The sequence below is a fragment of the Gordonia sp. DT218 genome (assembly GCF_049847105.1).
Classification (GTDB): domain Bacteria; phylum Actinomycetota; class Actinomycetes; order Mycobacteriales; family Mycobacteriaceae; genus Gordonia.
Genome location: NZ_JBNCNS010000001.1, coordinates 1,460,253 through 1,517,923, shown reverse-complemented (window position 1 = coordinate 1,517,923; position 57,671 = coordinate 1,460,253). Strand labels below are relative to the sequence as shown.

Annotated in this window: 43 protein-coding genes and 1 pseudogene (1 of these 44 only partly in view); 28 read left to right on the top strand and 16 right to left on the bottom strand. The window is 67.5% G+C overall.

From position 1 onward, the window contains the following. A protein-coding gene (locus tag ACPXCG_RS06995; RefSeq protein WP_425790381.1) for an NTF2-like N-terminal transpeptidase domain-containing protein crosses the window boundary here: on the top strand, positions 1-1,312 show its 3' portion. 350 nt of this gene lie to the left of the window's left edge; 1,312 of the gene's 1,662 nt are visible here — the last part of the coding sequence; its start codon lies off the left edge, out of view; the stop codon is at positions 1,310-1,312. On the opposite strand, the gene ACPXCG_RS06990 is transcribed toward ACPXCG_RS06995, so the two are convergent. Both ACPXCG_RS06990 and ACPXCG_RS06985 read right to left on the bottom strand, forming a co-directional pair. Continuing rightward, positions 1,305-1,754 (bottom strand): DUF3054 domain-containing protein, encoded by a 450-nt coding sequence (locus tag ACPXCG_RS06990; RefSeq protein ID WP_425790379.1) that lies wholly within the window; start codon positions 1,752-1,754, stop codon positions 1,305-1,307. The two genes, ACPXCG_RS06995 and ACPXCG_RS06990, sit on opposite strands and share 8 nt — an antisense overlap. A gap of 5 nt (positions 1,755-1,759) precedes the next feature. Next, positions 1,760-2,902, bottom strand: coding sequence for a lysylphosphatidylglycerol synthase transmembrane domain-containing protein (locus ACPXCG_RS06985; protein WP_425790377.1), 1,143 nt, complete (start codon positions 2,900-2,902; stop codon positions 1,760-1,762). 139 nt (positions 2,903-3,041) lie between these two features. Here ACPXCG_RS06985 and ACPXCG_RS06980 point away from each other — a divergent pair, with 139 nt between their 5' ends. The 3 genes from ACPXCG_RS06980 (at position 3,042) to ACPXCG_RS06970 (ending at position 6,218) form a co-directional block, all read left to right on the top strand. Next, positions 3,042-4,292 (top strand): AI-2E family transporter, encoded by a 1,251-nt coding sequence (locus ACPXCG_RS06980; protein ID WP_425790521.1) that lies wholly within the window; start codon positions 3,042-3,044, stop codon positions 4,290-4,292. A 64-nt stretch (positions 4,293-4,356) separates the two neighbouring features. Beyond that, positions 4,357-5,511 (top strand): MacS family sensor histidine kinase, encoded by a 1,155-nt coding sequence (gene macS, locus ACPXCG_RS06975; RefSeq protein WP_425790519.1) that lies wholly within the window; start codon positions 4,357-4,359, stop codon positions 5,509-5,511. Positions 5,512-5,588: 77 nt separating this feature from the next. After that, positions 5,589-6,218 carry a response regulator gene (locus ACPXCG_RS06970; protein ID WP_425790517.1) on the top strand — a complete coding sequence of 210 codons (630 nt, stop codon included), beginning with the start codon at positions 5,589-5,591 and terminating at the stop codon, positions 6,216-6,218. 182 nt (positions 6,219-6,400) lie between these two features. On the opposite strand, the gene ACPXCG_RS06965 is transcribed toward ACPXCG_RS06970, so the two are convergent. The 3 genes from ACPXCG_RS06965 to trmB form a co-directional block, all read right to left on the bottom strand. After that, positions 6,401-9,622 carry an MMPL family transporter gene (locus ACPXCG_RS06965; protein WP_425790375.1) on the bottom strand — a complete coding sequence of 1,074 codons (3,222 nt, stop codon included), beginning with the start codon at positions 9,620-9,622 and terminating at the stop codon, positions 6,401-6,403. Between the two features lie 151 nt (positions 9,623-9,773). Continuing rightward, complete coding sequence (locus ACPXCG_RS06960) at positions 9,774-10,550, bottom strand: NYN domain-containing protein (RefSeq protein ID WP_425790374.1); 777 nt, start codon at positions 10,548-10,550, stop codon at positions 9,774-9,776. After that, positions 10,547-11,326 (bottom strand): tRNA (guanosine(46)-N7)-methyltransferase TrmB, encoded by a 780-nt coding sequence (gene trmB / locus ACPXCG_RS06955; RefSeq protein ID WP_425790373.1) that lies wholly within the window; start codon positions 11,324-11,326, stop codon positions 10,547-10,549. The genes ACPXCG_RS06960 and trmB overlap by 4 nt, the downstream gene beginning before the upstream one ends. Positions 11,327-11,408: 82 nt before the next feature. On the opposite strand from trmB, the gene ACPXCG_RS06950 reads away from it, so the two are divergent. From ACPXCG_RS06950 to ACPXCG_RS06920, 7 genes are all read left to right on the top strand, one after another. Further along, the gene (locus tag ACPXCG_RS06950) at positions 11,409-12,311 is read left to right on the top strand and encodes a hypothetical protein (RefSeq protein WP_425790371.1); all 903 of its coding nucleotides are present in this window, start codon (positions 11,409-11,411) and stop codon (positions 12,309-12,311) included. Then, positions 12,311-13,846 (top strand): hypothetical protein, encoded by a 1,536-nt coding sequence (locus tag ACPXCG_RS06945; RefSeq protein WP_425790369.1) that lies wholly within the window; start codon positions 12,311-12,313, stop codon positions 13,844-13,846. Before ACPXCG_RS06950 ends, ACPXCG_RS06945 begins: the two co-directional genes overlap by 1 nt. A 96-nt stretch (positions 13,847-13,942) precedes the next feature. After that, positions 13,943-14,362, top strand: a complete 420-nt coding sequence (locus ACPXCG_RS06940) for a DUF6802 family protein (protein ID WP_425790367.1) — start codon at positions 13,943-13,945, stop codon at positions 14,360-14,362. Positions 14,363-14,538: 176 nt separating this feature from the next. Continuing rightward, positions 14,539-16,368 carry a phosphoenolpyruvate carboxykinase (GTP) gene (locus ACPXCG_RS06935; protein WP_425790365.1) on the top strand — a complete coding sequence of 610 codons (1,830 nt, stop codon included), beginning with the start codon at positions 14,539-14,541 and terminating at the stop codon, positions 16,366-16,368. 182 nt (positions 16,369-16,550) lie between these two features. Next, entirely contained in the window at positions 16,551-17,579 is a 1,029-nt protein-coding gene (locus ACPXCG_RS06930; RefSeq protein WP_425790363.1) for an esterase-like activity of phytase family protein, read from the top strand. Between the two features lie 95 nt (positions 17,580-17,674). Beyond that, complete coding sequence (locus tag ACPXCG_RS06925; protein WP_425790361.1) at positions 17,675-18,514, top strand: ABC transporter ATP-binding protein; 840 nt, start codon at positions 17,675-17,677, stop codon at positions 18,512-18,514. 4 nt (positions 18,515-18,518) lie between these two features. After that, the gene (locus tag ACPXCG_RS06920; protein WP_425790359.1) at positions 18,519-21,077 is read left to right on the top strand and encodes an ABC transporter permease; all 2,559 of its coding nucleotides are present in this window, start codon (positions 18,519-18,521) and stop codon (positions 21,075-21,077) included. A gap of 18 nt (positions 21,078-21,095) precedes the next feature. Here ACPXCG_RS06920 and ACPXCG_RS06915 read toward each other — a convergent pair whose 3' ends face one another. After that, positions 21,096-22,724 carry an MFS transporter gene (locus tag ACPXCG_RS06915; RefSeq protein ID WP_425790357.1) on the bottom strand — a complete coding sequence of 543 codons (1,629 nt, stop codon included), beginning with the start codon at positions 22,722-22,724 and terminating at the stop codon, positions 21,096-21,098. A gap of 60 nt (positions 22,725-22,784) precedes the next feature. Here ACPXCG_RS06915 and ACPXCG_RS06910 point away from each other — a divergent pair, with 60 nt between their 5' ends. Together ACPXCG_RS06910 and ACPXCG_RS06905 are read left to right on the top strand one after the other, a co-directional pair. After that, positions 22,785-23,450 carry a TetR family transcriptional regulator gene (locus ACPXCG_RS06910; protein WP_425790355.1) on the top strand — a complete coding sequence of 222 codons (666 nt, stop codon included), beginning with the start codon at positions 22,785-22,787 and terminating at the stop codon, positions 23,448-23,450. Beyond that, the gene (locus ACPXCG_RS06905) at positions 23,447-24,172 is read left to right on the top strand and encodes a hypothetical protein (RefSeq protein ID WP_425790353.1); all 726 of its coding nucleotides are present in this window, start codon (positions 23,447-23,449) and stop codon (positions 24,170-24,172) included. The genes ACPXCG_RS06910 and ACPXCG_RS06905 overlap by 4 nt, the downstream gene beginning before the upstream one ends. 21 nt (positions 24,173-24,193) lie before the next feature. On the opposite strand, the gene ACPXCG_RS06900 is transcribed toward ACPXCG_RS06905, so the two are convergent. The 3 genes from ACPXCG_RS06900 to ACPXCG_RS06890 form a co-directional block, all read right to left on the bottom strand. Further along, a complete protein-coding gene (locus ACPXCG_RS06900) occupies positions 24,194-25,867 on the bottom strand; it encodes an AMP-binding protein (protein ID WP_425790351.1) in 1,674 nt (557 codons plus the stop codon). Positions 25,868-25,956: 89 nt separating this feature from the next. Continuing rightward, positions 25,957-26,712: a class I SAM-dependent methyltransferase gene (locus tag ACPXCG_RS06895; protein ID WP_425790349.1), complete on the bottom strand. Its 756-nt coding sequence runs from the start codon at positions 26,710-26,712 to the stop codon at positions 25,957-25,959. 7 nt (positions 26,713-26,719) lie between these two features. Beyond that, complete coding sequence (locus tag ACPXCG_RS06890) at positions 26,720-27,478, bottom strand: TetR/AcrR family transcriptional regulator (RefSeq protein WP_425790347.1); 759 nt, start codon at positions 27,476-27,478, stop codon at positions 26,720-26,722. 241 nt (positions 27,479-27,719) lie between these two features. On the opposite strand from ACPXCG_RS06890, the gene ACPXCG_RS06885 reads away from it, so the two are divergent. Continuing rightward, positions 27,720-28,910: a glycosyltransferase family 4 protein gene (locus tag ACPXCG_RS06885; protein WP_425790345.1), complete on the top strand. Its 1,191-nt coding sequence runs from the start codon at positions 27,720-27,722 to the stop codon at positions 28,908-28,910. Here the strand turns inward: ACPXCG_RS06885 and ACPXCG_RS06880 are convergent. Next, positions 28,825-30,528 (bottom strand): hypothetical protein, encoded by a 1,704-nt coding sequence (locus ACPXCG_RS06880; RefSeq protein ID WP_425790343.1) that lies wholly within the window; start codon positions 30,526-30,528, stop codon positions 28,825-28,827. The two genes, ACPXCG_RS06885 and ACPXCG_RS06880, sit on opposite strands and share 86 nt — an antisense overlap. Before the next feature lie 43 nt (positions 30,529-30,571). After that, entirely contained in the window at positions 30,572-31,492 is a 921-nt protein-coding gene (locus tag ACPXCG_RS06875) for an HpcH/HpaI aldolase/citrate lyase family protein (RefSeq protein WP_425790341.1), read from the bottom strand. A gap of 118 nt (positions 31,493-31,610) precedes the next feature. Here ACPXCG_RS06875 and ACPXCG_RS06870 point away from each other — a divergent pair, with 118 nt between their 5' ends. Then, the gene (locus ACPXCG_RS06870; protein WP_425790340.1) at positions 31,611-32,846 is read left to right on the top strand and encodes a polysaccharide biosynthesis protein; all 1,236 of its coding nucleotides are present in this window, start codon (positions 31,611-31,613) and stop codon (positions 32,844-32,846) included. On the opposite strand, the gene ACPXCG_RS06865 is transcribed toward ACPXCG_RS06870, so the two are convergent. Beyond that, a complete protein-coding gene (locus tag ACPXCG_RS06865; protein WP_425790338.1) occupies positions 32,773-34,038 on the bottom strand; it encodes a DUF3068 domain-containing protein in 1,266 nt (421 codons plus the stop codon). The two genes, ACPXCG_RS06870 and ACPXCG_RS06865, sit on opposite strands and share 74 nt — an antisense overlap. Positions 34,039-34,200: 162 nt before the next feature. On the opposite strand from ACPXCG_RS06865, the gene ACPXCG_RS06860 reads away from it, so the two are divergent. Beyond that, positions 34,201-35,466, top strand: a complete 1,266-nt coding sequence (locus ACPXCG_RS06860) for an acyltransferase family protein (protein ID WP_425790336.1) — start codon at positions 34,201-34,203, stop codon at positions 35,464-35,466. A gap of 839 nt (positions 35,467-36,305) precedes the next feature. On the opposite strand, the pseudogene ACPXCG_RS06855 reads toward ACPXCG_RS06860, so the two are convergent. From ACPXCG_RS06855 to ACPXCG_RS06840, 4 genes and pseudogenes are all read right to left on the bottom strand, one after another. Beyond that, a pseudogene (locus tag ACPXCG_RS06855) lies at positions 36,306-39,605 on the bottom strand (DUF3367 domain-containing protein); the annotation flags it as partial. 78 nt (positions 39,606-39,683) lie between these two features. After that, entirely contained in the window at positions 39,684-39,884 is a 201-nt protein-coding gene (locus ACPXCG_RS06850) for a DUF2613 domain-containing protein (RefSeq protein ID WP_425790334.1), read from the bottom strand. A gap of 55 nt (positions 39,885-39,939) precedes the next feature. Continuing rightward, positions 39,940-40,446, bottom strand: coding sequence for a universal stress protein (locus ACPXCG_RS06845; protein WP_425790332.1), 507 nt, complete (start codon positions 40,444-40,446; stop codon positions 39,940-39,942). Positions 40,447-40,486: 40 nt separating this feature from the next. Continuing rightward, positions 40,487-40,678 (bottom strand): hypothetical protein, encoded by a 192-nt coding sequence (locus tag ACPXCG_RS06840; protein ID WP_425790331.1) that lies wholly within the window; start codon positions 40,676-40,678, stop codon positions 40,487-40,489. 16 nt (positions 40,679-40,694) lie between these two features. On the opposite strand from ACPXCG_RS06840, the gene ACPXCG_RS06835 reads away from it, so the two are divergent. From ACPXCG_RS06835 to ACPXCG_RS06780, 12 genes are all read left to right on the top strand, one after another. Further along, a complete protein-coding gene (locus tag ACPXCG_RS06835) occupies positions 40,695-41,681 on the top strand; it encodes a glycoside hydrolase family 3 N-terminal domain-containing protein (protein WP_425790330.1) in 987 nt (328 codons plus the stop codon). Positions 41,682-41,755: 74 nt separating this feature from the next. Continuing rightward, the gene (locus ACPXCG_RS06830; protein WP_425790328.1) at positions 41,756-42,370 is read left to right on the top strand and encodes a TetR/AcrR family transcriptional regulator; all 615 of its coding nucleotides are present in this window, start codon (positions 41,756-41,758) and stop codon (positions 42,368-42,370) included. Between the two features lie 270 nt (positions 42,371-42,640). After that, positions 42,641-44,242: a type I restriction-modification system subunit M gene (locus tag ACPXCG_RS06825; RefSeq protein WP_425790326.1), complete on the top strand. Its 1,602-nt coding sequence runs from the start codon at positions 42,641-42,643 to the stop codon at positions 44,240-44,242. Beyond that, a complete protein-coding gene (locus tag ACPXCG_RS06820) occupies positions 44,239-45,402 on the top strand; it encodes a restriction endonuclease subunit S (protein WP_425790324.1) in 1,164 nt (387 codons plus the stop codon). Before ACPXCG_RS06825 ends, ACPXCG_RS06820 begins: the two co-directional genes overlap by 4 nt. Then, a complete protein-coding gene (locus ACPXCG_RS06815) occupies positions 45,399-47,204 on the top strand; it encodes an AAA family ATPase (RefSeq protein WP_425790322.1) in 1,806 nt (601 codons plus the stop codon). The genes ACPXCG_RS06820 and ACPXCG_RS06815 overlap by 4 nt, the downstream gene beginning before the upstream one ends. Further along, complete coding sequence (mcrC, locus tag ACPXCG_RS06810) at positions 47,201-48,310, top strand: 5-methylcytosine-specific restriction endonuclease system specificity protein McrC (protein ID WP_425790320.1); 1,110 nt, start codon at positions 47,201-47,203, stop codon at positions 48,308-48,310. Before ACPXCG_RS06815 ends, mcrC begins: the two co-directional genes overlap by 4 nt. A gap of 43 nt (positions 48,311-48,353) precedes the next feature. Continuing rightward, complete coding sequence (locus tag ACPXCG_RS06805) at positions 48,354-49,730, top strand: DUF222 domain-containing protein (RefSeq protein WP_425790319.1); 1,377 nt, start codon at positions 48,354-48,356, stop codon at positions 49,728-49,730. An 83-nt stretch (positions 49,731-49,813) separates the two neighbouring features. Then, positions 49,814-51,037, top strand: coding sequence for an ATP-binding protein (locus ACPXCG_RS06800; protein WP_425790317.1), 1,224 nt, complete (start codon positions 49,814-49,816; stop codon positions 51,035-51,037). A gap of 106 nt (positions 51,038-51,143) precedes the next feature. Next, on the top strand, positions 51,144-54,587 hold the full coding sequence (locus ACPXCG_RS06795) for a DEAD/DEAH box helicase family protein (protein WP_425790315.1): 3,444 nt from the start codon (positions 51,144-51,146) through the stop codon (positions 54,585-54,587). Positions 54,588-54,756: 169 nt separating this feature from the next. After that, positions 54,757-55,077, top strand: a complete 321-nt coding sequence (locus ACPXCG_RS06790; protein WP_425790314.1) for a hypothetical protein — start codon at positions 54,757-54,759, stop codon at positions 55,075-55,077. Positions 55,078-55,080: 3 nt separating this feature from the next. Then, positions 55,081-56,253, top strand: coding sequence for a hypothetical protein (locus tag ACPXCG_RS06785; protein ID WP_425790312.1), 1,173 nt, complete (start codon positions 55,081-55,083; stop codon positions 56,251-56,253). A gap of 204 nt (positions 56,254-56,457) precedes the next feature. Beyond that, positions 56,458-56,988 (top strand): acetyltransferase, encoded by a 531-nt coding sequence (locus tag ACPXCG_RS06780; protein WP_425790310.1) that lies wholly within the window; start codon positions 56,458-56,460, stop codon positions 56,986-56,988. Positions 56,989-57,671: the final 683 nt, after the last annotated feature.

Sequence of the window (57,671 nt, the reverse complement as noted above, 5' to 3'; positions counted from 1 at the left end):
CACCTTCCAGACGACCAGCACGGGCACCGCGCGGCACCTGTCCACCGGGTGGAAGCTGACCTGGGAACCGTCGATCATCTATCCCGGGCTGCCCTATGGCGGCCAACTGCGCGAGATCCGCACCGACGCCACGCCGGCCCCGACGGTTCGCAGCGGGTCGGGCAAGACCTTCATGTACCTGCAGCCGGTCAACCAGATCATCCTCGACCCCACTCGGACCAAGGACGTCGACCAGTCCGCACGGGCGCTGGCCCGGACCCTCGCGCCCATCGCGCCGCTGGTGACGACACAGGTGATCTCGGAGAAGCTCGCCCAATCCCAGGGCAAACCGATCACCGCGGTGACCCTGCGCGATCCCGACATGCAGGTCATGACCTCCGACCCCGACACCGTTCCGGGCGTGACCGTCCGCAAGGCCGGCAAGCTGGTGATGGCCGATCGTCGGCTGTCGTCGCCGCTGGAGCCCGGACTCACCAACTACTGGCAGGCGATCCGCGACGCCACCGCCGGGTGGCAGGTCCAGATGACCGGCCCGGGTATCAAGCCCCACAAGCTGGCAGGCGAACAGGGCCCGGCCGGACCGAGCGTGGACACCACCATCGACCAGAACCTGCAGCTCACCCTGGGTGATTCGGCCGTCGAGGTCGGGCAGCCCGCCACCATCATGGCCCTCGACGCCGGCAGCGGGGCGATCCTCGGCATGGCCCAGAACAGCTACGCCGTCGAACGCGGCACCAGCGTCGGCGGCGTGCATCCGGTCGGGCGCACCCTGGATCCCGTTTTTGCCGTCGTCGACCGGTCCGCCACCGCGAACCAGGAGCCGACCGACGCGATCATGGATCGGCTGGGTCTCGGTGTGCAGTTCACCGTTCCCGGTGCCAGCGCACCGACGGCCGATCAGCCGGGGGTGGCGACCGTGGACTTCCGGCCGGGCGACCTGAACGCCTCGATGATGAACATGGGCGCACTGGGCGTCGCGCTGGCGCGCAGTTCGTCCGGGCAGATGAGCTCGGTCGCTCCCTATGTCATCAGGGGTGCACAGACTGATGTGGTCGGCGGGCAGCTCGGCGAACTCGACGCGGCGACGACGGCGCCGATCCTGCAGGCGATGGCGGTTACCGCCAAGACCGGCGACGCCAGCGACCTGACCGGGGCGCCCGGTCTGCGGGCATTGGTGGGCACCAACGGTCCCCAGGGCCCGGGCTGGTTCGTCGGACTGCAGGGCGGCAAGGTCATCGTGATCTACTGCGAGGGCGACAAGTCGGGTACGGCAGCACTGCAGGTCGCGCAGAAGTACTTCCGGATCAAGTAGTCCGGCGCCGGGCGACGAACCCGGCGACCGCGCGCCACCCGATGAGGAAGACGCCGAGCGAGATGGTGGCGACGATGATGAAGCTGACCGCGACTCCCTGGTGGAGCAGGTAGCGCAGGATCATGCCGACCACGACGGTGCAGAACCAGATGACCACGCCCGCGGGCACGATCTGCTCGGGCCGGAAGTCGTGGCCGAACCAGTCGCTCGACCGGACGTGGGAGAACACGTAGGCGATCGACCAGCCGGCGGCCGCGCCGACCGCGAACGGCCACAGGGTCTGGAGAACCCCGACGACCGCGAGGCCCTCCTCGTGGCTGGAGCGCCCGATCAGGACAAACACGGTCACCGCGACGAGGTCGATCACTGCGGTCGCCGGCATGGGCAGTGACCGCTTCGACGTCGGGGCGGCGTCCGCGGCGACAGGCGTGGACCTCGACATGGTTGTCACGGTAGCGGGTCGTCGGGTCTGCGGGAACTCTCCCCGCCCGCGTCGGGCTCAGTCGTCTGATCCGGCATGCCGTCGTCGACGTCGTGTGCCAACTCTTCCTCGAGCGTCTCGCCCTTGCGGAAGCTGTTGCGGAACATCACCAGCACCACGATCCAGCCGATCGCCGCGACCAGCACGTAGCTGATCAGCCGGTAGACCAGGACCGCGGTGATGGCGTCGGCGGCCGGCATCCCCGCGCTGGTCAGGGCGGGGACCAGGACGGCGTCGACCACGCCGATCCCGCCGGGCAGAAGCGGTATGGCGGTACCGACCGCCTTACCGGCCGCGTAGGCGACCATCAGGCCTGCGATGCCCGGATGGGCGCCGACGGCCCAGCATGCGAAGGCCAGGCAGGCGACGTCGGCGACCCAGTTGAACATGCTCCAGGCGAACGAGATCGTCAGGTCGCGGCGGGACAGCTGGACGGCGCGCAGCTGCTCGAGGACCTCGATGACCCGGTCATGCCCGTGATGCTTCGGCTTGTTGCGGATCTGGTTCAGCCAGTCGAGGATGCGCAGGAGCGTGCTCTGCAGCGACTCGGGGTGGCTGGCCAGGTATTGGAACACCACGACCACCGCGATGAATCCGACCACGGAGAAGAACACGGAGAACGGACTGGTCTTGGCGCCGGCCAGGAGTGCGCCGCCGAATCCGAGTACGGCGAGCCCAACGCCGGCCAGCAGGCCCGACATCACGACCTGCCAGGACGCGACGACGGGGGTGGCGCCCCATTTGCGGGTCTCCCGGTACACGAACGCCGGGGAGAGCACCGGGCCGCCCGGCATGGTCTGACTCACCGAGTTGGAGGCCAGCACCACCGACAGCGACTGCCACTGGGTCACCCGGACACCGGCGGACCGCAGCAGCGCGCGCTGCACCTGGGCGAAGCTGTCCATCGACAGGAGCGCGGCGAAGATGCTCGCGACGATCCACACCCAGTCGAGGTCGCCGATCCGGTGCCAGGCCTCCTCCAGACTCGGCGAGATCAGCACCACCTCGACGGCCAGGACCGCCAGCACGACGGCCAGCAACACCCACCGCAGCCACCAGAAACGCCGACGCGCCGCGACGCGCCCCGTGCCTGGTCTGTCGGTCGACATAGCCCACACCATATCCACAGCTAGGCTGGCAGCTGTGAGCGATGCCGACACCACCGGCCGCGCGCGGGACGACGATGCCCGCGACCGAGGCGCCAAGGTCTGTGACGACGATGATCGTGAGGGCCGTGTCGGGAGTCCGCTGAACCCGGTCGTCGTCGATCGCGAGAAGGTCCATCCGCTGGTTCGGGCCGGCGCCGAGTGGGGCTGGCGACTGCTGGTGATCGCGGCCGTCGTCTACGTGCTCCTGATGGCCTTCCAGGAGTTCGAGGAAGTGCTGGTGCCCGTGGCCCTGGCGATTCTCGGTGCGGCCATGCTGGTGCCGGTGGTGGACTGGCTGGATCGTCATCGGGTGCCCCGCTCGCTCGCGGTCCTGATCACGATCGTCGTGGCGCTGGGCCTGCTCAGTCTGGTGATGACATTCGTGGTGCAGGAGTTCATCCGTGGCTTCCCCGAACTGACCAAGCAGATCACCGTCACCATCGACCGGTCGCGCGACTGGCTGGTCGACGGCCCGCTGAAAGTCGACGACGACCAGGTCAGCAACATCGGCAACGACATCACCGATTTCCTCCAGCACAATCAGGACAAGGTCACCAGCGGTGCCCTGGCGACCGCCACCACGGCAACCGAGATCGTCACCGGCGCGTTGCTCACGGTGTTTCTGCTGATCTTTTTCCTCTACGGCGGCGGTCAGATCTGGACGTTCGTCACCAAGCTCGTGCCGCACGGGACCCGTGGCCGGGTGCGCGCCGCGGGCACCGCCGGATTCGGCACGCTCGTCGGCTATGTGCGCGCGACGGTGGCGGTGGCGTTCGTCGACGCCCTGGGCATCGGCGTCGGCCTGGCGATCCTCGGTGTCCCGCTGGCACTTCCGCTGGCATCGCTGGTGTTCCTCGGGGCCTTCATCCCGATCGTCGGCGCGCTGGTGACCGGCACGCTGGCAGTGGTGGTCGCCCTGGTCACCCAGGGCTGGATCGCGGCGGTCATCTCCCTGGCCATCGTGGTCGGGGTGATGCAGGTGGAGAGTCATGTCCTGCAGCCGTTCCTGCTCGGCCGGTCGGTGCGACTGCATCCGGTCGCCGTGGTGCTCGCCATTGCCGCCGGGATCGTCTCCGCGGGCATCGTGGGAGGTCTGCTCGCGGTGCCGCTGATCGCGTTCGGCAACACCGCGGTCCGGCATCTGGCCGGCAGCGCGGCGCGGGCACGCAAGCACGACGATGCCACCACCGGCAGGCTGTACACCGCCGAGCCCGACGCGCCGAAGTGGGATCGCCGCGACGCCGTCGACGAGGCGGAAGCCGGCGACGATGACCGGCCCGCCCCGGCCGGACGGTCGGAGGCGACCGGCGAGGTGACGTCCACGGAGCAGACGCCCCGCGACGACGAGTGACACACAGGTGATGTCCCGTCGCGTGACCGAACCGCATGACCCCGGACGGGCCCGCCGGCTCGCCATGGAAGTCGACACCGACCCGGTCGGCCCGCTGTGGCGCGCCGCGCAGCTGTTCCGGTTCCTCTCGTATCTCTACGCCCTCGGCTTCCAGATCGCCGTCAACGACGACCTTCTCCACGACGATCTGGCGTGGGTGTTGTTCGGAGTGCTCTCGGCCTGGACCCTCGTCGCCGGCGTCGCGTACTACACGGGCTTCGGACGCAATCCGTACTGGGTGGCGGCCGACGTAGCCATCGCCTGCGGCCTGATGCTCACCACGTCGTACGTGGCCGAGACGTCGTGGGCGCTGAACAATCAGACCTGGCCGACCACGCTGTGGGCGGTCAATGCGGTCATCTCGGTGGCGCTGCTCGCCGGACCGGTCTGGGGCATGTTGTCGGGGCTGCTGGTCGGCGGTACCAGTGCGTTCGTGAAGGGTGCTTTCGACCTGAACCTCGGTCGCAACGCGACGATCATCATCATCGTGGCGACCGGCATGGCGGTCGGCCTGGCGGCCGTGATCGCGCGGCGCGCCCACGCCGTGCTGGTCCGGGCGGCCGGGATCGCCGCGGCCACCGAAGAGCGGGACCGACTGTCGCGCGAAGTGCACGATGGGGTGCTGCAGGTACTCGCGCTGATCGCCAAGCGCGGTAGGGAGATCGGCGGTCCCACCACCGAACTCGCCGAGCTGGCGGGTGAGCAGGAGCGGGCATTGCGGCAATTGGTCTCCGACGCCGGTCGGCTCGGCATCTCACACACCGGCACCGGCACCGACGGGGCCGCGGCCGAGCTCGGCGCGATCCTGCGTGGGTTCGCCGCCGAGCGGGTGTCGGTCAGCGCGCCCGCGACCCTGGTGGCCGTCGATGCCGTTGTCGCCGAGGAGATCCGGGCGGCGGTACAGAACATGCTCGACAACGTCAGCCATCATGCGGGTGCGGCCGCGCAGGCCTATGTGCTGCTCGAGGATCTCGGTGATCGCGTGGTGGTGAGTGTGCGCGACGACGGGGTCGGGATCCCGGCCGGTCGACTCGAGGAGGCGAAGCGCCAGGGTCGCATGGGGATCTCGACATCGATCGTCGGACGCGTGGAAGCCCTCGGCGGCACGGCGCTGCTCGATTCCGGACCCGGTGCGGGGACAGAATGGGAACTGACGATTCCGGTCGAGCGGGAGGCCTGATGGCGAGCACGGACAGCACGGCCGACGATGCGCACACCGGTGCCCCGGACGCAGGGGCGGCCCGCGCGATACGGGTGATGGTGGTCGACGATCACCCGATCTGGCGCGACGGGGTGGCCCGGGACCTCACCGACGAAGGCTTCGAGGTGGTCGCGACCGCAGACGGGGTCGGCAGCGCGGGACGGCGGGCCGGCGCGGTCACGCCCGACGTCGTACTGATGGACATGCAGCTGCCGGACGGGACCGGCGCGGATGCGACGACGGCCGTGCTCGAGGTGTCGCCGTCGACGCGGGTGCTGGTGCTGTCGGCCTCCGACGAGCGCGACGACGTCCTCGAGGCCGTCAAGGCCGGAGCCAGTGGATATCTCGTGAAGTCGTCGTCGAAGGCGGAGCTGGTCGACGCGGTGCGCGCGACCGCCGACGGCAAGGCCGTGTTCACGCCGGGGCTCGCCGGCCTGATCCTGGGTGAGTACCGGAGGATGTCTGCCGAACCGGATCCCGGTCATCTCCGGCCGTCGCTCACCGACCGGGAGACCGAGGTGTTGCGTCATGTCGCAAAAGGGTTGAGCGCCAAGCAGATCGCCACGAGGCTCGCGCTGAGTCATCGCACCGTCGAGAACCACGTGCAGGCCACGCTGCGCAAGCTGCAACTCGGCAACCGGGTGGAGCTCACGAGGTATGCGATCGAGCACGGGCTGGACGAGTGAGTGGTCGGCGGGTGGGGTCTCGATACGACTCCTCGCTGCGCTCGTCGTCTACTCGACCGGCAGAGGGTGACGTCTACTCGACCGGCGGAGGGTGACGTCTACTCGACCGGCGGCCTGAGCTCGCCGGTCGAGTAGCCATGAGCCGCTAGGCGAGGGGCGTATCGAGACCCCCGCGACCCGACTCAGCTGTCCGAACGACTGCGGCGCAACAGGTCCTGCACGCTGATCTGCGAACCCTCGCCGTCCGCGTCCGACCGCGCGTGCCGGTCCGATCCTCGGCGCCGGCCGTCCTGGGACGGACGTTCGTCGCCGTCGGCGGACGGATGCGAGTCGCTCAGGCCCCGTTCCATCGGCGACCCGCCAGAGCGCGTCGTCGGCGAAGGCGCGGCCGGGCGGTGCGCCTCGGGCGACAACGACGCGGCCAGCGGACGCTTGCCGGTGGTGTCGAGCGCGGGACGCCGACCGAGCGGCGAATCGTCGTGGCCACCCGGGTTCGCCTGCGGCGGTACCGGTCCGGGACCGGGCCGCGACGTCGGGACGCCGGGTGGCGTCTGCGGCTGCTGCGGTGGCCGGGGTGGCGGTCCGGACGGACGGACGCCGGCCGGCTGCGACGCCGACGGACGGGCCGGCTCGTCGGAGGCCAGGCGGATACCGCCGGCGCCGAGACGCCAACTACCGGTGTCCGGTCCCGACGAGCGATCGCGTGCGGTCCGCCCGAGGCGCGGGGCGGGGGGAGCTGCCGGGGCCGGGGGTGCGGTGGCAGGCCGTGACTGCGGGCCCGAGGGCGGCGCGGACGGGCCGACGCGTGCCCCGCTCGGAGTGGCTGCGGGCGCGCCCGGTTGCGGTCCGGCCGCTGTGTCGGGCCGGGGTACCGGCGGGCGGCCGGGCGCGGGGGCCCCGCGGTCCGGTACCTGGCGGTTCGGCCTCGCCTGGGCGGGCTGAGCAGACCGGGTGGGCTGGGCGGCCTGGGCAGACTGAGTGGGCTGGGCCTGTGTGGACTGAGCGGTCCGGGCAGGCTGGGCGACCGTGCGATTCGGCTCCGAGCGCGCAACCGTGCGGGTGGCGGCAGCCATCGCCGAGGTGGGTGCCTCGGCCGCCAACGTGCCCACCGACCGCGACCGGGCGGCCGCGACGCCGTCGCGGAGCTCGTCGGGCTCGTCGTCGAGGACGGTCTCGCCGAGGCCGATCTTCTGCTGCAATGACTGCATCCAGCGGGGGGCCCACCAGCAGTCGTCGCCGAGAAGCTTCATCACCGACGGCACCAGGAGCATGCGGATGATGGTGGCGTCGAGGATGAGCGCAGCGATCATGCCGTACGCGATGTACTTCATCATCACGATCTCGGAGAGGCCGAACGCCCCCGTGACCACGACGAGAATTGCGGCCGCGGCCGTGATGATGCGACCGGTGTGTGCGGTACCGACGCGTACCGCCTCAGTGGTGGACGCGCCCTTCTGTCTCGCCTCCACCATTCGGGACAACAGGAATATCTCGTAGTCCGTGGACAGGCCGAACACGATGGCGATGATCAGCACCAGCACCGCGGCGAACAGCGGGCCGGGCGTGAAGTTCGCGATCCCGGCACCGTGCCCGTCGACGAAGATCCAGGTGAGGATGCCCAGCGTGGCACCGAGGCCCAGCGCGGACATCAGCGCTGCCTTGATCGGCAGCACCACCGACCCGAATGCCAGGAACATCAGGAAACCGGTGACCAGGACCAACAACACTGCCATCAGCGGCAGTCGCGACATCAGCGCGTCGATCGAGTCCTGGGTGAGGGCCGGGGTACCGGCCACCCACATCTTGAGGCCGTGCGTGTCGATGCCGCGCAGTTCCTTGATGGCCTCGGCCGCGGTGTCGCGGTTCACCAGACCGGCCGACATCTGGATGACGGGCGGCCCGTTGTCGCCGTACTGGCCGGTCAGCGCTCCGTCGTCGGCGGACGGACTGAACTGTTTGGTGAAGCCCGGGATCTTGTTGGCCTCGGTGGCGATGTCGTTGATCTTGTCGCCGCTGTCGTTATCGTTCGGGTCATACGCGACGACCAGCTTGATCTCTTCGGTGCGTTCGGTCGGGAAGTACTTGTCGAAGTTCTCCTGGGCGACCCGGTTCGGGTTGTCGGGCGGCAGGTAGGCCTCGCTGATGCCGCCGAACTTGATGCCGCCGAACGGGATGGTCAGTACGAGCAGGATCAGCACCGTCGGGACCGCGGTGGCGATCGGGTGGCGCATCACCCAGCCGGACAGGCGGCCCCAGAAGCCGTCCTCGACCTCCTGCCGGGTCCTGGTGCGGCGTAGGAAGGGCAGACCCAGCGCGTCGATTCGCTTGCCCAGGATGCTGAGGATCGCCGGCATCACGGTCAGGGAGAGGATGGCGGCGAGCGACACCGAGGCGATCGCGCCGTAGGCGACCGACTTCAGGAAGCCCTGCGGCATGATCAGCAGACAGGCCAGTGCGGCGACGATGATGGTCGCCGAGAACACCACGGTCTGTCCCGCGGTCATCACCGTTCTTCGTACCGCGGCCTTGGTGGAGTATCCCTCCGCGAGTTCCTCTCGGAAACGACTGACGATGAAGAGGCCGTAGTCGATCGCGATGCCCAGTCCGATCAGGGTGACCACCGATTGGGCGAAGACGTTGAGCTCGGTGATCTGGGCCAGCACCTTCATGATGCCCAGCGAGCCCGCGATGGTGAGACCGCCGATGAGGACCGGGAGACACGCCGCGATCACACCGCCGAAGATGAAGAAGAGCATGATCGCCACCAAGGGCAGCGCGATCACCTCGGCTCGGTGGATGTCCTTGTCCATGCCGTCGGCCATGCTGCCTGCGACCGGCTGTAGGCCCGCGAGCTCGAAATTCGTCCCCTCGAGATTGTATCTTTCCGGGATGTTGTCGAAGGACGGCTGAATGGTCTTGTAGTTCTGCAGCACCGTCGTGTCGTCGTCGCCCTTGACGCCGATACTGATGAACGCATGCGTCTTGTCCGGACTGAAGGTCCGGTCCCGGATGGTGTCCTGGGCGGCCTTCGAGGTCGCCGTCTGATCACGCAGGTAGAACGGGTCGATGAGGCCCGGGTCCTCGCGATTGACCACATCGCCGTGCTGGGCGATCAGGTCGTCGACGAAGTTCTCCACCTTGGCGCCGAACTCGGGGTCGTCGACGGTGGTGCCCGCGGGCGGGGTGACGAGCAGGATGACGTCCGAGCGGTGATCTCGGCCGAGCGCGGTGTCTGCGACGACCGAACCCTGCGACGACTCCGACGTCGGATCGAACCAGCCGCTCTGGCTGAGGTGCTTCGAGAGGTCGAGGCCGTAGAGTCCGAGCCCCGCCATGAGGGCGATGAGTACGCCGATGACGGCGAAGCGCATTCGATAGACGAAAGTGCCGATGGCTCCGAACACGCCGTGGTTCCTTCCTCGTTGCGGGATCTGGTCGTCGGGTCGGGGTCGTTGGTACGGGTCTGTCGATCGTGGTCGCATCGACGGATGACCGTTGATTCTGTCAGGCAGTCCTGAGCTGTCCCTGAGTCGACACGTCCCGTGGTGTGGGTGGTCAGTGCAAGAGTGCCTGCAGCGGTCGGAACGGTGTGAGCCACGCCCCGTCGTCGGGCAGCGAGTCGAGACCGATGCGCGGGAGCGGCTCACGGAACACGGCCGGGATGTCCTCTAGGTCGACGAACTCCAACTCTTCGGTGGTCAATGCCCAGCTGGCGTGTTCACGGAACCCGATCACCGTGACCGGAATGCCGTCCGACACCACGTCGAGCAGTGGCTCCCGGAACGCCTGTCCGTCGGCCGAGGCGACGATCAGGCCAGCTAGTCCCACAGTGTGCCTGCGAAGTTCGATGTGGTCGAGCATGTCGTCGTCGACATCGCTGTCGTCGGACAGCTTCGGCTTCGCGAACACCGCATATCCGACATTACGCAGCGCGTCGACCCAGGGACGCACGACGTCGGCGCTGCCGGGCACGATGTTCGTGAAGACCGTCGCCTCGGGCTCGACCCTTCGAGACGCTTCGCTCCTCAGGGGGCTGGGAGACGCTTCGCTCCTCAGGGGGCCGGGAGACGCTTCGCTCCTCAGGGGGCCGGCGGAGATCTCCGCGGTCCGCTGCAACAGCCAGCGGCCGAGAGCGTCGAAACGCGGACGATACGCCGCGGTGGGGCGCCCGCCGAGGATGGCCCCCAGTCCCATGTCCATATTGGGGGCATCCCAGACCAGGAGCACGCGCGACGCGGCGCTCTGGCCGGCGATGGTCTCCGAGAAGCCCTTTCCGCCGGCCGGAGCCGGTGGGGGAGTGATGATCTCCGGTTTCGGTGAGTCGTCGCTCATGCGTCGCCGCCTTCGGTGGCTTGAGGTGTGGGGAGATCCGGACGGACATAGACGAACTCGTTGACCCCGCGTCCCTCGCGTTCGGCGCGGCCCTCGAACTTGGTGGTCGGCCGGTCCAGCAGGATCGGTGCGTCCCGGGTCAGCTGGATCACGTGCGGCCGATCGGGGCGCTGGGTGGCGAGATGCTCGGCGATCCACTCCGCATAACCGGCGTGGTCGGTGGCGATGTGGAGCACGCCGCCCGGCTTGAGGCGGTCGGCCATCAACTCCAGGGTGCCGCTCTGCACCAGCCTGCGCTTGTGGTGACGTGATTTCGGCCACGGGTCCGGGAAGAACACCCGGATCCCGGTCAGACTCTGCGGCGGCAACAGTTCGGTGAGCACCACGACGGCGTCGCCGCGGACCATCCGGACGTTGGTCAGTCCGCCGCGGTCGACGAGTCCGAGGAGCTGGGCGAGGCCGGGTTTGTAGACCTCCACCGCCAGGACGTCGATGTCGGGTTCGGCCTCGGCCATCGCGGCGGTCGAGACACCGGTACCGCTGCCGATCTCCAGGACGGCAGGCGCGTCGCGGCCGAACAACTCGGAAAGGTCGACGACGTCTTCCGGAACCCGGTCGACCCCGATCTCCAGGTCGCGGCCCAACTGGGGCCAGAGGGTCTCCCAATTCCGCTGCTGACCCGTCGTCAAGGAGCCGCGACGGAACCGGAAACTGGTGACCCGCGGATAGCGACGTGACTGATCGAGACTCTCGCTCACCGGTCCATCGTTGCGCATCGGTGCCCGCCGAGGACAGCCGACACGGATTCTGCGCCGGTCAGCGGCACGGTGCGAGCGTCGGGACGCTAGATTGCGAGGCATGTCGCACGCCCCGATGACCCCATCGACGAACGCGTTGGCGCGGGTCGTCGAGTCGGGGCGGCTGGTGGCGCTCGTCGACCCGTCGTCGCCGGCGCGCGCCGAGCTCGACCTGGCGGTTCGTCGCTACGGTCGCCCACTGCAGGTCCAGGTCGACGGCCGGCCGGGGACCGGGCGCGACACGTTCGCCCGCGCGCTGCGGGAGCGGTTGTCGGTGACGGCGATCGGCCCGGGCGAGGCCGACCGGCGTGCCGACGCCCCCGATCCGTGGATGGCCGATCTGTGGATGTACGTGTTGTCGGGACCGCCGAGGGCTGCCGATCGGACGGCGATCGCGCAGATGCCCGCGGATCGCACGGTGGTGGTGCTCGGCAAGGCGGACACCCACGGATCCCCCGAGGCCGCCGCCGCCGCATGCGCCGAACACCTCGGCGTCCCGGTGCTCGCGGTGTCGCAGTTGCTGGCGTGCGCGGATCTGTCCGCCGACGAGTTCGACTTCCTGCGCCGTCTGGCCGCCGCCGGTGAGACGATGCCCTCGATGTCGGGACAGTTCCTCACCCCGACCCTGAGTGGATACCCGGGCCCGGAGGGCGCCGGGCCCTTCCACGGCGACGAGCGGGTCCTGCGCGCCGGCCTGCTGCGCCGCGTCGATCGGCGTGGCATCGACCTCGCGCTGCACCTCCTGGCCGCCGACGACCCGGCCGCCGCCGACGTCGCGGCGCTCAACACGGCGCTGCAGGGGCGCAGCGGCATCGTCCGACTCGTCACCTCCATCCGGGAGCGGGTCGACCTGGTCCGCCACTGGCGGCTGACCGAGCTGCGGTCGCGACTGGAAATCGTGGCCGCCCGCGGATGGGACCGGGACGTGATCGAACACCTGCTCCAGCACGGGGAGGTGGCGTGATGACCGCGCCTTCCGCGCCGTCCGTGCCGGACGCCGTCTCCCGCGTCTGCGGCCTGACCGGTTTCGATGCGGCGGCCGTGACCGGCAACGGAACCGGGGTGGCGGTGTACGGCATCGGCGGGACCGGCGTGACCAGCCTGATCGAGGCGTGCCGGGCGGTCGATCCGACGTCGCCGACGGCCGTGGGCCGCTGGGACCGGAACGCCGACGACACGTCCGTCGGCATCGCGCTGATGGTGGTCGATCCGTCGTCGTCGATCGGTGACGAGGAGAAGCAGGCCGTCGACGAATTGCGGTCGCGGTTCGGGATCGTCGCACTGGTCGGGTCCAAGATCGACGCCTTCTGGGACTGGCCCCGCATCCTCCGCGCGCACCGGGCCCTGCTCGATCCGTTCGAGCAGCTCCCCGTGTTCGCGGTCTCGGCGGCGGTCGCGTTGTCGGGGGCGGCGTTGTCAGGGGCACCGGATGAGTCCGGGGTGCGCGCGCTGATGGCGTGGATCACCGAGTGTCTGGCGGCGCCCCCGGACGTCCGGCGCGAACGGGCTCGGGTCGCCGCGGCGCTGGGGGCCGTCGAACACACCCTGGACGAACTCACGCGGGCCACCGACCCCGATGCGGCGACGGTCGATCGGCTGGCCGACCGGCGGCGGGCACTGCTCGAATCCCGCGACCGGGGCCGGGCGGACCGGCTCGCCGCGGCGCGCGCCGGGCTGGCCAGGGCGCGCAGCGAATCCCTCGCCGACGTCGCGGCAGGCACCCGCGGTCTCGCCGCCGCGGCGACCGCCCGATCGACCACCCTCAAGCGCGCCTCCGTCGACGGTTATGTCCGCTGGCTCACCGACGAGGTGGCGGCGCTGCGCAACCGAGTGGATCACGCCACCGACGAGCGCATCGACGAGGTGCGGGCGGCGACGCTCGTCGGTATCGAGGCCCAGGTCGATGCCGAACCCCGCGCCGATCCCGATGATCGCGCGCCCGATCCGCCGTTCGGGCGCGCGGTGCCGTCCGGTCGCCGGGGCGGTGAGGACGTCCTCCTGGTCCTGATCGGCGCGTCGACGGGGCTCGGCGTGGGACGGCTGATCGTCGCGCCGATGGCGTCGGTGCAGACCCTGCAATGGGTCAGCATGCCGCTCACGCTGCTGCTTGGCGTCGCCGTGGCCACACTGGTGATCCGGGTGCGCCGGACCGCGGCCCTACGCGCCGACCTGCGTGGCTGGAGTACCGACGCGCTGAACGAGACGCGGGGCAGGCTCGAACACCGGGTGGGGCTGCGACTGGCGGCGGCCGAACCTCATCTGGCCAGCCAGGTGACCCGTGTCCACGAACGGCGCTCGCGACAGGTGTCCGCGGAGGTCGCGGAGATCGACGTGAGACTGCGAGACCTGCGCTCGGGATCGGCGACCCGGGATCGGCGCGACCAACTCGGCCGGCTCCGCGGCACCCACCACGAACTGGTGACGCTCGCACAGGCACAGGCACAGGCACAGGCACAGGCACAGGCACAGGCAATGCGCGGCGACGACGCGGACACCTGAGCACGATCGGAACCGATCGGGCGCGCGCTGCGTCCTATCATCACGGTGGTGTGCGGCGCGGGCCGGACCGAACGAGACCGGAATGGGGCAGCGTAGATGGACATGTCATTTCTCGGTGGCGACCCGGTCGGTGGCCATGTTTTCGGTGGTGATGAGCCGGGCGATGCCGATCGCGTGTCGGTCGACCACGACGGTTCGTTCGCGGCGCAGCACGTCTCCCACCTCACGCCGGCAGACGACCTCGACGACCCCAGGTCACCCGAGGATCACCTGTGGATGCATTCCGACGGGCGGGTCTGGGATCTCGGACCGGCCGACGTCGACACCGACGACGACGGCGTGCGGGACTCGCTCACCCGCAGCGGCGCCGGCGGGATGACCGTCTACACCGATTCCGACCACGACGGACAGGTCGACCAGATCACCGAGATCGACGCGCAGGGCATGTTCTCCTCGCGCACTCTCGACCCCGACAGCGGCGCCTGGGTGCCGACCGACAGCGGCCGACTGGGCTGAGGCCGCCGCAGGTTCGTTGAATCGGGCTCTGCGGGCGGTTGCGATGCATGCGACTGTGGGATATGCCGCATCTGTTGGCCCCGGTACCTAGCGCCCGCTCGGTGAACGTATCCTGAGTTGACGACGACATCGCCGACGGCTATGCATCGGGCCGTCACCTCGGAGGAGACCCAATCATGACCTCAGCCACAATTCCCGGACTGGACCCGAACACCGCCCCGACGAAACACGCCGGACTGCTGGCGTGGGTCGCCGAGATCGCCGAGCTGACACAGCCCGACCGGGTCGTCTGGTCCGACGGCAGCGACGAGGAATGGGACCGGCTCACCACCCATCTCGTCGACGCCGGCACCCTGGTCAAGCTCAACGAGGACAAGAAGCCCAACTCGTTCCTGGCCCAGTCCGATCCCGCCGATGTCGCTCGCGTGGAGTCGCGCACATTCATCTGTGCGAAGACCCAGGAGGATGCCGGCCCCACCAACAACTGGGTCGATCCGGCGGAGATGCGCGCCACGATGAACGACCTCTACCGCGGATGCATGCGCGGTCGCACGATGTTCGTCATCCCGTTCTGCATGGGGCCCCTCGGTTCCGACGACCCGAAGCTGGGCGTCGAGATCACCGACTCCGAATATGTCGTGCTGTCCATGAAGATCATGACCCGCGTCGGTCCGAAGGTCCTTGAGCTGCTCGGCGACGACGGATTCTTCGTCAAGGCCCTGCACTCCGTCGGCGCCCCGCTCGAGCCCGGTCAGGCCGATGTCCCCTGGCCGTGCAACTCCGAGAAGTACATCTCCCACTTCCCCGAGGATCGGGAGATCTGGTCGTTCGGTTCCGGATACGGCGGCAACGCCCTACTCGGCAAGAAGTGCTATGCGCTGCGCATCGCCTCGGTGCTGGCCCACGACGAGGGCTGGCTGGCCGAGCACATGCTGATCCTCAAGCTCACCAGCCCGCAGAAGAAGGTCTACTACGTCGCCGCCGCATTCCCGAGTGCCTGCGGCAAGACCAACCTCGCGATGATCCAGCCCACCATCCCGGGCTGGACCGCCGAGACCGTCGGCGACGACATCGCCTGGATGCGCTTCGGCGACGACGGCCGCCTGTACGCGACCAACCCGGAGTTCGGGTTCTTCGGTGTCGCTCCGGGTACGAGCAACGACTCCAATCCGAACGCCATGAAGACCGTCGAGGCCGGCAACACGTTGTACACCAACGTCGCGCTCACCGACGACGGCGACATCTGGTGGGAGGGCATCGGCGGCGAGAAGCCCGCGCACCTCACCGACTGGCTCGGCAACGACTGGACGCCGGATTCCGACGCGAAGGCCGCCCACCCGAACTCCCGCTACTGCACCCCGCTGGACCAGTGCCCGTCGCTGGCCGACGAGTGGGACGACCCGAAGGGTGTGCCGCTGTCGGCGATCCTGTTCGGCGGTCGCCGCAAGACCACCGTCCCGCTGGTCACCGAGGCTCGCGACTGGCAGCACGGCGTGTTCATGGGTGCCACCGTCGGCTCCGAACAGACCGCCGCGGCCGAGGGCAAGGTCGGCACCGTCCGTCGTGACCCGATGGCGATGCTGCCGTTCCTCGGCTACCACATCGGTGATTACTTCGCGCACTGGATCGACCTCGGCAAGAACGCCGACGCCACCAAGCTGCCGAAGATCTTCTATGTCAACTGGTTCCGTCGCGGCGACGACGGCCGCTTCCTGTGGCCGGGATTCGGCGAGAACAGCCGCGTGCTCGAGTGGATCGTCGGCCGGATCGAGGGCGAGAACGAGGGCATCTCCACGCCCATCGGCATCGTCGCGAAGCCCGAGGAGATCGACGTCGACGGTCTGGGCGACCTCCCGGCCGAGGACATCGAGGCGGCGCTCGCGGTGAACGCCGACGAGTGGCGCCAGGAGATCCCGCTGATCGAGGAGCTCTTCGAGTTCGTCGGCGACAAGCTGCCGACCTCGCTGCAGGACGAGCTGGATCAGCTCAAGCAGCGACTGGGCTGAGCCAGGCGGTCCGAGAACCGCGCCCTCCGCCGAGGGAATCACGATTTCCGTCGAGAGAACCCGACCACCACGCAGGTCGGGTTCTCTCGGCGCATCCGGGGTTCCGCGGGTGCCGCTCAGGGTTCTCCCGGCGTACTGTCGACGTTCTCTCGACTTCGTGCCATCGGGTAAGGTCTCGCCCTATGAGGTTTCGCTGGTGGGGGGCGGCACTCGTGTCCGCTTGTGCTGTAGGGCTTTCCGTTGTGTCGGTGGGTGGGGTCACCGCGGCCCCGGCGAGCCCGGCGAGCCCTTCGTCGGGTGTGACGTCGTTCTACCGGGATTCGACGACGATCTCCGGGCTGCCGAGCTTCGGCGGGATCTCGGGCATCGACCGCACCGGTAACGGCACCTATGCGCTGCTCTCCACGGATGTCGGCCGATTCGGCCCCGCGCGGTACTACAACGCGACGATCCCGTTCAGCTCGACGACCGGTGTAGCGAGCCAGGGCCGGATCACCGGCGGCGGCACAATCCTCGGCCCCGGCAATCTGCCGATCCTGCCCGGGGGTGCGCAGTTCGAGGGCCTCCGTCGCCTGGGCGGCGGTTACGTGGTCGCCGGCGGCGGCAACCAGCAATTCGTCCGGGTGGTCGGTGGGCTCGGCAATCACCTCCGCGATCTCCCGCTCCCGGCCGCCTACCGCAGCACCGCCAAGAGCGGTCTGAACGGCCAGCGGGGACTCACCGGTGTCGCGGTGGCGCCCGGTGATCGGGTCAGCGCCATCACCGCGGGCGGGCTCAAACAGGATCCGCGGACTTCCGCACGCCTGCTCACCTGGGCCGGCCGCGGCACCTCCGAGCACGTCTACCGCACCGACGGCGACAAGGTGGCGGCAGATGTGCTGGCGGTCAACAACACCGACTATCTGGTGCTCGAACGCGGCAAGGGCCGAACGGCTCGCATCTACTGGACCACCACCCGCGGAGCGCAGTCGGTGACCGGGAAGCAGAAGCTGTCCGGCCGCGAGGCGGCGATGCCGAAGAAATCGATCTTCTCGACCGAGCCGCTCACCGGCCTGGTCGCCGGGAACATGTCCGGACTGGCCTGGGGCAATTGGTTCCCCGACCATCCGTGGATGACCTATCGGGCACGCGCGCTGTACATCGTCACCAACGACGCCTTCTCGGGCCCGACGCGCGTGCACGTCCTCGAGGTCCGGCTGCCCAAGCACTGACCCGTCGGGTATTCGACCGACCCCGGGACGTCGGGGTGGTCACTCAGGGATATTCCCGATAGCCAACGGACCGGAGATTTGGCACCGTTGAGGCCATGACATCGGCCCGTACGGACAGCCCACACGTCGCAGCACACCCGATCGCCGCCGGCGCGGCCGATCTGACCAAGGTCTACGGCACGGGTGACACCGTCGTCGAGGCACTGCGGGGGGTCACCATCGAGTTCGCCGCCGGCGAGTTCACCGCGATCATGGGCCCGTCCGGGTCGGGCAAGTCCACCCTGATGCACTGCCTCGCCGGCCTCGACGTGGCCACCGCAGGCAAGGTGCACATCGGCGACGTCGACCTCACCGGACTCTCCGACAAGGCGATGACCATGCTGCGGCGCGACCGGATCGGGTTCGTCTTCCAGTCCTTCAACCTGGTCCCCACCCTGACCGCGGCCGAGAACATCACGCTGCCCGTGGACATCGCGGGCCGCGAGGTGGACAAGTCCTGGTTCGACGCGGTCGTCGATCGTCTCGGCATCACCGACCGGCTCACCCATCTGCCCAGCGAGCTGTCGGGTGGTCAGCAGCAGCGCGTGGCCTGTGCGCGAGCGCTGGTCGGCAAGCCGGACATCATCTTCGGTGACGAGCCGACCGGCAACCTCGACTCGCGCTCGTCGGGTGAGGTCCTCGACATCCTGCGGGCGGCGACCGACGAGTTCGGCCAGACCGTGGTGATCGTGACGCACGATCCGCGCGCTGCCTCCTACGCCGACCGGGTGGTCTTCCTCGCCGACGGATTGATCGTGCGCGAGCTGGCGCGCCCGTCGGCCGACGACGTCTTCGAGGTCATGAAGAATCTCGACGAGCCGGCCGCATCCGAGCCGCATGCGCCCAGGCACGCCGCCGACGCGGCCGCCGACGAGAACACCTCCGAGGTGCGCTGACACCATGGCATCGTCATCGGTGATGCGCCGGGTCTCGTTGCGAAACCTGCGCGCGCACAAGCTCCGTCTGTTCCTGACGGTCTTCTCCATCGTGCTCGGCACATCGTTCGTGGCCGGGTCCATCGTGTTCACCTCGACCGTCTCCAAGGCGTTCAACGACATCTTCGACTCGGTCGCCCCCGGGGTGTCGGTGCAGATCACCCCGGAGAACAACCAGTCGCCGGGGGTTCCGCAAACGGTCATCGACGACCTCGACGCCCGGAAATCCGAGCTCGGGATCGACCGTATCGTCCCCAACTATTCCGGACTGGTGACGATCGCCAACTCCGACGGCAAGGCCCTGCAGACCGGTGGTGCCCCGAGCGTCGGCACCGCGTACCTGCCGCCCGACGTCGCGCTCTCGCCGGACACCAGCAAACTCGAGCCGGGCGGTCGTGGACCCGCCAACCCCGGTGAGGTCGCGCTGAACGCCTCGGCGGCGGAGAAGGCCGGTCTGAAGGTCGGCTCGAAGACCAAGGTCGTCCTGGGACAGGGCGCCGTCCAGCCCCGCGAGGTGACCGTGGTGGGCTTGCTCGACCTCCCCGGCTCCACCGGAGGCTTCGTCAACGTCCAGTTCGATCAGGCCACCGCCAAGACGCTGTTCTCCGACGGGCAGCACGTGGCCCAGGTGGACATGTCCGCGGACGCGGGGGTGACCCCCGCCCAGCTGCAGGAGCGCGTCGACAAGGCGCTGCCCGCGGATCTGTACAAGGTGCGCACCGGGGACCAGGTCCGGCAGGACGAGAAGGACAACGTCAATCAGTTCCTGAGCATCTTCACCGGAATCCTGTTGGCATTCGCGGCGATCGGGCTGATCGTCGGAACCTTCATCATCTACAACACTTTCTCGATGATCGTGGCGCAGCGGAACCGTGAGCTGGCGTTGCTACGCGCGGTCGGCGCGAGCCAGAAGCAGGTGTCGCGCTCGGTACTGTTCGAGGCGTTCGTCGTCGGCGTGATCGGTGGTGTCGTCGGCCTGGGGATCGGTATCGGGCTCGCCGCCCTGCTGAAGGTGTTGACGAGCTCGGCGTCCGGATTGCCCCAGGCGCCGCTGCAGATCAGCGTCTGGGCCGTGCTGGCCGCACTCTTCGTCGGTGTGGTCGTGACGATGGTGAGTGCGTGGGTGCCCGCGCTGCGTGCGTCGAAGGTGCCGCCGGTGGAGGCGATGCGATCCGGGATGGCCGAGGGCTCGGCGCCGTTGCGCACCCGCACCATCGCCGGGGCCGTCCTGGGCGTCGCCGGCCTCGCGGCCATCGTCATCGGTGCCATGGGTGTGGGCCTCGGACCGGCGATCGCGGTCGGGTGCGGCTCGGCCGCGGCCATCGCCGCGGTGGTCCTGGCCGGGCCCGCTCTGTCGCGGCCGATCGTCGGGGGCCTGGGAACGGTCATCGGCGCGCCCTTCGGCAAGATCGGCCGGCTCGCCCGGACCAACGCGGTGCGCAATCCGCGCCGCACCGCGGCGACCGCCTTCGCGCTCACCCTGGGACTGATGCTGGTTGCGGTGATCGGCACCCTCGGCACCTCGTTCAAGGGCACCATCGACACCGCCGTCGACACGGGTCTGCGTGCCGAGTTCATCGTCGCGGGCGCCAATCAGCTGCCGATCCCGGGTGCGGTCGCCACCGCCGTCGAAGGCGTGGACGGCGTCGGGTCGTCGGTCAGCTTCGGCGTCGTCCGCGCCAAGGTGGGCGACAAGACGGTCGCCGGATACGGGGCGCTCGGCGGACAGCCGAACGACGTCGCCATCATGGACATGAAAGACGGTGCCTCCCCGAACCTTCCGGCCGACGGCATGTTGGTCAGCGAACGCACACGGAACACGCAGGGCTGGAATCGCGGTGACGTGGTCACCTTCACCGGCCCCACCGGGGAACAGATCCCGGTGACGGTGTCCGGCGTGTACGCCGACAACGAGGCGCTGCAACCGTGGATGGTGGGACCGACGGTCTACGACAAACTCGTGCCGCCGTCGGCGCGGGTGAGCGCCACCATCTTCGTCACGCCCGCACCCGGTGTGCAGGCCGACACGTTGCGCACGAACCTGGAGAACGCCACCGACTCGTATCTGACCGTCCAGGTCCAGGATCGGGACGAGTTCAAGAGCTCGGTCTCGAGCCAGATCGACCAGATGCTGGCGACGCTCTACGCGATGCTCGGCCTGGCGTTGCTGATCGCCGTGCTCGGCATCGTGAACACGCTGGCGCTGTCGGTGGTGGAGCGGACCCGTGAGATCGGCATGCTGCGGGCCGTGGGCATGCTGAGGTCCCAGGTGCGGCGCAGCATCTACCTGGAGTCGGTCCTCATCGCGATCTTCGGTGCGATTTTGGGAGTGATCCTCGGCAGCGTCATCGGCTGGGCCCTGGTGCGGACCCTGGCCAAGTGGGGTCTGGGGACCCCGGTGCTGCCATGGAGTCTCATCGTGATCACCCTGATCGCATCGGCGGTGGTCGGCGTCCTCGCCGCGCTGTGGCCGGCTGTTCGTGCGGCACGCACCCGGCCGCTGGAGGCGATCGCCGAGGCGTGACGGCGGCGGGCATCCGGATCAGCCGGCGGCCGGCTCGCGTTCTGGCTCGGTCTCGGTCTCGGAAGTGCCGGCCGATACCGGTGTCATGGCGCGCGGCGACAGGAAGATCAGGAACGCCACCCCGACGAGGATGACGATGCCCATCACGACGCAGGCGGTGTTCATCGGTCCGATGAAGGCCTGCTTGGCCTGGTCGGCGACAGCGTCGAGCGTCTCTGTCCGACCGGGCAGTCGCGTCGCCAGCGCGTCGATGGTGTGCAGCGCCTCGGCGAGTGATCGGGCGATGTGTTCACCGAGCTGGGACGAACCGGTCTCGGCGGACACACGATCGGCGACAGGGGCGATGTTGCGCGTGTAGCCGGACGCGAGGATGCTGCCGGACACGGCGATCCCGATCGCTGCCCCGAGTTCGCGGAAGGTGTCGTTGACGGCGGAGCCGATGCCCTGGGTCGCCGCCGGGGTATTGGCCATGATCGCGGTGGTCGGGGGCGCGGTCGCGAATCCCTGGCCCACCGCGCCGAGCATCAACATCGGGAACATCCCCCAATACGTCGTGTACGGGACCACACCCATCAGGATCAGTCCGATGCCGGTCAACGACACGCCGAGCACGAGCATGCTCCGCAGGGAATATCGCACGGCAAGCCAGGTGCCGATCGGCGACAGGATCATGATGACCACGACGACCGGCATCACCGCAGTAGCAGCCATCAGGGGCGACATCCCGAAATCCAGCTGTAGTCGTTGCAAGACCACGTAGAACAGACCGAGCGAGGCGAAGAACTGCACCATCACCGTCAGCGCACCGGCAGAGAACGCTCGGTTGGCGAAGAGGTGGACATCGAGAAGTGGTGCAGCACGGCGGCGTTCGACCACGACGAACACGACTCCGAGTACCAGTCCGGCACCCAAGGCGCCCAACGTGACCGCGTCATCCCAGCCGCGGGTCGGGGTTTCCAGCAGGCCGACGACGAACAGGAACACCGCGGCCGTCGACACCAGCGCGCCCGGCACGTCGAACGGCTTCGAGTGTTCGTCGCGGGAGGTCCCGATCGTCGCCGACGCCATCGCCAGCAGCGCCGCGACGACGGTGAAGACGATGAAGATCGACCGCCAACTGAACCACTCGAGTAGAAAACCGCTGACGAAGAAGCCGCCGATCCCGGCTGCGCCGCCGACTCCCGCCCACAGCGACACGGCCAGTGGACGTTTGCGCTCGGGAAGTTGTGAGGTCAACAGCGACAGGGTCGACGGCATCACCATGGCGGCGGCGACTCCGCTGAGAGCACGGCTGGCGATGATGGCCGTCGGGTCGTCGGTCCACAGGGGCGGAGTCGAGGCGGCGGCGAAGATCGCCAGCCCGATGATCAGCAGGCCGCGGCGGCCGAATCGGTCCCCGATCGCACCGCTGGGGAGCAGCAGGGCCGCCAGGGCCACCGTGTAGGCGTCCACCAGCCACGTCATCTCGGTGGAGGTGGCGCCGATGGAGGGTGCGATCTCGGGGAGTGCCACATTGAGCGCGGTCATCGCGCCCATCACCACGGCGAGGGCGGCGCAGGCCACGCAGATCAGCCAGATTCCTCGCGCACCGATTCGATCGCGTTCTTCGGCGCGGTCGGATGTCGGGGGATGCTGGTCGGCCACCATGGGCTCTGACCATACAGCAGATTGTATATGTATGTTCAGCGAGTAGTTACAGTGACTTTCATGGCACGACGCACGGGTTGGGGTGGCGAACTCCCGATCGACGACGCGGAGGCCATCGCGCGCATCCTGTCCGCGGCGCGGCGGGTGATCGAATCCGAGGGCGCCGCGGTCAGCGTCACGCTGGTGGCGCAGGAACTCCAGGTGACGCGGCAGACCGTCTACCGCTACTTCGGCAGTGTGCAGGAGCTGCTGCAGGCGGTGGCCCTCGACTCGGGACGGACGGCCGCGCCGGCCATCATCGATCGGGTACGGGCGATCACCGATCCGGCGGCAGTCGTCGTGGAGCTGGTGGCGTCGGCGATCGAGATCCTCACCACCGACCGGGTGCTCGTGTTCCTGCTCGGGCCGGGCGCCAGTACCGGTCTGCTCGGTGGGTCGATGACGGGGCCAACCGCGCGCGATCAGGCCAGGGTGATCCTCGACGAGCTCGAGTTCGACTGGCACAAGCTCGGATTCGACGACGACACGTTCGACCAGCTCGTCGAGTGGTGTCTGCTGGTGATCGGCGCCTACATCCATCGCCCCGACGACGAGATCCCGGCACCCGCCGAATTGCGGGCCTATCTCTCGGTCTGGATGCGGCCGTCGATCGAGGCGGCCCACCACGAAGCGCGCGGCGCGCGAGCGCGGTCACAGGCCGAGACAATGACACAATCGGTCCCATGACCCAGCCACCCGACGATCGTTGGGACCCGAATCGCGAGCATCCCGACACGCGACGATTCGACCCCGCCGACGAGACGGCCGCCTACCGACCCGACGACCGCGGTCCCGCGGATCCGCCGCCGGGGGCTGCGGGCCAGCCGGGTCCGTACGGCCACCCGCAGGCCTATACCGAGGCCGCCGCCTACGGCCCTCCCTACGGGGAGCCCGGCCCGGGTGAGCCGCCCCCGCCGCCGCCCAAGCACAGCGGACGCACGGTCGGGCTGGTGATCGCGGTGATCGTGGCCGTGGTGGTGCTGGCACTGGTCGGCATCCTGATCGCGCGCGGCTCCGGCAACAACGACGAGCAGACCGCGGGCGTGAGTTCGTCGTCGGCCACCACCACCTCCGAGGCGTCGACGACCACCACGACCACGACGACCGAGGAGACGACCACCACCACACCCACGCCGACGGTGGCACCGGGCGCGGTGGTCTATCAGCTGACCGGCAACGGCGACGTCATCGGGATCCGATACATCAACGGCACCAGGTCCACGGTGGTCGCCGCAGCCGGCGCCCCGTGGTCGCAGGCCGCGACGGTCACCGGCGCCACCGCCGAGCTCAACGCGATCGTCGTCCGTGGTCCGGTCACCTGCAACATCCTGCACGGCCGGGACCTACTGGCGTCGTCGACGAGCAACGGCGGACCGCTGAGCTGTTCGGCGCCGATCCCCGCGGGCTGATCACGTCGCGTGACGGGAACGCTACGTCCGGTCCTCGTCGCGCCACGTGACGAGCTCCCGCCGCAGCAGTTTGCCGGTGGGGTTGCGCGGCAGTTCGTCGAGGAAGATGACGTCGCGCGGCACCTTATAGCGGGCGAGGTGGGCCCGCACGTGGTCGCGGATCTCCTGCGCCGCGGGATGTGCGCCGGGCGTGGGAACGACGAATGCCCGTAGGCGGGTGCCGAATTCATCGTCGTCGACCCCGATGACAGCGACGTCGTCGATGTCGGCGTGCTCGGCCAGCAGGTTCTCCACCTCACCGGGGTAGACGTTCTCGCCGCCGGACAGGATCATGTCGTCGTCGCGACCGTCGATGTGCAGCAGTCCGTGCTCGTCGAAGTGGGCCATGTCGCCGGTCGACATGTAGCCGTCGATGATCTGTTTGTGCCGTCCGTCGGTGTAGCCCTCGAACGGTGCGGAGCTCCGCACGAACAGCCGGCCGCTCTGATGGTTGTCGGTGAGCTGCCGGTCTGCGTCGTCGTAGAGGCGTAGGCGGCCGGCGACGGTCGACCGTCCGACCGTGCCCGGTGCGAGGCGTAGTTCCTGCGGCTGGGCGACCGACGCGACGGCGACCTCGGTGGAGCCGTACATGTTGTAGAGGACGTCGCCGAAGGCATCCTGGACGGCCTCGCTCAGCGTGGGGGTCAGCGGTGATCCGGCGATGACGATGGCCCGCAACGCGCTCAGGTCGTACCCGGCGATCTTCTCCGGACCCAGGGCGAGCATCCGGTGCAGCATGGTCGGGACCGCGACGAGCATCTCGGCCCGGTGCTCGGCGAGTGCGGCCAGCGTCTTCTCGGCATCGAACCGCCGCAGCAGGACCGCCTTGTTGGCCTTCGCGTTGGATACGCCCCACATGCCGAAGCCGGTGGAGTGGAAGATCGGGGAGACGATCACCACGCTGCCGCGTTCCGGGAAGGGGATGCGGTCGACGAACATCGCCGACGAGAAGGGATTCATCTTTCCACGCGGCGCACCCTTGGGCAGTCCGGTGGTGCCGCTGGTGAGGATGATGAATCCGCCGGGGGTCTTCGGCAGCGGCGGCAACGACGTGTCGCCGGATGCGACGATGTCCTCGATCAGTGGGGCCTCGTAGTCACCGTGGTCACCGTAGTCACCGTCGTTTCCGTCGGACCACGTCAGGTAACGCGGGATGTCGGCCGGGAGCGCGCTGAGCAGGTCGATGAACTCGCTATCGTGCAGCACCGCGGCCAGTTCCTCCCGCTTCGCCACCTCGGCGAACTGGGGTTTGCCGAACCCCGTGTTCATCAATGCGAGTTTGTAGCCGGCCCGCCCCGCCGCGGTGATCGACAGCAGCAGGCCGCGGTGGTCGCGCGCCAGCACGCCGACGACGGCACCGGGCTCGATGCCGGAGGCGAGCAGCGCATTCGCGAGAGCGTTGGCCTGATCGCTCAGCTCGCGGTAGGTCAGTTCCCCGCGTTCGTCGGCCAGCGCCGGCGCGTCCGGGAATTCCTCGGCGTTCCGCAGGATCAGCGACGCCTGCGCGCCCATGGTGTTGGCCCACTTGATCCCGCGCAGCATTCCCTTGAGGTCGGTGAAGTCGAGGATGCCGGTCCGTTGCAGGACCACCGCACTCTTGATGTTGCGAACGCCGTCGTCGAGTCGGTCTCTCACCGCGTCGAGTACGCCTGCCATACGCCCCTGCCTCTCCACCGTGGGCGGGAGCGTGCAGTATGGCCCCCGTCACAACATTCTGGCGCGCGCGGCGGCTCGTGGGGTCGGACTCAGCGTTTCCGCAGCACCAGAACGAGATTCGTCCCGAGCACCTCACGCAGGCCCGGCACCCGCATGACCCACCACAGCCAGTGCGGCAGGTACCGCGGGAATGCCGCGACGCGGACCGCCCGCGGGTCGGCGTCGGCCGCCCATCGCAGCCCCTGCGCCGCGGTCACCGGGAACAGGGAGGTGCCGAACAGGTTCTTCGGCGGATGTCCGTGCCTGCGGGTGTACCAGCGGGCCGCACGGTGTCCACCCGCGTAGTGCGTCAGACCCATCTCGTGTCCGCCGAAGGGGCCCCACCAGAGGGTGTAGCTGATGATCACCGTCCCGCCGGGCCGGGTCACGCGCAGCATCTCCTCGGCCATCGCCCAGGGCGCCGAGGTGTGTTCGACGACGTTCGACGACACGGCGACGTCCATCGACGCGTCGGCGAACGGGAGATGCCGGCCGTCGCCCCGGACCGACGCGCGATGGTCCAGACCGCCCGCGTGCATCTCGGAGGGATCCGGTTCGACCGAGATGTAGTGCGCCCCGCGATCGTCGAACGCGTCGGCGAAATAGCCGGGGCCGCCACCGACATCGAGGATCACGGCACCGTCGAGGGGAGCCGGATGCCAGTCGGCGACCATCCGTGCCGTGTCGTCGGCGATCGCGCCGTAAAAGCGTGCGGGGTCGCTCTGTTCGAAGCGGAAATCGTTGAGCAGGCGGGCCGCCCTGGACAACGTCGCATACCGGGCGAAACCGCTCGGGGAACGGGGCATCGGGATCTCAGCCTTCCTGATCGGCGTCCGCGCCGCCGTCCGACTGCGCGACGAGTTGTCGCAGGCCGGCCACGAATGTCCGCAGCGCGAAGACGAACTCGGCTCGCAGATCCTCGGGCAGGGCAGGCAGGACCGTGGTCACGGACGGGAATCGGGTGGTGTCGAGCCGACGGTAATACTCGGTGATCGTCGCACGCCTCGGCGCCGCGTCGTGGGACTCCTGCAGGGCATAACCGACGATGAGCCTGGCGAGAGCGTGGTCCGCGGCCGCGGCCCTGGTGGGGGACAGGCCCGCGCCGAGCAGCAGTCGTAGCGATTCCTCGTATCGCAGCAGGCCCATCGGGCCGAAGTAGACCTGTCCGGCGAACAATGCGGCCGAGTGCGGGTTCCGGCACAGCGCGTCGAAGGCGATGATGGCGGAGCCCTCGACCACCGAACTCCACTCGTCACCGAGATCGGCCGCGCCGATCTCGGACACCGCCTCGTGCATCACGCGTTCGGCGAGCCTCGTGCAGAGCTCCTCCCGACCACCCGGGAGCTGGCGATACAACGTGGAGGTCGATGACCCGAGTCGCCGTGCCAGGGCCCGCATACCCAGGCCTTCGATCCCGCCCGCGGCGAGCAGCGCCAGGGCCTCGGTGAGGATCTCGTCGACCGGAAACGGAGGTCGGCCCCCGGCGGCGCGGTGCGCGTCGGCCGGCTCCGAGGGTTGTTCGTGCCACCAGTCGGGTGACCCGAATTCGGGGGATTCGGTGGATTCGGGCATGGGGTGGCCTGGCCGTCCTAGCTGTCGGTATAGGCGGCGAAATCACCTATGGAGTCACGAGTCCGACTCAACTACTGTTGTAGACGCGCGTCGGGGTTTCGGCTACAGTGTAGCCGCAACGGCAATGCAGCCTGCATCTGGATGAGGTTCCCAGGGTTCGGACGCGATGTGGAGGGGACGCCACGTACGGCCTTGGGAACCTTTCCGAAGATCTGATCCCGATCGGTACGCTTGTTCTGCGATGACCGATCCCACTCATGTCCTGCTTCTGTGCTGGCGCGACACCGCCCACCCGCAAGGTGGCGGCAGTGAGCGCTATCTCGAACGCGTCGGCGCCGAGCTGGTGGCCCGGGGTATGCGGGTCACCCTCCTCACCGCCGCCTACGACGGCGCGGCGACCGAAGATGTTCGTGACGGTGTCCGCATCCTGCGTGCCGGCGGTCGCCTGTCGGTCTATCCGCGAGCTCTCGCGACGATCGTGGCGGGCACGTTCGGTCGCGGTCGGCTGGGCCGGATCGCCCCCGACGTCGTGGTGGACACCCAGAACGGCATCCCGTTCTTCTCCGCGCTCGTGTCGCGGGCGCCGACCGTCGTCCTGGTGCACCACTGCCATCGCGAGCAGTGGCCGGTGGCCGGCCGGTTGCTCGGTCGGCTCGGCTGGTTCCTCGAGTCGTCGGTCTCGCCGCGCGTGCACCGCCGGAACCGTTATGTCACGGTCTCCGGCCCGTCGGCTGCGGAGCTCGCCTCCCTCGGCGTCGACGAGAGCCGGATCACCGTGATCCGCAACGGAATCGACCCACTGTCCGGACCGTCCGCGGATGCGTCGCATGCCGCAGAGGCGGCCACCCGCCTCTGCGTGTTGTCGCGTCTCGTGCCGCACAAGCAGGTCGAGGACGCCCTCGCGGTGGTCGCCGAGCTGGCGCACTCGCGTCCGGAGGTCCACCTCGACGTGATCGGCGGTGGGTGGTGGTCGGACCAATTACGCAGATGTGCAACCGAACTGGGCGTCGACGAGCACGTGACGTTCCACGGTCACGTCAGCGAGGACCGCAAACACGAGCTGCTGGCCCAGGCGAATGTGCACCTCATGCCCTCCCGCAAGGAAGGGTGGGGCCTCGCCGTGATCGAGGCCGCGCAGCATCGGGTGCCGACCATCGGCTATCGGAGTTCGGTCGGGCTGGTCGAATCCGTCGAGCACGGCGAGACCGGACTGCTGGTGGACGGAGTCGACGAACTCGTCAGTGCCACCAGGAAACTCATCGACAACCCGGACGAGGCGGCCCGGCTCGGCGACAACGCCCAACTCAAGGCGGAGGGCTACTCGTGGTCAGCGACCGCGGACGGTTTCATCGAGGTGTTCGACGACGTGCTGCCCACATCGCGGCGCATGCGCCGAGCAGCACCGTCGCCGACCAGAGCAGATGTGCACTGATCACCACTGCGCGTGACGTCGCAGACGCGTCCGCCCCGGCGGCCGGATCGTCGATGCGATAGAGCGTCAGGTCCGCGCCGCGGAACACCGCGGTCGACTCGTCGGCGAGCGTGCTCGGCGGTGCGTCGTTCTCCACCACCACCCAGCCGACGCCCAATGCGGCCAGCGACGACGGCGACCCGCCGTCGTGGAGGACCGCGTCCACGTCGGCACCACGCCCGGATGCCGGGTCCACCACGACCCCGTCGACGGTGAGCAACCCCGAATCGGTGACCGGCGCGCGCACCATCCGCGGCAGCGGGTCGAGCGACGGGACGTCGGTGAACGCGTACCGGCGCACCGCGCCGGTGGGCCACACCGCGACGGCGCCGCGGTCGGCCGGGACGATGCGCGCCACGGTGGCCCAGTCCGACGGATAGGTGATGGTACGGATCTGCCCGCCCACCCCCCAGGCGAGATCCGGGAGCGGCGCGGCGATCAGCAACGCCGTCGCCGCGAGTGCGAAACCTGCGGGGACCCACCGTCGGACGGCGAGCACCGCGGCCGCCGCGGCCACTGCGAAGAACGGCACCATCAGCGCAAGATATTTCTGGGTATCCCGGAACAACCCGACGCCGGGAACGTCCGCGGCCAGCCGCGACAACCCGGCGGCCACCGGGCCGACGGCGGCGACGGTCACGGCGAGTGCGGTCACCCCGGCCAGTACGGCGAGGGTTCCGACCAGTCGGTCGCGACGTTCCCGGTGCGTCCAGAGCCATCGGCCGCCGACGGCGACCACGATCAGCAGCAACAGGGTCGCCACCGCCGCCCACCAGATGGTCCGGCTCGCCGGCACCGCGTCGGCATTCCAGATGCCACCGAGTCCGATCACCGTGCCGAGCGTGCCCAGACCCGACTCGGCACGCGCGCCGAACACGGTGAAACCGTCGGAGCCGGTGGTCGCCGGGGCGGTCCCGACGAGGGTCGCGGTGAGCCACGGGAGAGCACCGAGAAGCCAGATCCCGCAGAGGGTTCCGATCTGGCGCCACCGCCGTGCGCGGACCAGCGGGACCATGAGGACCACGAGGAGCAGGATGGCCACCAGGATCGAGCCGGTGGGTGTGAAACCGGCGCACGCCGTGGCGGCGGCGAGCTGCACCCAGCCGGGCCACCCGGGTCTGCGGATGACCTCGACCGCCCCGACGACGATCCAGCCGAGCGCCGCGTACGACACCATCAGACTCCAGTGTCCCTGCAGAAGGCGTTCGGCCACATAGGGATTCCAGATCGCGACGAGCGCGGCGGCCACCGCGCCGCTGCGACCGGCGGATGGCACGAGCCTGATCGCCATCCGTCCGTAGCCGACCCCGGCGAGGGTCAGCGCCGCGAAGGTGATCGCGGTGACCACGGCGCCGCCGTCGACGAGGCCGCTGAGCGTCGCGACCACCCAGTCCTGCGGCACGGCGCGCGCGGCCACGTCGCCGAGGCCGAGGGCGGGATCGGTGACGAACGAGCGGGGCGTGGAGACCGCGTCGCGGTAGAGCAGATGCCCGGAGCGCAGGACGGGGCCCAGGACGAGTGCCGACAGTGCGGCGGAGACGAGATAGAGGGTGGGCAACAGATGCCGCGGGGAGGTCATCTCTTCTCGGTCTGTGGGGGCGGCGATGCTCGGCGTCGCTTGCTCAGTAGTGGTAGGTGTCCGACGGCGCCGGCACGTGATCCGGGTCGTCCGCGTAGACGGTGGTCGATCCGATCCCGTACGCGCGGGCCAGATCGAGGATCTTGGTGGCACGTGCGATGCGGGGGAGGTCGGAGCCGTTGCGGATCTCGCCGCCGTCGCGCTCGAACTCGGCGAAGAACTCCTTCGCCCAACTGATCTCGTCGTGTGACGGGGACAGACCCTCGTTCACCGGATGGCATTGGTCCGGGGTCAGGCAGATCTTGCCGGTCATCCCGAACTCGGCGCTGACCGCGGTTGCCTCGGACAGTTTCAGTGCGCTCGAACCGACGGTCGGCCCGTCGATCGCGCTCGGCAGGTGGGCGGCCTTGGCGGCGATGGTGAATCGCGACCGGGCATAGGCGAGGGTGGCCGGGTTGTCGCCGAATCCGGTGTCGCGTCGGAAGTCGCCGATGCCGAAGGCGAGTCGGAAGGTGCCCTTGGCGGAGGCGATCTCGCTGATCCGCTCGAGGCCGCGGGCGGTCTCGACGAGAGCGACGATCGGGACGTCGGGGAGTCGCTTGGCCGTCTCGCTGACATGGTCGACCGACTCCACCATCGCAAGCATCACGCCGCCCACCGACGTCGTCGCCAGGGCCGCCAGATCGTCGGCCCACCAGGGTGTCCCGAAGCCGTTGACGCGAACCCAGTCGGAGTGGCCGTCGGCCATCCACCGGATCACGTTGTCGCGCGCGGCGATCTTGTCCTTCGGTGCGACGGCGTCCTCGATGTCGAGCACCACGATGTCGGCACGGGACTGCACGGCGGGCTCGAATCGGCCGGCCTGCGACCCGTTGACCAGCAGCCAGCTGCGCGCGAGTACCGGATCGATGCGGAAGCCGGCCGGCCCGTCGGCCACGTCGTCGGTCGTGTTCTGGTCGTACATCGGGCTTTCTCACGTTCGGATGGGGCTCACTGTCCCCACCATCGTTGCCTATCGGCGTCGTCGGGTGCAAAGCGCCCCTTCCGGCTCCGCGACGCATCCGACATGCACACTTGACGCCATGGTGGAGCGAACCGACCGCGGCGCGCTGGCCGGCGCCCTCGGCTGGGTGGCCGCAGGATCGATGGTCGCGAACGTCTGTGCCTACCTGATCCACCTCACCGCGAGCCGCTGGTGGCTGAGCACCGCCGAGTACGGGGAGTTCGCGGTCGGGCTCTCGGCGATGCTGGTACTCGGGGTGGCGGCCCTGGCATTACAGGCCGTGGTCGCCCGGGCTGTCGTGCAGCACGCCGATCCGGCCCGGATCCGCCGCGTCTCGCTGCTGACCGTGGGCGTGGTGATCGTGCTGGTCGGTGCGGCCGCCCCGCTGATGGCCTGGTTCGCGTCGATGGGGGTGGATGCGGCGCTGGCCGCGTTGTCCGCGGCACCGATGCTGGCGGTGATCGGGGCAGGCCAGGGAGTGCTGCAGGGGCGGGGACAGTTCCGGCTGCTCGCCTGGGTGCTCGCCGCGGTCGGGGTGCTGCGCACGGTGCCGGTGATCGCGGTGCTGGCCGTCGGTGCCGGACCGACCGGTGCGCTGGCGGCCGGCGCGCTCGGCGCCGCGGTCGGTGCTGTCCTGGTGACCTGGGTGGTGCGGTCGACGGGTCGGGCGCGACCGACGGTGGGTTCGGCGGTCCCGGACGGACTCGATCTGCTCGACGTCGTCCGGGCTTCGGGGGTGCAACTGGTGCTGATCGTCGCGGCGTCGGCCGATCTGCTCCTCTCGCGCACCGTGCTGTCGGCCGACGATGCGGGGATCTATGCGCTGGGGGCGATCGCGACCAAGGTCGCGTTCTGGCTGCCGCAGGCCGTCGGCGTGGTCTTCTATCCGCGCCTGGCCGATCCGGCCATCTCGCGGCGGTCCTTGGGCCATGCGGTGATGGTGGTGGCGGCGATCGGCGTGGTACTCACCGCCGGCGCGGCGGCCGCCGGTCCGCTGGTGCCCATCGTCGTCCGGCCCGAGTATCAGCCGCTGGTGGGCGTGCTCTGGCTGTTCGCGTACACGGGCTCGGTACTCGCCGTGCTCCAGGTCGCGCTGCTGTCGGCGATCGCCCGGCAGGCCACCGCGATCTCCCTGGTGACGTGGGTGTCGGTGGGTGTCGAGGTCGTGGTGATCCTGACCGTCGTACACGGCATCGTCGCGCTGGCGGTGACCGCGGCCGTCACGGCGACGGTCGCGGCGGTCACGACGACGCTGGTGGGTCTGCGTCCGGGGCCGCACTCGGACGCCATCGGCGCGGCCGCCACGCGGGATTGATGACGGCCAGCCCGAGGATGATCATCGCGACACCGATGATCGCGGCGAACAGCGGGACCACCCGGCCCCAGACGGTGATGGGCGATGCGAGTGCGGCGGCGTGCTCGGTGAGCCTGCGCTGGGTCCGGTGGTCGTAGGCGAAAGTCGCGGACATGTTGGTGAGCCGCCGGTCGGGCAGTGCGGTGTCGATGAAGCGGTAGCTCTCGTCGACGGAGATGTGCGCGTCGACGATGGTGCCGGTGGTGGTGTCGACCGCGAGTTCCCAGCGGCCACTGTGGTGCAGGGTCGCACTCACACTGCGGGCCGGATCGACGCCGGGGAGGCCGAACCACCCGGCCGGGCGCGTGATGATGGTCGGCGGGGTGCTCTGTGCGTCCCCGTTCTCGATCTGGTGGAGGTCGGTGTCGGGGACCACGGCGACGAACCGCGCGACGTCGTGGCCCGCGACCGTGGTGTCCCCGGTGTAGCGCAGGGGCACGGTGCGCCGGGTCGTCACGTCGAAGAAGGTGTGGTCGGAGTCGGTGGCGGACACCCCGAACGGCATCAGGTAGGTGTAGCCGTCGCGGTCGGGCACGCGGACCGGTGCCGAGTTGCTGTTGTACTGGATCTCCGAACTGCCCTGCTGGCCTGCGGCGGCGGTCAGGTCCGGGAGTGCGGTGGCCCGGTCGAGGGTGATGCGGTCGCGTACCGCACCCATGATCGGATCGGTGCACGACGACGCGCCCGCCGCCGGTGTGGCGTCGCTGCCCGGACGCGGGGCCTCTGGATCGACCTCACGGCCGTCGATCGTCAGGTGCTCGGCCCGCACCGACGTCCCGGCCTGCAGCGTCACCCGGTCCGCGTCGGCGGGGCGCACCGCCACGAAGCGCTGCTGCCGGGTCAGATCGGCGTCGACGACGCGCGCCGTCGGGGAGGCCAGCGAACACCGGTCCAGGACCCGAGCCGGGGAGGTGGCCGGTGCGACGGTCGTGACGTCGGTGCTCAGCGGGATGGTCCGCAGGTTGTCGACGAACAGCGTCGGCAGCGCGATGGCGGCCGCCAGCAGGAATCCGCCGACGAAGATCAGTACCGGTCCCACCAGGTCCTTGGTCGAGAGACGACTCGGCGCAGGTGATGACGGCCCCTCGGGTGACGACGGCCCCTCGGACGACGACGGCCCCTCGGGTGACGACGTTTCCCCCGCTGACGACATAACGGCGAGCGTACTGGCCGCCCCGCCGGCCACCCCAACCCGCCGATCGGGCCCAGTCATCCGTCGACCGTGCGCAGTTTCGCGCCGACCGTGCGCAGTTTCGCGCCGACCGTGCGCGGCCGCCCGATCCGACGGCGCGGGTCGGTACCCTGGTTGACCAGCATGACCACCACCGCCCGCAGAGCCGCCCGCACTCCCGACGTCGCAGGCGAGACCCGACGCTTCTTCCCGCAACTCGAGGGGATGCGCGCCCTCGCCGCCATCGGGGTGCTGACCACGCACGTCGCCTTCCAGACCCGCGCGGTGGAGTTGCCCGTGGTCGGGCCGGCTCTCGGCCGTCTCGACCTGGCGGTGGCGTTGTTCTTCGGGCTCTCGGGATTCCTGCTCTGGCGGCCATGGGTGGCCGCCGCCAACACGACGCTGCCGCGGCCAGGGGTGGGCCGCTACCTCGCCCATCGGGTGCTCCGGATCTGGCCCGCCTATGTCGTCGTGGTGATCCTGGTCCTGTCGCTGTTGCCGGACGCGAAGAACGCCGACCTCACGGTCTGGCTGGCCAACCTCACGCTGACCCAGGTCTTTGTCCCCCTCTCCCTGACGGCCGGGCTCACCCAGATGTGGAGCCTGTCGGTGGAGGTGGCGTTCTATGCGCTGCTCCCGCTGATCGGCTTCGCCCTCGTCCGGCTCCGGGTGCGCGACGACGGCGTCGGGCGGGTCCGCCTGCGGATTCCGGCGCTGTTCGGACTCGGACTGCTGAGTCTCGGCTGGGCCTGGTTGGCCACGACGTTGCCCGTCCCCGCCGGTGTCGAGCCGAAGAACTGGGTGTTCGGCCACCTGCCGTGGTTCATCGCCGGGCTGATCCTGGCCGAGCTCGTCGGCGCGATCGAGTTGCACGAGCGTCGGCCGGTGGCGCGGTGGATGCGCGTCGCGGCACGACTCGGTGCGCGACGCCGGCTGATGGCGGCGGTCCTGGTGGTGGCGTACGTGCTGGCCTGCACCCCGCTCGCGGGGCCGACCGGATTGGGGGACCTCTCGCCGCTGCAGTTCGCCACGAAGATGGTGCTCGGCGCGATCTGCGGGCTGGCGATCCTGGCGCCGCTGGTGATGTCACGCGGACCGTTCCGACTGTTGACCTCTGCGCCGATGCTGGCCCTGGGCCGCTGGTCGTACGGGATCTTCATCTGGCATCTCGCCGTGCTCGCGGTGGTGTTCCCGCTCTTCGGCATCGTCCCGTTCGGCGGCGATTTCCTGCTGGTGTGGACCATCACGGTGGCGCTGACCATCGGTGTCTCGGCCGCGAGCTACGCCTTCATCGAAGAACCGGCGCGCCGATGGCTCCGCAGCCGGGAGACAAGGCGCGTCCGCACGGATTCACCGTCCAGCGTGACCAGCCAGACCGTCAGCGACACCGCGATCAACGCCGGTAGCTGAACCCACCAGTCGAAGCCGTGGTAGCCGCCCGTCGCGTGCCATGGCCCGCTCGCCAGGCCCAGAGTCGCGAGCAGCATGGCCGCGAACACCGCCGCGACACCGATCCGCGGGCGCAACCAGAGTGAGACGCCGCCCAGCAGAACCGTTACCGCCAGACCCCACCAGCCGGTGAGCAGCCACGACGCGCCCAGCCACGACACGGCCGCGGTCGCGGTGACCCACGCCGGAGTCGTCCGGTCCGCCGGGCGGACCTCCGGCGACTCGGCACCGCGGCGCGGCCACCAGGCGAGCGCGAGGAGCAGTGCGACCAGTGTCAGCCCGACCCCGAGTGACCACCGGTACAGCGAGTCGAAGCGGTACGTCAGTGTGACGGTGCCCGCCTCGCCGGGCGGGACCAGCCAGCCCTGCTGCCAGCCGTTCATCACGACGGGCTTCAGCAACCGGCCGCCCAGACTGGCCTGCCACCCGTCGTTGGTGCTCTCCGGGACGACCAGGACACGCTGGTGTGCATCGGATTCCACCTGCACGGTGCGGTGGGTCGACGACCAGTCGGTGACCTTCGGCATGACCGGCGACGATCCGCCGTCCTCGGTCGCGCCACGCACCGGCATGGACACCTGGTCGACGGTGAACGCCGACCCCGGGTTGACCGACAACTCCTGTTCGCCGCCACCGAGTTTCACCGCGGCAGGCGAGCACGGCCGGGCGACCATCGGTTCACCGGCTCGCAATGCCGCCGCCGTGGTGCGCACCGACATCCCGATCACCTGTCCCGAGACGGTGAGACCTATGCCGGCGTCACAACCGATCTCGACGACCCGATCGTCGGCGGGCGGTGCCGGCGGTGCCGGACTGATCTGCACCTCGCTGATCCCGGCGGGCGCGGGCCGGGCGAACCCGAGATTGTTGACGTCGATGAGGTCGGCGGTCTTGGTCACCGTGAGGTCGATGCGGTCGGTGACCGCCGGGTCCAGCTCGACCACACCGTCCCGCCCGACGTCGCGGGCCTGGGGCCCGGTGCCGAGGTCGACGCTCACCCGCCGTGGGGCGGCGGGGTAGCGCTCCGGCGCGACGATGCGCAGCCGGTCGACGCGCTGTGCGTGGGGGAGACGGATCACCAATTCCGCTTTGTCGCCACGCTTCTTGTCCCCGGATGATTTGTCCGCCGAGGAGTCGGACGACGTCTCGGGGGCAGTCCACGTGGTGCCGACGTCGCCGTCGACCGCGGCGCCTGCATTGCCGCGCGGGTCGTCGACGCCGGTCGGTCCGTCCGCGGTGATCTGCCCGGGTGCGGAGATCAGCCCACGCAACGCGTCCCCGGACTTCGGTCGCAGCACCACGGTCGGGTTCACCTCGGTCGGGCCGGGCACCGACAACGAGCGGGTGAAGATCCCCGGCGTCTCCGGGCTCAGGCCGAGGCCGGGAGCGCACCGCTGCGAGTCGCCGTCGGCCACACACGCCGATCGGCCACCGAGTTCCTCGCCGAGCAGCCATCCCGACACCTTCGTCCCGTCGGGTGGCGGTGGCAGCACCACACGATGCCGGATGGTGAGCGGCGTGTGGCTCGACAGATCGGCCAATGAGAGCTCGCCGATGGCGAACTGGTTGCCGCCCCGGCCATCTGCCGTACTGATCGCCCGGATCTGCATCCACCGGGTGGGGCCACTCGGAGCCGTCACGGTGACCGGTTTGCCGGGCTCCACGCCCTGCGTGACGGAACTGCCCGCCTCGGTGGACACCAGGATGCCGCTGACATCGGAGCCGAGGGCCTTGCTCGTCGTGATGTTCACCGCGAGGTCGGAGCGAGGCTCGGTGAAGTCCAGGCGCATCCAGCGGCCGACCGCGGATTCGAGGCCACTGCTCACCCATGCCGTGTCGGGATCGCCGTCGAATGCCGCCGAAGGCGAGTTGGCCGGCGAGGTCTGTCCCAATTGTGTTGCATCCGAGGCTGACCCGGAGGTGGACACCCGGACCTGCCCCGGCCGGTTGTTCAGGAGCCACTGACCCTCGACGAGGGGCTGGCCGTCGACCGGGTAGTCGGGCGCCGCATTCTGGGTGCGCCGCGGGTCCCCCCGGGCGCGGATCGCCGAACTGTGGTCGTCGACCCGGCCGAAGTCGGTCTCCCGGTCGGTGGGCGTGTCGGTGATCAGGACGCCGCGGCCGCCGGCGAGGCCGGCCCGGCGCGCGTCGGCGTCGAGGACTGCCGGACCCATCGGGGCGAGTCCGGTGCGGGCGCGCTGTTCCTGAATCGCGGCAAGAGCTTCCGGGCCACCGGCCACCCGCGGCGCCGCGTCCGCATCGACGAGGACGGGGCCGGTACCGGGGAATCCCATCGGGCTGTGCACCGCGTAGATCTGGATCGCCGGCAAGAGCGGCCGTAAACCGTTGTCGCGCACCACCCCGGGTACGCTCGGCTGGCCGACGTCGGCGCCGAAGGTCGCGACCCGGTCCAGTCCGGGCGAGTTGTCGATGGCCTGCTGGGCGACGAGCGGTCGTGCGGATCGGGACGTGTCCGGATCGAGATCGGCACGCAGCACCACATATCCGATGCCCTGTTGGGCGAGGGTGGCGGCGAGTCCCGGTGAGCCCCGGCCGTCGGCGATGTCGCGCTGCACCGAGTCGAGGGCCCGGATAGCACCCGGCGGGGTGAGCGGAATCGCGTCGCGCACTGCCCATGGCTCCTCGGCGAGGGGTTGCATCGGTTCGTCGCGGGTGAGGCCCCAGAGTTGGTCGGCGAATGGCGCGCCCGGCACCACGAGGCTGCGGACCGGAGCGGTGCTGCCCGGTGGGCTGCCATGTGCGGACAGCCACTTCGACGCCGCCGACCAGTGATCGGGGATCGTGCGGTACGTGCCGGCAGGCGCCAGCTGTCCCGTCCAGATCAACGAGCCCGCACCGATGGCGGCAACCGCGACGACGATCGCGGCGGCCACCGGACGGGAACGCTGCGGGTGCGCGAAGGCCGCCGACATCTCCCGTAGGGAGGCTGTGCCGGGCAACGGCACGCGGGCGAGCAGATGCGCGGTGCCCAGAACCAGCGGGATACGGATGAACGGTTCGAACTTGTGGATGTTGCGCAACGGCGCGCCGGCACCGTCGAGGAAAACGCGGACCTGTTCGGCGATCGGAGAACCGAGTTCGCCGGCGAATCCGAGGCACATCAGCAGGAGGCCGATCACCAGCACGGTGGCCAGGCGGCCGCGGGACGGCATGTGCCGCATGCACAATCCGGCCAGACCGGCGGCGGCGAGCACTCCGGTCGCCAGCACGGCGGCCGGCTGGTCCACCAGCACCGCGCCGGCGACGCGTTCCGGCGACACGAACGGGGTCCAGGAGCTGGTGCCCCGCAACACCTCGGTCAATGAGGTCCATTCGGTGGTGACCCGCGACGACTCGATGAAGTCGAGGAACGGCGGGCTCACCCGCGACAGGATCAGCAGGGGCACCACCCACCAGGCGCACGCCATGACCATTCCGAGGGCCCACCATGCCCCGAACCGCCACCAGCGGGCCGCGGGGACCGAGCTGAGGACGGGCGCGTGGAGCAGCCACCACACGGCGGCGACGCCGAGCGCGGCGAGCGTCGCGACCGCGTTGACCGCACCCATCAGTGCGACCGCGGCGGCCGACTGAAGTGCCGGCCGCCAGAGCGGTCCGCGCTCGCGGTCGAGGACACGGACCAGCGGCACCAGTACCCACGGGGCCAGCACCATCGGCAGCGTCTCCGACGAGATCGAGCCGATGGTGGTGAGGACGCGGGGGCTCAGGACGAAGATGAGTCCGGCGATCACCCGCGATCCCGGCGAGCCCACTCGGAGCGCCTCGGCAAGGCGCACGATGCCGACGAAACCGATGACGAGGAGCAGCGCCCACCAGGTGCGCTGGACGATCCAGGGCGGGAGGTGGGCGAGGTCGCCGAGCGCGAAGAATGCGCCGTGCGGAAAGAAATAGCCGTAGGCCTGGTTCTGCACCTGGCCCATCGGTGCGTTGGGGGTCCACAGATGCGCGGCGCGGCTCAGGAAGCCGATCGGATCGGCGGTGAGGTCGAGTTTGGTGTCGGCGGCGATCCGCCCAGGGGACTGCAGGAACGAGACGACGAGCGCGCAGACCGTGGCGACGGCGACTCCCCGCTTCGACAGCGTCCGGTCGAGGGCGGGATCGCGGATCCGTGCCGGGTCGGACCGATCGACCGCGGTGGTCAGGTCAGGCCTCGAAGGTCAGTTGTCGGCCCCGGTATCGCCCCGGGTGCCGTAGTCGACCGAGCCCTGGACGAAACCGCTGTTCGGATTGACGCTGTTGACGTCCGTCGACGGGCTCGTCTCGGTGGACAGGAACCCACCGAGGAACACGGCGCCGAGTCCCACCAGGATGCCGGCGACTCCGGCCACGGCTCCGGCGACGAGGCGGTTGTTGGTCATGGCGACGAAAATACCATTGACCACATAGGTCTCTGATGAGTGCGCGGAAAGTGCACTACAGAGTCACCGGCGGTTGCTTCTCACACTGGGCGGGCACGATGAACACCGGACGATGGCAATGTTTGAGGACGGCCTCGGCCACGCTCGACCGTAAGAGGGCCTTCAGACCCGACGCGCCGCGGGTTCCGGTGACCAGCAGATCGACGTCGAGGGCATCGGCGGCGGCGACCAGCGCGGCCCACACTGTCGACTCCACCTCGACCAGCGATCCGTGCGCATCCATCCCGACCGACACGGCCAGTTCCACGCCGCTTTTGTTGAGGGTCTCCGCCTCCACCTCGAGCGCATGGTCGACGCCGGCCTCGAGTTGGGTGTCGAGGAAGGGCTGCATCCCGCCGGAGAGTGTGGACAGGCGTGCCGGCGACATCCCGCCGGGCTGCCAGGCGGTCACCACGTGGGCGGTCTCGGCGCGGAGGAATTGTGCGGCGTAGCGGATCGCGCGATCGGCATTCGGCGAGCCGTCGTAGGCGATCATCAGCGTCTGGTGGACACCCTGGTCCATGGGGCCAGATTACATGCCAGACTCGAGGCATGGGCTCATCTCAGCGAGGTCGAGGAGTGCGTGGCGTACTGGCGGTGATGACGGTCGCGGTCGTCGTGGTGGCCGGTGCGGGTTGCGCGTCGGAGCAGTCACCGGGCTCCGCGGAAAGCGCGACGTCGGCGTCGCGCAGTTCGTCGGCGGTCTCGTCGCCGTCGTCGAGCGCCGTTGCCGCACCGGTATCAGCTTGTGGCACAGCCGAACTCTCAAAGATGACGTTGCGGCAGAAGCTTGCGCAGATGATCGTCGTCGGGGTCACCGGGGCGGCCGACGCACAGGCCATCGTGAACAAGGAACAGGTCGGCGGGATCTTTGTCGGCAGCTGGACCGACATGTCGATCCTGTCCAGCGGTGCCGCCGGCCGCATCTCGCGGAACAGCAAGATCCCGCTGATGGTCACGGTGGACCAGGAGGGCGGGCGTGTGTCGCGGTTGTCGTCGCTGGGTATCGACAGCCCGTCGGCCCGCGAACTCGCGCAGACCAAGACCCCCGCCCAGGTGCAGGCACTGGGCCAGTCGATGGGCCGGCAGTTGCGGCAGCTGGGGGTCACCGTGAACTTCGCGCCGGACGTGGACGTGAGTGCCGAGGCCGACGACGAGGTGATCGGTGACCGGTCGTTCAGCAATGACCCGGCCGTCGTCACCGAGTACGCGGGGGCCTTCTCCGCCGGTCTGCAGTCGGCCGGGATCACCCCGGTGTACAAGCACTTTCCCGGGCATGGGCACGGTTCCGGCGATTCACATCTCGGCGTCGTGGTGACGCCGCCGCTCGCGTCGCTGGAGAAGAGTGACCTGGTGCCGTATCGCACCCTGCTCAAGAACCCGGGCAACGCGGCGGTGATGGTCGGCCACCTGATCGTCCCGGGGCTGACCGGCCCGGAGACCCCGTCCAGTATCAGCCCCCGGGCGATCGGCATGTTGCGGACCGGGCAGCCCTATGGCGGGCCGCCCTTCAACGGCGTGGTCTTTTCCGACGACCTGTCCGGCATGGCCGCCATCAGCGCTCGTTATCCCATTGAGCAGGCGGTGCCGATGGCCATCGAGGCGGGCTCCGACGTCGCGTTGTGGCTGGCCACCGATCATGTCAGTTCGGTGCTCGACTCGCTGCAGCGGGAGGTCGCGGCCAAGCGGCTCACGATGGCCCGGGTGGACCGCTCGGTGGTGCGGATTCTCCGGTCGAAAGGCGTTCTCACCTGCTGAACTTACCGGCTGGTAAGTAATCCGGTAAGCTCTGAACACTCAGGTGTCGGTGTTGGCGTGCGAAGAGGTGTGTGATGGCAGGCGGGACGAAGCGGTTGCCCCGCGCGGTGCGGGAGCAACAAATGCTGGACGCCGCCGTCAAGGTTTTCTCGGAAAACGGCTTCCGCGAGGCGTCGATGGACTCGATCGCCGCCGAGGCAGAGATCAGCAAACCGATGCTCTACCTCTATTACGGCTCCAAGGACGAACTGTTCAGCGCCTGCATCGAGCGCGAGTCCGGTCGCTTCATCGAGGCGATGAGCGTCGGTTTCGATCCATCGCTGAGGCAGCGGGAGCAGGCTCGGACCGTCGTGAAGGAGTTCCTTCGCTACGTCGACGAGAACCGCCAGTCGTGGAAGGTGCTCTATCGCGTCGCGGTCGGTACGGCGAGCTTCTCGCACTTCGTCTCCGACAGTCGGGCCCGTGTCACCGAGATGGTCACCGAACTGATCCGCGCCGGCACCACGGTCGAGGGCGCCCGCGACATCGACTTCGAGCTCACCGCCGTCGCACTCGTCGGTGCCGGTGAGGCCGTCGCCGACCGGATCACCGAGGGCGACGTGGACCTCGACACCGCGACCGACCTCCTCGTCGGCATCACCTGGCGCGGACTCAAGGGGGTCGGGACGGCGGACGCCGTCGCGGAGTGAACCGCTCCATCCCCCGCAAGACACCCAGAACTACCAAAAACACGGTATGCATCCGTTGTTTGTGGGAGTTCTGTGTGGTGCGTGGCGTGCGCTGCCTCGGTACAGCAGATGACGCGCAGTCCAGCAACGTCAACGTGCTGTTCCGTTCGCGTTGAGTCACTGATCGAATCGCTGAATCGCCACGCTGACTCCTCGACTCGCTGATCCTGTCGGTACCCCTCGCTATACAGTTCTGTTCGGGTTCGCCAACAACGCTATGGAGTGCAATCAGTGATCACCGGAGAGCAGAAGAGCAAGGTCGACGCCGTCTGGGACGCGTTCTGGTCAGGCGGCATCGCCAACCCGCTGCAGGTGATGGAGCAGATCACCTACTTGCTGTTCATCCGACGGCTCGACGACGAGCAGACACGCGCGTTGAATCGCGCGAACCTCACCAAGAAGCCGATCCAGGACAACCCGTTCCCGGTCGAGCGCGACGAGCTGCGATGGTCGGTGTTCAAGAACTATTCGGCCGACGAGATGTTCGAGACCATCGACAAGAAGGTCTTCCCGTTCATCCAGACGATGCGCGACGAGGACTCCACCTACGCCCATTTCATGAAGGACGCACGGCTCGCGATCCCCAACGCAGCCATGCTGGTCAAGGTGGTCGACCTGCTCGACAACATCAAGATGGAAGATCTCGACACCAAGGGCGACATCTACGAGTACATGCTCGCCAAGATCGCCAGCTCCGGGCAGAACGGTCAGTTCCGCACGCCGCGCCACTTCATCAAGCTGATGGTCGAGATGATGGCACCCGAGGTGGGCGACACCATCGTCGACCCGGCGTCGGGCACGTGCGGCTTCCTCGTCGCCGCCACCGAGTACATGCGTGACAATCACGCCGACGAGATCAACTCGGGCAAGGGCGCGAAGCACTTTCACAACGAGATGTTCCACGGGTTCGACTTCGACAACACCATGCTGCGCATCGGCTCGATGAACATGCTGCTGCACGGCGTGGAGCAACCCGACATCCGCTATCGTGACTCGTTGGCAGAAGCCAACACCGGCGATGCAGGTGCCTACTCGATGGTGTTGGCCAATCCGCCGTTCGCCGGCAGCCTCGACTACGAGAACACCGCCAAGGATCTGCAGCAGATCGTCAAGACGAAGAAGACCGAACTGCTGTTCCTCGCGCTGTTCCTGCGCCTACTCAAGCCCGGCGGCCGCGCCGCGGTGATCGTCCCCGACGGCGTCCTGTTCGGATCGTCCAAGGCGCACAAGGAGCTTCGTCGCATGCTCGTCGACGATCACAAGCTCGACGCCGTGGTCAAACTCCCGTCCGGTGTGTTCAAGCCCTACGCCGGAGTCTCGACCGCGATCCTGTTCTTCACCAAGACCAACTCCGGCGGTACGGAGAACGTCTGGTTCTACGACGTCCAGGCCGACGGATACTCGTTGGACGACAAGCGCACCGCGTTGCTCGACGCCGACAAGCTCGGCCCCATTCCTTCGGCGGCTGAGGGCGGCGACAAACGGGCCGCGTCTGCACCGCTGGCTGAGGGCGGCGACGAAGGAGCCGCGACACGAAGCCTCACCCCCAACGAGCACACCAAGAACAACCTCCCGGATGTCCTGCGCCGCTGGGCCAACCGCGACGGCGCCGAACTCAAACGCGAGCGCACGGAACAGTCCTTCTGCGTTCCGCGGAACGCGATCGAAGAGCAAGGCTACGACCTGAGCCTCAATCGGTACAAGGAGATCGTCCACGAAGAGGTCGAACACCGTGCGCCGGCAGAGATCCTGGATGAGTTGGAGAAGATGGAGCTGGATATTCAGTCGGGGTTGGCCGAGCTGCGGGAGATGTTGGCCGGAGGTGGGGAGTGAGCTTCGAGAACGTCCCGCTGGCGGAGGTCTGTGAGATCAACCCAAAGCGGCTAGAGAGCATCGCGAATGATGCCACTGTTTCATTCCTCGGCATGGCCGATGTATCGGAAGCTGGCACTACCGCCCCCGGCGCGGACCGACCGTTCGGTGATGTGCGCAAGGGGTATACCGCTTTTCAAGATAACGACATTTTGCTAGCGAAGATCACCCCGTGCTTTCAGAATGGAAAGATCGCGCAGGCGCGACTAGCACGTCTGCAGGGCGCGGGATCGACCGAGTTTCATGTTCTGCGAGGTCTCGACGGTCGGCTCGACCAGAGGTACATGCTGCACTTCCTGCGTCGCGATCAGGTCTTAATTGACGGAGAGCGCAGGATGACGGGTAGCGGCGGTCAACGTCGGGTGCCCGTACAGTTCTTGGAGACGCTGCAGATCCCCCTCCCTCCCCTCCCCGAACAACGCCGCATCGCAGCCATCCTCGACCACGCCGACGCCCTCCGCGCCAAGCGTCGCGAGTCTGTCGGCCACCTGGCTGAGCTTTCCCGATCAATCTTCATCGAGATGTTTGGCGATCCTGAGAGGTTGGCGGGCGGAATGATCCCGTTGGGCTCGGTCTCGACAATCTCGTCCGGCAGTACCCCAAAGCGTTCAGATCCGGCGTTGTACGGAGGCGACACACCATGGGTCAAGACCGGAGAGGTCAAGAATGAAGTTATTCATGCGACAGAAGAGTGCGTTACAGATGAGGGAGTTCGACAAGCGCGGCTGAAGACGTACTCACCTGGTGCGATTCTTGTCGCGATGTACGGCCAGGGTGCGACACGGGGTCGTGTCGGGCTCCTAGGGGTTCGAGCTACCACGAACCAGGCGTGCGCAGTGGTCGAACCCGATGCCGCGGTCCTTTCAGAGTTCGTGTTCGATCAGCTGAAGTTTTCGTATGAGAGGCTGCGAGGAGAGGGACGGGGAGGGAATCAACCCAACTTGAATGGGCAACTGGTCGCGGATTTCCCTGTCTATGTCCCGGCATTGGCCATGCAAACTGACTATCTGCACAAGCGGACAGCGCTAGGTCGTGTGATGTCGAGCATGAAGCAGGAGTTGGAGTCGTTGGACACCCTCTTCTCCTCCCTCCAATCCCGCGCCTTCCGAGGTGAACTGTGAGTCAACCGGTTTCGTCTCTCCCTACTAAGTTCGAACTCACCCGCCCACTCCTGGCCCTGATGGGTGACGAGCAGATTTGGTCGCGGGCAGCGTTGATTAAAGCGCTGGCTGACGCGCTTCAACTGACACCAGAACAGCGCGCCGAGACCGTCAAGTCGGGGAGCAAGCGGCTCGACGCCAGGGTGAGCTGGGCGCTGCACTATCTCAAGCTCAGTGGCGCGATCGAGGCCACCGAGCCGGGGCGGACGACGATCACCTCCTACGGGCACCAGTTGCTCGTCGAGCACCCAGATAGGTTGACGCAGGACAATCTGGAAGAATCGCCGCAGTACCTCGACGATTCATCCACCCCGCCCGTCGACGACTCCGAGGACCTACCGGTGTCCTGGTTCGTGGGTGCCGTGTTCGGCGACGAGCCCGGGGATGAGGCCTACGATCACACCGGCCATTTCCGGACTCAGGGGCGGTGGAGTGCGGGCACTCCGCACAAGTACGCGGAGCAGATCAAGTCGATGAAGGCCGGAGATCGGATCGCGATCAAGACGGCTTTCACCCGAAAGCATGACTTGCCCTTCGACATCAACGGCAAGACTGCGTCGGTGATGTCGATCAAGGCAACAGGCGTGATCACCCGCAACATCGGTGACGGTGACAGCGTGGAGGTCGACTGGGACCCCGAAAACCTGCTACCCGAAGAGGACTGGTATTTCTGGACGAGCCGTACCACGGTGTGGGCGGTACGCCCGAGCACATGGAAATCCAAGGCACTCATCGCGTTCACATTCGATGGCGAGGACCAGGACTACGGCAGATTCCTCGCGGAACCCTATTGGGAGAAGAAGTACGGTCTCACCGCCAAGCCCGCCCACGACGATGACGACTCAACCCGCCTCGACGAGGAACTCCCAGATGAGCCTGCCTATACCGTCGAAGACATCGCGGACGACGGCTGCTTTGTCTCACCGTCGGAGCTGAAGCGCTACATCAACGCACTCAAGCGCAAGAAGAACCTCATCCTGCAAGGCCCGCCCGGCACCGGAAAGACGTGGCTGGCCAAACGTCTGGCCTATGCGATCATCGAACGCAAAGATCGGAAACTGATCCACGCGTTGCAGTTCCATCCGACGGTGTCTTACGAGGACTTCGTCCGCGGTTGGCGGCCGAGTGGGGACGGCAAGCTCACGCTCACCGATGGTGTCTTCCTCGACGTCATCGATGCCGCGGTCAACGAGCCCGACAACAACCATGTCCTGGTCATCGAAGAGATCAACCGCGCGAACCTCGCCCAGGTGATGGGGGAGCTGTTGACGCTGCTCGAAGCCGACAAACGCAAGCCGTCGGAGGCGTTGCAGCTGGCATACTCTCGGCCCGACGAAGACCCCATCTTCATTCCCGAGAATCTGTACATCATCGGCACCATGAACTTGGCCGACCGTTCCTTGGCCATCGTCGACTTCGCCTTGCGTCGTCGGTTCGCGTTCGCCGATCTGTCGCCGCAGTTCAACGCCGCTTGGCAGCAATGGGTTTCGCAGCGCAATGGCATCGACAAGACGGTTCTAAACGGTCTGGGTGCCCGCATCGGTGCGCTCAACTCCCAGATCGCCGACGACCGCTCACTTGGTGCGCAGTACTGCATCGGCCACAGCTTCTTCACCCCGGCCAACGACACGAAGATCGACGATCCGCCGGCATGGGTTCGCGGTGTCGTCGAGCAGGAGATCCGACCGCTGCTGGCCGAGTACTGGTTCGACGACCCGGAGCGGGTCGAGTCCGAAACAGCAAAGTTGACCGTCACGCCGTGACCGCACCCGGGGCTATCATCAGCGGCAGCACCGCGATCCCGGTGCGTAACCTTTGGCTGCTGATGCTGTACGCCTCCAAGCTGTTTCAACGCGACCAGCGCCTGCGCAACGGCAGCGCCGAGGCCAACCCGGACGATCTGTTCGACCTGATCACCGAGATCCTCGTCGTGGCCACCGAGCGGCGTCTGCAACGAAGTCTCGGGCGACAGTATCGATCCCGGTCCGACACACTCACCCGGGTGCGCGGCCAGATCGACGTCCTCACCACGGAATCGAAGATGCTCCTCGCTCAGGGGCGGGTGGCCTGCACCTACGACGAGTTGTCGGTCGACAACCTCCGCAACCGGGTGCTGCGGACGGCGCTGGTCCTTGCTGCGCGCCACGTCGGCGACATCACGCTGGAACGCAGAGCCCGCGCGCTGGCCGAAATCCTCAGCCAGTATGGCGTGTCTGCGCGGTTGGTGACCCAGCGCGAGGCCGCCCAGCTCACACTGGGCCGCAACGAGCAGGACGACGTCGAAGCCATCGATGCGGCTCGGCTGCTGATCCAGATGACGATCCCGGCAGAAGAGTCGGGCAAGCAGACCAACCGCGATCCCGAACGTGAAGCCGCGCAGATCCGCACTCTGTACGAGGCAGCGGTGCGTGGCTTCTACCGAGCCGTGCTCGGGTCCGACTGGACCGTGGCAGCCGGCGAGGTGCACCACCATTGGCCCGTCGTCGACGCGACCGCCGGTCTCGCACCAATCCTTCCGATCATGAAGACCGACACGCTGCTGGAGACGACGTCTCGGCGAATCATCATCGAGACCAAGTTCGCGGACGCGCTCAAACCGAATCAGTACGGCGCCGTGAAGCTGTCACGCGACCACATCTTCCAGCTGTACGCATATGTCCAATCGCAGCACGGACAGGATGAGCTGTCGCGGTCTGCCGAAGGAGTCCTGCTGTACCCGGTTGTGGTTCAGCAGCTTGACGAGTCGGCAATTGTGCAAGGCCACCGTTACCGCTTTCTTGCGGTCGATCTGGGTGGGAGCGCTGCTCAGATCCGAGAGACCTTGTTGAGCGTTCCGCGGAACGCCGAAGCTGTCGGTGACTACCGGTAGATTCAGTGATAACCGGTTCGCATCGTGCACAGGGGGTTTCGTGATGTCGGTTGCTCAGTTGGTTCCCGCGGACGACGCGTCGTCAAGCATTTTCGACGACACACGCCCGGAAGATCTCTCCGATGATGAGATCGCCGATCGGCTCGTCGGCTACGCGAGTCAGGTTGCGGCGATGACCGCCCGATTCCTGGATCTGTTGGCGGCGTTCGACGATCGCAGTGCGTGGGGCGGGGATGGCATTCTCTCGTGCGCGCACTGGTTGACGTGGCGGACCGGTCTGTCCATCCGCACCGCCCAGGATCACCTGCGGGTCGCGCACGCGGTGCCGGCGTTGCCACTCATCCGCGAGGCGTTCTCACACGGACGTCTGTCGTACTCGAAGGTTCGTGCGCTCACGCGGGTGGCGACTCCCGAGCGCGAACAGGAACTGCTCAACGTGGCGATGTCCTCGACCGCAGCACAAGTTGAACGACTGGTACGCAAGCTTCGCCACATCGACCGTCATGCCGAGGAAGAGGAACGGGGACAGATCGATTCGAGAGGCAGCTGGCGCTGGAACGACGACGGCAGCCTGTCAGTGAACTTGCGTCTCTCGCCCTTGGACGGTGCACGTTTCCTGGCCGGAGCCGTGCGGGCCGAGTACGAGCGGACGCGCATTGGGGGCGACCCCGACGTCCCCACACCCACAGATCCTGCATCCGAGACGCCGTCATCGAAATCGGCGCCGGACCTGTGGCGCAACGTCCCGTCCGACATCGCGCCGGCGGTGATCGCCATGGCCGACACCGTACAGACGGTCATCGAGGTGCCTGAGTTCGTGCCCGGCGCCGAGGTCGTCGTGCACGACGATGTCGACGAGCCGCATATCGACGGCGGTCCCGCACTCGATCGTGCCGAGGTCGACGAAGCACGCTGTGGCGGTACCGAACGCAGGGTTCGACGCGGCAAACGTGGCGTGGTGTTGACATGGGGACGCAAGCGACGGATGCCGACGCGGGCGTTGATGCGGATCATCTTCGAACGCGACCGGTGCTGCCGGGTTCCCGGGTGCGGGCGCACCCGGCATCTGCACGCCCATCACGTCCAGTTCGTGTCACACGGCGGTACTACGGAACCGGACAACCTGATCCTGCTGTGCTCCACCCATCACCGGGCTTTGCATCGTGGCGAGTTCTCCATCCGAGCCCTGGGCGAACAGCAATTCAGTTTTCACCGATCAGACGGCTCGATCATCGACGACGCACCGCCGATGCGGGCACCCGACGATTGGCACCCCGACAGCGGGATCGACGATGACGCCGTCCTGCCGATCAACCCCGGCCGCCGCCTCGACCTCGGCTACACCACCGAAGTGCTCCACGCCGTCTGGGCATGGAAGGCGCAGAAAGAAGCGGAGCAGGCTGAGGCGGTGGCGGCGTAGCGCGTTCCGCGGAACGCTCAGCAGGCGTGGAGCAAGAGTTATTAGGGTTTATTGCTAGGTAATAAACTGCTATAACTCTTACTATGGACCCTCTGCTCAACCCCTACACTCCGAACGCTGGTGCGACACCAGCAGTAGTGGTTGGGCGTGACGACCAGATGTGGCACTTCGAACTGCTTCTTGCGCGATTGGAGAAGTCGCGAACTGAACAGTCGATGATCGTCACCGGTCTTCGGGGCGTCGGCAAAACCGTGTTGCTGCGCGAGTTCCAGAAGAAGGCGTCGAACCGTGGCTGGGCGATCGTCGACTTGGAGGTGAGCAAGCACGACGACCAGTCCTTTCGTCGCCAGGTCGGTCAGCTGATGCGGCAGGCGCTGCTGAGTATCTCGCCACGTGCCAAGTGGGGTGAGCGAAGCAAGAAGGCCGCTGCGATCCTGCGTTCCTTCACGGTGACCGTTGACAGTGAAGGGCGGCTGACTGCGGGCTGGGACGTCTCTGGCTACGACGACGCGACAGCGGACACCGGCGACCTCGCGATGGACCTCACCGAGCTGCTCGTCGCGGTTGGCGAGGCGGCCCAAGACAAAGACACGGGTGTCGTTCTCCTGCTCGACGAGGTCCAGTTCCTGCAACGAGAGCAACTCGAGGCGTTGATTGCTGGAATCCACAAATGTGTCCAACGGGAGTTGCCTATCACCATGGTCGGTGCGGGACTACCGCAGATCGCGGAACTCGCAGGTGAGGCAAAGTCGTACGCGGAGCGGCTGTTCAAGTTTCCGACCATTGGGGAGCTGAGCGATGCTGACGCCCGTTACGCGTTGCAGGAACCCGCCAGGGAGGAAGGCGCAGAGTTTACGGACGCGGCTCTGGATCTGGCGCTCGAACTGACGGGGAACTACCCGTACTTCCTCCAGGAGCTTGGCTACGCGGTGTGGCCGGTAGCACCAGACAGGGTGATCACGGTCGAGGACGTACGGGAGGCTCGGACAACCTACGAGGACAAGCTGGACTCGAGCTTCTTCCGGGTCCGCCTCGACCGGGCAACGGAGTTGGAGCAGGCGTACATGCGTGCGATGGCTGAACTCGGCCCGGCACCGCAACTCGCCGGCGACGTTGCGCGCCTGCTGGGTCGCAGCTCGCAGCAATGTGCGCCAACCCGATCCACACTCATCGAGAAGGGACTGCTCTACACGCCTGGCCACGGGTACGCGGCATTCACCGTGCCCCACTTCGACCAGTTCATGAAGCGGTCAGTGCCGGAACTCAAAGTACCCGCTATCAGACCGCGAAAACGTAAGCGGAAGTAGCCGCGGATGCGGACCAGAGACGTTGTCGCACCCGGTCGCTAGTCTGATCGGCTCCCCAACAGAGCGGCACGGTTGTGCCAAGATCGAACTCGGTGAAGGAGGCAAGGTGGCCGGCAACTTCGATTTCCTGCAAGGCGAGTGGCCGCAGCTGTACGCGGGTGCCAAGAGCGCGGAACGCGATGCGCTGTTCGACGCCCGCACCACCTGCTTCTACGCGCGCCGTACCCTCGAGGCGACGGTGAAATGGCTGTACACCGCCAACCACCTGCAGGCTCCCTACAAGGACGACCTCTCGGCCCGAACCCACGATCCGGCGTTCCAGGCGCTGCTGCCGCCGCAGCTGTTTCCCAAGATGAACCTGATCCGCAAGAGCGGGAACCATGCGGTTCACGACGACCGCCCGGTGTCCAAAGAATTCGGTCTCCGAGTGCTCGAGGAGCTCTTCCACATCCTGTCGTGGTTGGCGCGGGAGTACGCATCCCAGCCCGATTCGAAGCCGGCGGCCGACCGGCAGTTCGACCGCGACCGCCTACCGAAACCCGGTGGCGGACCCGCCGTGGCAAAGACGATCGCGCAGCTACAACAGCTGAACGATCAGCTCGGCAAGAAGGATGCCGAACTCGCGCAAGCAGCAGCGCAGCGCGCCGACCTCACCGAGCAGCTCCTCGCCCGCGACAATCAGCTCAAGGCCGCCGACGCCGACAAGACATCTCTCGAAGACCTGGTCACCAAGCTGCGCTCCGAGGTCGCCGCAGCGAAGCAGTCCGCCGCCGCGCAACCAGACACCCACGACTACAACGAGGCACAGACTCGCCGGGACATCATCGACCTGCTACTCCACGAAGCGGGCTGGCCCCTCGATCAACCCCGGGATCGCGAGTTTCCGGTCACCGGAATGCCCGAAGGCAAGGCCGGCTACGTCGACTATGTCCTGTGGGGAACCGATGGGTTGCCGCTCGCAGTCGTGGAGGCCAAGCGGACATCGAAAGACGCCGAGGCGGGCAAGCACCAGGCCCGTCTGTATGCCGACCGTCTCGAATCGATGACCGGGCAACGTCCGATCATCTTCTACACCAATGGTTTCGAGACCTATCTGTACGACGACCACAATTATCCGCCGCGCCTTGTCGAAGGCTTCTACACCCGCGACGAACTGCAGCTCGAGATCCAACGCCGCACCACCCGCAAGCAGCTCGCCGATATCGAGATTCCCGCCGGCATCGTCGAACGTCCCTATCAGACCCGGGCGATCCGGCGCGTCACCGACCGCTTCGAGAACGAACGGCAACGTGCCGCATTGCTCGTGATGGCGACCGGTTCCGGCAAGACCCGTACGGTCATCGCGTTGTCGGACATGCTGATGCGTGCCAACTGGGCCAAGCGCATCCTGTTCCTCGCCGATCGCGTGGCACTCGTCAAACAGGCCGTGAACGCCTACAAGACCTTCCTGCCGGACGCTCCGCCGGTGAATCTGCTGACCGACAAGAACACCGACGGCCGGATCTACGTGTCGACCTACCCGACGATGATGGGCCTGATCAACGAGGTCGACGGCGGACTCCGCAGATTCGGCCCCGGCTACTTCGACCTCATCGTCATCGACGAGGCGCATCGCTCGGTGTATCAGAAGTACCGGCGCATCTTCGAGTACTTCGACTCGTTCCTGCTGGGCCTCACCGCCACACCGAAGGACGAGGTGGATTACAACACCTTCGCATTGTTCGGTCTGGAAACCGGCGTCCCCACTGACGATTACGAACTCGAAGAAGCCATCAACGACGGATACCTCGTCCGCCCCCGCGGTGTACCCGTACCGCTGAAGTTCCAGCGAACCGGAATCAAATACGACGATCTCACCGACGAGGAGAAGAAGCGGTGGGAGTCCCAAGACTGGGATGCTGAGTCCGATCCGAACGACGATGAGTACCCCGACGCCGTCGACGCCGAAGCCGTCAACAAGTGGCTGTTCAACACCGACACCGTCGACAAAGCACTCGAGGTCCTGATGACCAAGGGGCACCGCGTCGCCGGCGGCGATCGACTCGGCAAGACCATCATCTTCGCCAAGAACCAGCGGCACGCCGACTTCATCGCCGAACGCTTCGACGTGAACTATCCGCAGTACAAGGGGAGTTTCGCCGCGGTCATCACCCATTCGGTGTCGCACGGACAAGATCTGATCGACAAGTTCGCACAAACTGAATCCGAACCGCACATCGCGATCTCGGTGGACATGCTCGACACCGGCATCGACGTCCCCGACGTCGTCAACCTCATGTTCTTCAAGCCGGTTCGATCGAAGACCAAGTTCTGGCAGATGGTCGGACGGGGCACGCGGCTGCGTCCCGACCTGTACGGGCCCGATCAGCACAAGACGGACTTCTTCATCTTCGATCTGTGCGGCAACATGGAGTTCTTCGGTGCGAACCCGTCTCCCGCCGAAGGCAACATGGCCAAATCGCTCTCGCAGCGGCTGTTCGAGAAGCGGACAGACGTCGTGTTCGCCCTCGACCGGGCACAAGCACACGCGGACCTACGCTCCGAGATCGCCGACGGACTGCACCGAGAGGTACAGGCGATGAACCTCGACAACTTTCTGGTGCGTCCGCGCCGGCGACAAGTGGAAACCTACCGCGTCCGTGGCGCATGGGAGTCACTCACCGAGCAGAAGCTACGCGACATCGTCGACAACCTGGCCGACCTGCCCACCACGATCCGCGACACCGACGAGATGGCCAAACGGTTCGACCTCATCGTGTTGAGCGGTCAGCTTGCGGTGATCGAGGGCGACGACACCGAGTTCGATCGCCGACGCGACCGGATGCGCGAGATCGCCGACGGACTGCTCGAACAGCTCACCATCCCGAAGATCAAGGCCCAGGAAGAGCTCCTGCGCGACGTCGCGTCGGATGAGTGGTGGGTCGATGTCACGCCCGAGATGCTCGAGGGTGCGCGCAAGGATCTGCGCTCGCTGATCGGGTTGCTCGAGAAGAACAAGCAGCCCGTCGTCTACACCGACTTCACTGACACCTTCATCGGCGACGTGGAGGAGGTGGACATGCCGATGATGTCGACCGGCACGGACAGGGAACGTTTTACCGCCAAGGTGCGCGACTACCTGCGCCGCCAACCCGACAACCTGGCGCTACAGAAGCTGCGTACCGGCAAAGCCCTGACGCCGAACGATCTCGACTCGCTCCAAGAGCTCCTCGCCCGTAGTGGCGCAGGCACGCCCGAGGACCTCCAGCAGGCCATCGACGACGCCGAGGGCCTCAGCAAGTTCATCCGATCGCTGGTCGGACTCGACCGACAAGCTGTCAACGAGCGGTTCGCCGATTTCCTCGCCGACACCAACGCGACCGCCGACCAGATCGACTTCGTCGGCCTCATCATCGACCACCTGACACGCAACGGCACGATGGAACCCGGCCAGCTCTACGATCCACCGTTCACCGACAAGGCGCCGCAGGGGCCGGATCAGGTGTTCGACATGGCCAGGCTGACGAAGCTTGTCGAGATCATCGAGGAATTCGGGGATCTCGCCGGTTGACAGCAGCATTCACGCAACCGACAGAACACCACGCCGGATTTGACAGATTTGTACCTCTCCTTTATCCAGAAGATTGATCAACCAAGGCGGAACAATGTCGGATCTAATAGTCGATCCAGCTGCCGTCGCCGCTGCTGCAACGGAGGTATCGCGCTGCGCCTCTCGACTGATGGCGCTCGAACTCACCTCGTACGCGGGCCTCAACGGGACCACGTCGACCTTCAGTGAGCTGGCCAATCAGTTCAAAGGCGCGACGAGCGACATGTCCGCGATTGCCGCGACCGCGGACCAGAAGATCTCAGCGTCACTGGCTAACGCGTCGGGCACAGTATCAGCGTTTTCCGAACTGGTTACCGGCGTCAAGGACACCACTGTCGACACCGACGAGCAGAGCGCGGGCAGGCTGCGGGATGCCGTCCCGTATCCCGCTCGTCAGGGGCAACAGACAGACCGTACGGTCCCGATCGACGTTTTGCTCTCGGTGAAGTAGCGAATGCCGCCCAGCTACAACGAGGTGATGGCATGGAATCCTGACGTCTTGACCTCCATAGCAAACGGCGTGGTCAAGGTTCAGGCCCATCTCGAGGTCGAAGCGCCGAAGGCCGGAAACCCGGTCCTCAACCTGACTGCCACACAGTGGGCGGGGCAGGCACGCGGGCCCGCCGACAATCGGGCCGCCGGGATCACCCGATGGCTCAAGGAAGTGGCCGACGAGTACGGCGACTTGGCTGCCGCGCTCGACGCGGGGGCGCCCGACATTCGTGGGGCGATGAACGCACTGGCGAATCGGACGACGCTCGCCGATGTGGATGGCTACATCCTCGACCGAGGCAGTCGTAGCTACACCGTGAGTTTCCAGCCCGGTCGCGCGCCTGATGGTGCCGAGTTCGACGCCGGCACGGCACATGAGCATCAGACGGCCTTGCACAACCTCGGCACTGCTGCGGATACCGCCGTGACGAACGCCAGGAATGCCATCAACGCGGCGCTCTCTGAAATCGGGGGCATCACGCCGGCCTCGATAGCCGCCAACCGCGGAGCGATCGACCCCACGTTGGCCGCCGGCGACAGCGAGGCAATCCGCAATGGCACGGCCACTCCGGAGCAACGCGGGCGATTTGCTCGAGCGATGGGCCTCACCCCTGAGCAGTTGACCAAGCTGCAGGCGGGTGAGCCAGTGAATATCGATCCGTCGCGGCTGGCGTATATCAAGAATGCGTTGGCGGCGGACCCTGCAAACGGTGATCTGGCGAGCCCGGCGGTGACTGCGGCGCTCACAGCTGCCCAACAGCGGGGTAAAGACATTCGTGACGCATATAGCCGGTCCCGGCGATCGGTGGGGCAGGCCGGGATGAGTGCTGACGACATTGCCCGCATGAATAAACTTGGGAAGACCATGATCCGCGGCTCGTTTCTTCTCGGGGCGGGGGTCACGACCGCCGACGAGTGGGGCAAGTACGGTCGCGGTGAGCAGGATGGCGGGGACGCGGTCACTGCCATCGGTGGTTCGTTGGCCGGGGGCGCCATCGGTGGCGCTGCTGCGGGGGCCGTCGTCGGGTCCTTCGCCGGTCCAGTTGGTACCGCAATCGGCGCGGGTATCGGTGCAGCTATCGGCAGCAAGGCCGGGGCTGATGCGGCCAGAGTGGTGAAAGGGTGGTTCGATTAGTGATGCCTCGTGACGATAGAAGGCGCAAACACAAGCCCCGCCATCTAGCGGAGTCGTTTCCGCGTGGGTTCTCTTACTACACGTCAAGCGCAACAAGTTATCTCCTGGAGTGTTTGATCTGTACGCCGACGGTCGTCGCGGCCGTGATTGGGCTCGTCTGCGGCGATGCACTCTCGCAATGACACGAAGGACTCTTGACGACTGATGATTGCCGCGACCGAATATGCGATCGCCCGCTTGGGCAGTGTGGTGACACTCTGCGCGACAACAGAATCGCTGGAGTTCATTCCGCCGCCGAACTGGTATGACCTGGATTCCGCGGCGTCTCATGATGCGATGGCGAGTCGAGTGCTGTTGCGCTCGACCACTCCGACCCCGAGGTTTGTTCCCAACGTGGCCGTCCAGTATTTCGATCTCGGCACGACCGACGTGATAGACCTCGCGGAGATCGACACCAGTTTCGACATCGGCGCCCTAGACAGTGGCACGATCCTGAACCATGGCGTAAGGCCCGACGGGAATCTCAGCGTGGACGAGGGTACCTATCGAGCCGACGGCGAGGAACTTCGAGTCCGGCGGTCGCAACTCGCCTACCTGACGCCCGCGGGGCACTCCATGCTGTCGATCCTCACGGCCACCACCGCCGACGGCGATTGGAACAGCATGGAATTCGAGATCAGAGAGATGGAGGAGCGTTGGATCAGGACCACAACCCCACCGAGTGGCGTCGCGTGAAAACGTACTTCACCGGAAAGGTGTCCATGCTCGTCACCTACCCGATCCTGGGCTTCGGTGCCGGCATGCTCATCGGCTACTTCACCGGCTGAGTTCGCCCGATGTCGGATGACTCCGTCGCCGGTGCAGTCCAAGTCGATCCGCGGGTCGTGGTAGTGCCACCGCAGCGAGCTGGACTGAGAGGAGGGGCTCGGGTATTGAGGTTTCGTGTTACCAGGAGGTGCAGTCACAAGCCCCGCCATCTTGCCGGCTCGTTTCCCCGAGGGCTTTCGTACTTCACGTCAAGCGTCACTGACTACCTCGCCAACAACTTGGTCGTGCTGCCGACGGGGCTAGCCTTCGTCCTGGGGCTCTACTGCGGCGATGTGCTGTTTCACTGAAAGCAGGAATCTGCATGACCCATGATTGCCGCCGCGGAATGTTCGATTATCCGGTTCCGGCGCAGTGCAGCACTGTGGGCGGCAACAGAGTCGTTGAACGTAACTCAACACTCTTCCGGTCGTTCTCCGTGGCCGCGCGATCTCGACCCCAGCGTGGCACTCCACGATATCTCGCAGGCTGATCTGATGCGCCGCAGACAAGACGCGACGCGCCCACCCGGCATCAAGCACAGCAGACGGAAGGCTCGGCACCGGGCGAAGTCGGCTTCCACGTCGTGGAGTGGAGCGGCCTCGTCAGGGCGA

Coding starts and splice junctions, on each gene's coding strand:
- ACPXCG_RS06990 (WP_425790379.1), bottom strand. CDS start 1,754: ATGTCGAGGTCCACGCCTGTCGCCGCGGACGCCGCCCCGACGTCGAAG.
- ACPXCG_RS06985 (WP_425790377.1), bottom strand. CDS start 2,902: ATGTCGACCGACAGACCAGGCACGGGGCGCGTCGCGGCGCGTCGGCGT.
- macS (WP_425790519.1), top strand. CDS start 4,357: ATGGAAGTCGACACCGACCCGGTCGGCCCGCTGTGGCGCGCCGCGCAG.
- ACPXCG_RS06970 (WP_425790517.1), top strand. CDS start 5,589: ATGGTGGTCGACGATCACCCGATCTGGCGCGACGGGGTGGCCCGGGAC.
- ACPXCG_RS06960 (WP_425790374.1), bottom strand. CDS start 10,550: ATGAGCGACGACTCACCGAAACCGGAGATCATCACTCCCCCACCGGCT.
- trmB (WP_425790373.1), bottom strand. CDS start 11,326: ATGCGCAACGATGGACCGGTGAGCGAGAGTCTCGATCAGTCACGTCGC.
- ACPXCG_RS06950 (WP_425790371.1), top strand. CDS start 11,409: ATGTCGCACGCCCCGATGACCCCATCGACGAACGCGTTGGCGCGGGTC.
- ACPXCG_RS06945 (WP_425790369.1), top strand. CDS start 12,311: ATGACCGCGCCTTCCGCGCCGTCCGTGCCGGACGCCGTCTCCCGCGTC.
- ACPXCG_RS06940 (WP_425790367.1), top strand. CDS start 13,943: ATGGACATGTCATTTCTCGGTGGCGACCCGGTCGGTGGCCATGTTTTC.
- ACPXCG_RS06935 (WP_425790365.1), top strand. CDS start 14,539: ATGACCTCAGCCACAATTCCCGGACTGGACCCGAACACCGCCCCGACG.
- ACPXCG_RS06930 (WP_425790363.1), top strand. CDS start 16,551: ATGAGGTTTCGCTGGTGGGGGGCGGCACTCGTGTCCGCTTGTGCTGTA.
- ACPXCG_RS06925 (WP_425790361.1), top strand. CDS start 17,675: ATGACATCGGCCCGTACGGACAGCCCACACGTCGCAGCACACCCGATC.
- ACPXCG_RS06920 (WP_425790359.1), top strand. CDS start 18,519: ATGGCATCGTCATCGGTGATGCGCCGGGTCTCGTTGCGAAACCTGCGC.
- ACPXCG_RS06915 (WP_425790357.1), bottom strand. CDS start 22,724: ATGGTGGCCGACCAGCATCCCCCGACATCCGACCGCGCCGAAGAACGC.
- ACPXCG_RS06910 (WP_425790355.1), top strand. CDS start 22,785: ATGGCACGACGCACGGGTTGGGGTGGCGAACTCCCGATCGACGACGCG.
- ACPXCG_RS06905 (WP_425790353.1), top strand. CDS start 23,447: ATGACCCAGCCACCCGACGATCGTTGGGACCCGAATCGCGAGCATCCC.
- ACPXCG_RS06900 (WP_425790351.1), bottom strand. CDS start 25,867: ATGGCAGGCGTACTCGACGCGGTGAGAGACCGACTCGACGACGGCGTT.
- ACPXCG_RS06895 (WP_425790349.1), bottom strand. CDS start 26,712: ATGCCCCGTTCCCCGAGCGGTTTCGCCCGGTATGCGACGTTGTCCAGG.
- ACPXCG_RS06890 (WP_425790347.1), bottom strand. CDS start 27,478: ATGCCCGAATCCACCGAATCCCCCGAATTCGGGTCACCCGACTGGTGG.
- ACPXCG_RS06885 (WP_425790345.1), top strand. CDS start 27,720: ATGACCGATCCCACTCATGTCCTGCTTCTGTGCTGGCGCGACACCGCC.
- ACPXCG_RS06880 (WP_425790343.1), bottom strand. CDS start 30,528: ATGACCTCCCCGCGGCATCTGTTGCCCACCCTCTATCTCGTCTCCGCC.
- ACPXCG_RS06875 (WP_425790341.1), bottom strand. CDS start 31,492: ATGTACGACCAGAACACGACCGACGACGTGGCCGACGGGCCGGCCGGC.
- ACPXCG_RS06870 (WP_425790340.1), top strand. CDS start 31,611: ATGGTGGAGCGAACCGACCGCGGCGCGCTGGCCGGCGCCCTCGGCTGG.
- ACPXCG_RS06865 (WP_425790338.1), bottom strand. CDS start 34,038: ATGTCGTCAGCGGGGGAAACGTCGTCACCCGAGGGGCCGTCGTCGTCC.
- ACPXCG_RS06860 (WP_425790336.1), top strand. CDS start 34,201: ATGACCACCACCGCCCGCAGAGCCGCCCGCACTCCCGACGTCGCAGGC.
- ACPXCG_RS06850 (WP_425790334.1), bottom strand. CDS start 39,884: ATGACCAACAACCGCCTCGTCGCCGGAGCCGTGGCCGGAGTCGCCGGC.
- ACPXCG_RS06845 (WP_425790332.1), bottom strand. CDS start 40,446: ATGGACCAGGGTGTCCACCAGACGCTGATGATCGCCTACGACGGCTCG.
- ACPXCG_RS06835 (WP_425790330.1), top strand. CDS start 40,695: ATGACGTTGCGGCAGAAGCTTGCGCAGATGATCGTCGTCGGGGTCACC.
- ACPXCG_RS06830 (WP_425790328.1), top strand. CDS start 41,756: ATGGCAGGCGGGACGAAGCGGTTGCCCCGCGCGGTGCGGGAGCAACAA.
- ACPXCG_RS06805 (WP_425790319.1), top strand. CDS start 48,354: ATGTCGGTTGCTCAGTTGGTTCCCGCGGACGACGCGTCGTCAAGCATT.
- ACPXCG_RS06800 (WP_425790317.1), top strand. CDS start 49,814: ATGGACCCTCTGCTCAACCCCTACACTCCGAACGCTGGTGCGACACCA.
- ACPXCG_RS06790 (WP_425790314.1), top strand. CDS start 54,757: ATGGCGCTCGAACTCACCTCGTACGCGGGCCTCAACGGGACCACGTCG.
- ACPXCG_RS06785 (WP_425790312.1), top strand. CDS start 55,081: ATGCCGCCCAGCTACAACGAGGTGATGGCATGGAATCCTGACGTCTTG.
- ACPXCG_RS06780 (WP_425790310.1), top strand. CDS start 56,458: ATGATTGCCGCGACCGAATATGCGATCGCCCGCTTGGGCAGTGTGGTG.